At 64.9% G+C, this 45,325-nt stretch carries 40 protein-coding genes and 6 pseudogenes; 17 read left to right on the top strand and 29 right to left on the bottom strand.

Features of this window, described 5'->3' with window-relative positions; genetic code table 11:
• The first annotated feature begins 89 nt into the window (after nucleotides 1-89).
• A pseudogene (locus ACO2RV_RS22550) lies at nucleotides 90-702 on the top strand (IS66 family transposase).
• A gap of 228 nt (nucleotides 703-930) precedes the next feature.
• Here the strand turns inward: ACO2RV_RS22550 and ACO2RV_RS22545 are convergent.
• The 3 genes and pseudogenes from ACO2RV_RS22545 to ACO2RV_RS22535 all read right to left on the bottom strand — a co-directional run.
• Nucleotides 931-1,236: pseudogene (locus ACO2RV_RS22545) on the bottom strand (transposase); the annotation flags it as partial.
• A gap of 9 nt (nucleotides 1,237-1,245) precedes the next feature.
• Nucleotides 1,246-1,829, bottom strand: a pseudogene (locus ACO2RV_RS22540) (efflux RND transporter permease subunit); the annotation flags it as partial.
• Complete coding sequence (locus ACO2RV_RS22535) at nucleotides 1,793-2,197, bottom strand: MFS transporter (protein WP_423296482.1); 405 nt, start codon at nucleotides 2,195-2,197, stop codon at nucleotides 1,793-1,795. The gene ACO2RV_RS22535 and the pseudogene ACO2RV_RS22540, both read right to left, overlap by 37 nt.
• 219 nt (nucleotides 2,198-2,416) lie before the next feature.
• Here ACO2RV_RS22535 and ACO2RV_RS22530 point away from each other — a divergent pair, with 219 nt between their 5' ends.
• The 4 genes from ACO2RV_RS22530 to ACO2RV_RS22515 are packed head-to-tail and all read left to right on the top strand — an operon-like array spanning nucleotide 2,417 to nucleotide 6,011.
• On the top strand, nucleotides 2,417-2,878 hold the full coding sequence (locus ACO2RV_RS22530; protein ID WP_423296478.1) for a MarR family winged helix-turn-helix transcriptional regulator: 462 nt from the start codon (nucleotides 2,417-2,419) through the stop codon (nucleotides 2,876-2,878).
• The gene (locus ACO2RV_RS22525; RefSeq protein WP_423296477.1) at nucleotides 2,875-4,938 is read left to right on the top strand and encodes an FUSC family protein; all 2,064 of its coding nucleotides are present in this window, start codon (nucleotides 2,875-2,877) and stop codon (nucleotides 4,936-4,938) included. Before ACO2RV_RS22530 ends, ACO2RV_RS22525 begins: the two co-directional genes overlap by 4 nt.
• A gap of 3 nt (nucleotides 4,939-4,941) precedes the next feature.
• Entirely contained in the window at nucleotides 4,942-5,151 is a 210-nt protein-coding gene (locus ACO2RV_RS22520; protein ID WP_423296476.1) for a DUF1656 domain-containing protein, read from the top strand.
• Nucleotides 5,148-6,011 (top strand): efflux RND transporter periplasmic adaptor subunit, encoded by an 864-nt coding sequence (locus ACO2RV_RS22515; RefSeq protein WP_423296475.1) that lies wholly within the window; start codon nucleotides 5,148-5,150, stop codon nucleotides 6,009-6,011. The genes ACO2RV_RS22520 and ACO2RV_RS22515 overlap by 4 nt, the downstream gene beginning before the upstream one ends.
• Nucleotides 6,012-6,227: 216 nt before the next feature.
• Here the strand turns inward: ACO2RV_RS22515 and ACO2RV_RS22510 are convergent, their stop codons facing one another.
• The 13 genes from ACO2RV_RS22510 to ACO2RV_RS22450 all read right to left on the bottom strand — a co-directional run bounded on the left by ACO2RV_RS22510 (nucleotide 6,228) and on the right by ACO2RV_RS22450 (nucleotide 21,982).
• Nucleotides 6,228-7,355, bottom strand: coding sequence for a zinc-dependent alcohol dehydrogenase family protein (locus ACO2RV_RS22510; protein ID WP_423296474.1), 1,128 nt, complete (start codon nucleotides 7,353-7,355; stop codon nucleotides 6,228-6,230).
• Between the two features lie 12 nt (nucleotides 7,356-7,367).
• Entirely contained in the window at nucleotides 7,368-8,822 is a 1,455-nt protein-coding gene (locus tag ACO2RV_RS22505; protein WP_423296481.1) for an NAD-dependent succinate-semialdehyde dehydrogenase, read from the bottom strand.
• Between the two features lie 120 nt (nucleotides 8,823-8,942).
• Nucleotides 8,943-10,880, bottom strand: a complete 1,938-nt coding sequence (locus tag ACO2RV_RS22500) for a sodium:solute symporter family transporter (protein ID WP_423296473.1) — start codon at nucleotides 10,878-10,880, stop codon at nucleotides 8,943-8,945.
• Nucleotides 10,877-11,305 carry a hypothetical protein gene (locus ACO2RV_RS22495; protein WP_423296472.1) on the bottom strand — a complete coding sequence of 143 codons (429 nt, stop codon included), beginning with the start codon at nucleotides 11,303-11,305 and terminating at the stop codon, nucleotides 10,877-10,879. The genes ACO2RV_RS22500 and ACO2RV_RS22495 overlap by 4 nt, the downstream gene beginning before the upstream one ends.
• 98 nt (nucleotides 11,306-11,403) lie before the next feature.
• A complete protein-coding gene (locus ACO2RV_RS22490) occupies nucleotides 11,404-13,071 on the bottom strand; it encodes a flotillin family protein (RefSeq protein ID WP_423296471.1) in 1,668 nt (555 codons plus the stop codon).
• Nucleotides 13,072-13,128: 57 nt separating this feature from the next.
• Nucleotides 13,129-13,830, bottom strand: a complete 702-nt coding sequence (locus ACO2RV_RS22485; RefSeq protein WP_423296470.1) for a bacteriorhodopsin — start codon at nucleotides 13,828-13,830, stop codon at nucleotides 13,129-13,131.
• Between the two features lie 42 nt (nucleotides 13,831-13,872).
• A complete protein-coding gene (locus tag ACO2RV_RS22480) occupies nucleotides 13,873-15,219 on the bottom strand; it encodes an ABC transporter permease (protein WP_423296469.1) in 1,347 nt (448 codons plus the stop codon).
• Nucleotides 15,216-16,655, bottom strand: a complete 1,440-nt coding sequence (locus tag ACO2RV_RS22475) for an ABC transporter permease (RefSeq protein ID WP_423296468.1) — start codon at nucleotides 16,653-16,655, stop codon at nucleotides 15,216-15,218. The genes ACO2RV_RS22480 and ACO2RV_RS22475 overlap by 4 nt, the downstream gene beginning before the upstream one ends.
• The gene (locus ACO2RV_RS22470; RefSeq protein ID WP_423296467.1) at nucleotides 16,652-18,409 is read right to left on the bottom strand and encodes a sugar ABC transporter ATP-binding protein; all 1,758 of its coding nucleotides are present in this window, start codon (nucleotides 18,407-18,409) and stop codon (nucleotides 16,652-16,654) included. Before ACO2RV_RS22470 ends, ACO2RV_RS22475 begins: the two co-directional genes overlap by 4 nt.
• Nucleotides 18,410-18,494: 85 nt before the next feature.
• Nucleotides 18,495-19,664: an ABC transporter substrate-binding protein gene (locus ACO2RV_RS22465; RefSeq protein ID WP_423296466.1), complete on the bottom strand. Its 1,170-nt coding sequence runs from the start codon at nucleotides 19,662-19,664 to the stop codon at nucleotides 18,495-18,497.
• Between the two features lie 50 nt (nucleotides 19,665-19,714).
• Nucleotides 19,715-20,485 carry an AttM family quorum-quenching N-acyl homoserine lactonase gene (gene attM, locus ACO2RV_RS22460; RefSeq protein WP_423296480.1) on the bottom strand — a complete coding sequence of 257 codons (771 nt, stop codon included), beginning with the start codon at nucleotides 20,483-20,485 and terminating at the stop codon, nucleotides 19,715-19,717.
• 204 nt (nucleotides 20,486-20,689) lie between these two features.
• Nucleotides 20,690-21,538 (bottom strand): alpha/beta fold hydrolase, encoded by an 849-nt coding sequence (locus ACO2RV_RS22455; protein WP_423296465.1) that lies wholly within the window; start codon nucleotides 21,536-21,538, stop codon nucleotides 20,690-20,692.
• Between the two features lie 54 nt (nucleotides 21,539-21,592).
• A complete protein-coding gene (locus ACO2RV_RS22450) occupies nucleotides 21,593-21,982 on the bottom strand; it encodes a hypothetical protein (RefSeq protein WP_423296464.1) in 390 nt (129 codons plus the stop codon).
• A 161-nt stretch (nucleotides 21,983-22,143) separates the two neighbouring features.
• Here ACO2RV_RS22450 and ACO2RV_RS22445 point away from each other — a divergent pair, with 161 nt between their 5' ends.
• Together ACO2RV_RS22445 and ACO2RV_RS22440 are read left to right on the top strand one after the other, a co-directional pair.
• Nucleotides 22,144-22,965 carry an IclR family transcriptional regulator gene (locus ACO2RV_RS22445; RefSeq protein WP_423296463.1) on the top strand — a complete coding sequence of 274 codons (822 nt, stop codon included), beginning with the start codon at nucleotides 22,144-22,146 and terminating at the stop codon, nucleotides 22,963-22,965.
• 36 nt (nucleotides 22,966-23,001) lie between these two features.
• Nucleotides 23,002-23,196: pseudogene (locus ACO2RV_RS22440) on the top strand (IS21 family transposase); the annotation flags it as partial.
• A 476-nt stretch (nucleotides 23,197-23,672) separates the two neighbouring features.
• Here ACO2RV_RS22440 and ACO2RV_RS22435 read toward each other — a convergent pair.
• The 13 genes and pseudogenes from ACO2RV_RS22435 to ACO2RV_RS22375 all read right to left on the bottom strand — a co-directional run.
• A pseudogene (locus tag ACO2RV_RS22435) lies at nucleotides 23,673-24,206 on the bottom strand (tyrosine-type recombinase/integrase); the annotation flags it as partial.
• A 253-nt stretch (nucleotides 24,207-24,459) separates the two neighbouring features.
• Nucleotides 24,460-25,398, bottom strand: a complete 939-nt coding sequence (locus ACO2RV_RS22430) for a LysR substrate-binding domain-containing protein (protein ID WP_423296462.1) — start codon at nucleotides 25,396-25,398, stop codon at nucleotides 24,460-24,462.
• A gap of 94 nt (nucleotides 25,399-25,492) precedes the next feature.
• Entirely contained in the window at nucleotides 25,493-26,437 is a 945-nt protein-coding gene (locus ACO2RV_RS22425) for an electron transfer flavoprotein subunit alpha/FixB family protein (protein WP_423296461.1), read from the bottom strand.
• A gap of 2 nt (nucleotides 26,438-26,439) precedes the next feature.
• The gene (locus tag ACO2RV_RS22420; protein WP_423296460.1) at nucleotides 26,440-27,189 is read right to left on the bottom strand and encodes an electron transfer flavoprotein subunit beta/FixA family protein; all 750 of its coding nucleotides are present in this window, start codon (nucleotides 27,187-27,189) and stop codon (nucleotides 26,440-26,442) included.
• Nucleotides 27,190-27,258: 69 nt separating this feature from the next.
• On the bottom strand, nucleotides 27,259-28,068 hold the full coding sequence (locus ACO2RV_RS22415; RefSeq protein ID WP_423296459.1) for an HpcH/HpaI aldolase/citrate lyase family protein: 810 nt from the start codon (nucleotides 28,066-28,068) through the stop codon (nucleotides 27,259-27,261).
• Nucleotides 28,065-28,931 carry an FAS1-like dehydratase domain-containing protein gene (locus ACO2RV_RS22410; RefSeq protein WP_423296458.1) on the bottom strand — a complete coding sequence of 289 codons (867 nt, stop codon included), beginning with the start codon at nucleotides 28,929-28,931 and terminating at the stop codon, nucleotides 28,065-28,067. The genes ACO2RV_RS22415 and ACO2RV_RS22410 overlap by 4 nt, the downstream gene beginning before the upstream one ends.
• Nucleotides 28,931-30,079 (bottom strand): CaiB/BaiF CoA transferase family protein, encoded by a 1,149-nt coding sequence (locus ACO2RV_RS22405; RefSeq protein ID WP_423296457.1) that lies wholly within the window; start codon nucleotides 30,077-30,079, stop codon nucleotides 28,931-28,933. Before ACO2RV_RS22405 ends, ACO2RV_RS22410 begins: the two co-directional genes overlap by 1 nt.
• On the bottom strand, nucleotides 30,079-31,242 hold the full coding sequence (locus ACO2RV_RS22400) for an acyl-CoA dehydrogenase family protein (protein WP_423296456.1): 1,164 nt from the start codon (nucleotides 31,240-31,242) through the stop codon (nucleotides 30,079-30,081). The genes ACO2RV_RS22405 and ACO2RV_RS22400 overlap by 1 nt, the downstream gene beginning before the upstream one ends.
• Before the next feature lie 364 nt (nucleotides 31,243-31,606).
• Nucleotides 31,607-32,524, bottom strand: a complete 918-nt coding sequence (locus ACO2RV_RS22395; protein WP_423296479.1) for an SDR family NAD(P)-dependent oxidoreductase — start codon at nucleotides 32,522-32,524, stop codon at nucleotides 31,607-31,609.
• Nucleotides 32,525-32,566: 42 nt separating this feature from the next.
• Nucleotides 32,567-33,328: an enoyl-CoA hydratase/isomerase family protein gene (locus tag ACO2RV_RS22390; RefSeq protein ID WP_423296455.1), complete on the bottom strand. Its 762-nt coding sequence runs from the start codon at nucleotides 33,326-33,328 to the stop codon at nucleotides 32,567-32,569.
• Complete coding sequence (locus ACO2RV_RS22385) at nucleotides 33,325-34,200, bottom strand: MaoC/PaaZ C-terminal domain-containing protein (RefSeq protein ID WP_423296454.1); 876 nt, start codon at nucleotides 34,198-34,200, stop codon at nucleotides 33,325-33,327. Before ACO2RV_RS22385 ends, ACO2RV_RS22390 begins: the two co-directional genes overlap by 4 nt.
• A 36-nt stretch (nucleotides 34,201-34,236) precedes the next feature.
• Complete coding sequence (locus ACO2RV_RS22380; RefSeq protein WP_423296453.1) at nucleotides 34,237-35,388, bottom strand: thiolase; 1,152 nt, start codon at nucleotides 35,386-35,388, stop codon at nucleotides 34,237-34,239.
• Nucleotide 35,389: 1 nt separating this feature from the next.
• On the bottom strand, nucleotides 35,390-35,686 hold the full coding sequence (locus tag ACO2RV_RS22375; protein ID WP_423296452.1) for a Zn-ribbon domain-containing OB-fold protein: 297 nt from the start codon (nucleotides 35,684-35,686) through the stop codon (nucleotides 35,390-35,392).
• Between the two features lie 444 nt (nucleotides 35,687-36,130).
• On the opposite strand from ACO2RV_RS22375, the gene ACO2RV_RS22370 reads away from it, so the two are divergent.
• From ACO2RV_RS22370 to ACO2RV_RS22325, 10 genes and pseudogenes are all read left to right on the top strand, one after another.
• The gene (locus ACO2RV_RS22370) at nucleotides 36,131-36,910 is read left to right on the top strand and encodes an IclR family transcriptional regulator (RefSeq protein ID WP_423296451.1); all 780 of its coding nucleotides are present in this window, start codon (nucleotides 36,131-36,133) and stop codon (nucleotides 36,908-36,910) included.
• A gap of 106 nt (nucleotides 36,911-37,016) precedes the next feature.
• Nucleotides 37,017-38,015 carry an NAD(P)H-dependent flavin oxidoreductase gene (locus ACO2RV_RS22365; protein ID WP_423296450.1) on the top strand — a complete coding sequence of 333 codons (999 nt, stop codon included), beginning with the start codon at nucleotides 37,017-37,019 and terminating at the stop codon, nucleotides 38,013-38,015.
• Between the two features lie 296 nt (nucleotides 38,016-38,311).
• Complete coding sequence (locus tag ACO2RV_RS22360; RefSeq protein WP_423296449.1) at nucleotides 38,312-39,373, top strand: ABC transporter substrate-binding protein; 1,062 nt, start codon at nucleotides 38,312-38,314, stop codon at nucleotides 39,371-39,373.
• Between the two features lie 4 nt (nucleotides 39,374-39,377).
• A complete protein-coding gene (locus ACO2RV_RS22355) occupies nucleotides 39,378-40,247 on the top strand; it encodes a branched-chain amino acid ABC transporter permease (RefSeq protein ID WP_423296448.1) in 870 nt (289 codons plus the stop codon).
• Nucleotides 40,248-40,256: 9 nt separating this feature from the next.
• Nucleotides 40,257-41,123 carry a branched-chain amino acid ABC transporter permease gene (locus tag ACO2RV_RS22350; RefSeq protein WP_423296447.1) on the top strand — a complete coding sequence of 289 codons (867 nt, stop codon included), beginning with the start codon at nucleotides 40,257-40,259 and terminating at the stop codon, nucleotides 41,121-41,123.
• An 11-nt stretch (nucleotides 41,124-41,134) separates the two neighbouring features.
• Entirely contained in the window at nucleotides 41,135-41,896 is a 762-nt protein-coding gene (locus ACO2RV_RS22345; protein WP_423296446.1) for an ABC transporter ATP-binding protein, read from the top strand.
• A gap of 56 nt (nucleotides 41,897-41,952) precedes the next feature.
• Nucleotides 41,953-42,609: an ABC transporter ATP-binding protein gene (locus ACO2RV_RS22340; protein ID WP_423296445.1), complete on the top strand. Its 657-nt coding sequence runs from the start codon at nucleotides 41,953-41,955 to the stop codon at nucleotides 42,607-42,609.
• Nucleotides 42,609-44,210, top strand: coding sequence for an AMP-binding protein (locus ACO2RV_RS22335; protein WP_423296444.1), 1,602 nt, complete (start codon nucleotides 42,609-42,611; stop codon nucleotides 44,208-44,210). The genes ACO2RV_RS22340 and ACO2RV_RS22335 overlap by 1 nt, the downstream gene beginning before the upstream one ends.
• 8 nt (nucleotides 44,211-44,218) lie before the next feature.
• Entirely contained in the window at nucleotides 44,219-44,671 is a 453-nt protein-coding gene (locus tag ACO2RV_RS22330; RefSeq protein WP_423296443.1) for a MaoC/PaaZ C-terminal domain-containing protein, read from the top strand.
• Between the two features lie 92 nt (nucleotides 44,672-44,763).
• A pseudogene (locus ACO2RV_RS22325) lies at nucleotides 44,764-44,863 on the top strand (IS5/IS1182 family transposase); the annotation flags it as partial.
• Between the last annotated feature and the right edge of the window lie 462 nt (nucleotides 44,864-45,325).

The following is a 45,325-nucleotide window of genomic DNA, read 5'->3' as shown; positions in this document are numbered from 1 at the left end:
TCATCATGTCGGTGGTCATCGGTGGATCTTTCGGTCTGGAGTTGGGGTTCGCAACCCAGACCCTAACCGAACATCCCCGGTGACCACCTCTGCCTCGACCTACACCACGTCCGGGGACACGATCCGAGCAGGCGATCCGTCATCTTCAGGGCTTCGTTGGCACGCTGCAGGTCGATGGCTACGCAGGTTACAAGGTCCTGGCCGAGCGTAACGCGGTCAGCCTGGCGTTCTGCTGGAGCCACGTCCGGCGCAAGTTCTACGAGCTGGCCCAGACCGGCCCCGCGCCGATCGCCAGTGAAGCCCTGCTGCGCATCGCCGACCTCTATCGCGTCGAGGCTGATATCCGTGGCCGTACCCCCGGAGCGCCGGGACGCACGGCAGGAAAAGAGCAAGCCGATCATCGACGCCCTCGAGCCGTGGTTACAGCAAAAGCTCGCTTTGATCAGCCAGAAGACCAAGCTCGCCGAGGCGATCCGCTACGCGCTCTCGAGCTGGGCGGGGCTTGGCCTCTTCCTCGACGACGGGCGCATCGAGCTCGACAACAACATCGTCGAGCGATCCATCCGCCCTCTGGCACTGACGCGGAAGAATGCCCTGTTCGCCGGCTCCGATGGCGGTGCCGAACACTGGGCCGTCATCGCCTCGCTCGTCGAGACCTGCATGTGTGGATGGCCTCCGCGGTGCAAGGCATTTCTGAGCTAATTGCGCGAGTGTTCGGCGACATGCATGTGTCCGGCCTACGTAAGGCGGCACAGCCGGCCGCCGGCCCAGATGAGATCCGCGGATCGGGTCCATAACAAACTGACGCGCTCGAAGCGCCTACAGGTCTCCTGGGTGTCCCGATCTCGTCTATCAACCTCGCGTCATCTTCCCATTCAGCGCCGTTGCACCACGATCGCCAGGTCCCGGCTTGGTTCTGGCGGCCGATCTCTATGCCATTCGATATGTCTCCTGCCGTGTCATGATCGCCCAAATGATCCGCGCCGTCTTGTTGGCCAGAGCCACCGCAGCGAGCTTAATCGGCTTCCTCGCGATGATCTTGCCCAACCAGCTTTCCGCGAAGCCCTCCTTGCTGCGCGACCATCGGATCGTAGCCATGGCACCGATCACGAGCAGTCGCCGTATAGTTCGATCGCCCATCTTGGTAATCCGACCGAGCCGCTCCTTACCGCCACTCGAGTTTTGCCGAGGAACCAGGCCAAGCCAGGCCGCGAAGTCGCGTCCGGATTTGAAGCCGGCAATGTCTGGTACGCCGGCAAGCACTGCGGACGCAAAGGCCGATAGTGGTACCATGTCACCGTGGACATTGCGGACGTTGAGGCGCAGCAGGTCGGCCGCCTGCATGCGCTGGCCCGCCTCCGCCTGAACGCTCACGCGCTGCATGCGTCCGACATTGGGAAGTCGTTCACGTAGGAAGAGCCGAGATTGGCAGAGATGGTGGCGTTGATATCGGCGAAGGTGACGCCGAACGTGTTCGCCTTCTCCTGGTCGATGATGAGAATGACCTGCGCCGCGTCGGCCAGGCCCTCGACGCAAAGGCCGGCAAGGATCGGACTTTGCGCGGCCGCATCGAGCAGTTGTGTGCGAGCGTCAGCCAAAGCCTCCTGTCTGAGGCCGCCGCGATCCTGCAGGCGGAAGGTGAAGCCGCTCGAATTGCCGAGACCCTGGATCGGCGGCGGCGACAGCGCGAAGGTCTGGGCATCCTTTATCTGGGCCATCTTGGCCATCTTGGCATTGATGCGTGCCGAGATGGCATCCGCGGAATCCTCGGGGCCACGCTCGCTCCAGTCCTTCAGCGTGATGAAGGTGAGCGCGGCATTTTCTCTGCTTGACAACCTCCAGGGTGACCATGAGGTTCATCAGCGCCAGCCGCCGCGCCGCCTTGGCCGGCAGGGAGGTGTCGCACGATCGCGCGGCCGAGCACCAGTCCGGCGCAGCCGCCGAGGGCCTGAAGCAGCCGGGCGGCGACCAGCGCATGGGCGTCGGGCGCGAAGGCGCAGCCGATACTGGCCGCCGTGTAGAGCAGCAGGCCGCAGATCAGGATGGGACGGCGCCCGAAACGGTCCGACAGTGGGCCGTAGACCAGTTGCCCGGCGGCGAGGCCGAGGATGTAGAAGCTCACCGTGGACTGCATCGAGGCGAAGCTGGCATCGAGTTCCAGCGCCGCGCGCGGCAGGGCCGGCACGAAGATGTGCATGGCCAGCGTGCCGCTGAAGGTGAACAGCGCCAGCAGCCAGAGCGGCGGCACACGCAGCGCGCCCGACCCGCCCAGGAGGTCGGAGCCGCTTCCCGCCAGCGGGCCGGGCAGACGTATCGTCATCGCAGGATCATTCGTTCGTGGCGGCGGCGGGCATGCCGCCGAGAGGGATCATGATTATCATTGCTACATAATAATTAGCATGATATCAATTTCGTTATGAACGATATCGACACGCTACGGCGTTCCCTCACTGCACAGCTTCTGCAGGCGGGCCGACAATGGCGGCGCATCGCCGAGAAGGAGCTGGAGAATCTGAGCATCTCGGAAGCCTGCGCGGCGCCGCTGCTGTGGACCGGGCGGCTCGGCGGCGGCGTGCGCCAGGTCACGCTGGCGGCTTATGTCGGGATCGAAGGCCCCTCGCTGGTGCGCCTGCTGGACCAGCTCGCCGCCTCCGACCTCATCGTCCGCAAGGACGATCCCACCGACCGACGCGCCAAGACCATCTGGCTGACGGATGAGGGCGAGCGGCTGAGTGCGCGGATAGAGGAGCTGCTGTCGGAACTGCGCGGGCAGGTCCTCGCCGATGTCGACAAGTCCGACCTCGACGCGACACTGCGCGTGTTCAAGGCGTTCGACGAGGCATCCGCCCGCGCCGCCACCGAGGAGCTGGCGACGTGAACATGCCCTCGTGGCGGGACTGGCTGTTTTCCGCCAAAGCCCTCCTCGCTTCAATGCTGGCGCTCTATATCGCGCTGGCCTTCGATCTGCCGCGCCCCTACTGGGCGATGGCGGCGGTCTATGTCGTCGCCAACCCGCTGGCGGGCGCCACCAGCTCGAAGGGCCTCTACCGCGCCCTCGGCACGCTGCTCGGTGCCGGCGCGGCGGTGTTCTTCGTGCCGATCTTCGTCAACGCGCCGGAACTGCTCAGCCTCGTCGTCGCGCTGTGGACCGGCTGCCTGCTCTACATCTCGATGCTCGACCGCACGCCGCGCAGCTACGTCTTCATGCTCGCCGGCTACAGCCTGCCGCTGATAGCGCTGCCGGAGGTCGGCACCCCCGAGGCGATCTTCGACGTCGCCCTGGCCCGCAGCGAGGAGATCATCATCGGCATCACCTGCGCCAGCGTCGTCGGCGCGGTGGTGTTTCCGACCAGCGTTGGCACGGCGCTCTCCACTCGCATATCGGCGTGGCTCGACGATGCCGCGGGCTGGGCCGGGGAAATCCTGCGCGGCGAGGGCGCGCTACCGGCAACGCCGCTGCGCCGGCAGAAGCTCGCGGCCGACATCGCCGGGCTCGACCTCGTCATCAGCCAGCTCTCCTACGATGCCGCGACGCGCGACGTGACCCGCCATGCGCGCGAGCTGCGCGGACGGCTGCTCATGCTGCTGCCGCTGCTTTCCTCGCTCGCCGACCGCCTGCACGCGCTGAAGGACGAGAAGGACGTCCTGCCGCCGGACCTTGCGGCGCTGCTCGCCCGCGTGGCCGATTGGCTGAGGCAGGGGCGCGGCGGCGAACCGGAGCGGGCCGAGACGCTGGTCGGCGACATCGTCGCACTGCGCCCGCCCGAGCCCGTCGACTGGCAGGAGCTCATTCTCGCCAGCGCCCTGGACCGGCTGCAGGAGATCGTCGATCTGTGGAGCGACTGCCTGACGCTGAAGGACGACATCGAGCGCGGCCGGCATGCCGGCGCCTGGCGCCCGCGCTTCCGACACCGCCGTGTGGTCGCCCCGGCACGCCACTACGACTACGGCCTGCTGCTCTTCTCGGCGGGATCCTGCGTGCTGGCCACGCTCATCGCCTGCGCCTTCTGGATCGCCAGCGGCTGGGCGAACGGGGCCAGCGCGGTGATGATGACGGCCGTCGCCTGCTCCTTCTTCGCCGCGATGGACCGGCCGGCGCCCTTCATCCGCATGATGACCTTCTGGTCCGCGGTCAGCCTCGTCGTCTCGGGCGTCTACCTGTTCGGCATCCTGCCGCATGTGCACGAATTCGAGATGTTGGTGTTGGTGTTCGCGCCGCCCTTCCTCCTGCTCGGTATCCTCATCCCGCGCCCGCAGTTCAACATGCTGGCCATGCTGCTGGCGGTGAACACCGCGTCCTTCGTCGCCCTGCAGAACCGCTACGGCGTCGATTTCGCCCTCTTCGTCAACGAAGGTTTGGCGGCGGTGAGCGGTCTCGGCTTCGCCCTCGTGTGGACGCTGGTCACGCGGCCTTTCGGCGCCGAGCTGGCAGCGCGCCGCCTGGTCTGGGCGGGATGGGCCGACCTCGCCGAGACCGCCGCGGGCGCGCGCCGGCAGGATCAGGAGCGTCTCGCCGGCCGTATGCTGGACCGGCTCGGCCAGCTCGTGCCGCGCCTTGCGGCTATCGAGGACCGGGAGCTCGCCAAGGTGGACGGCTTCGCCGAGGTGCGCGTCGGCTTCAACATCCTCGAATTGCAGAAGGTGCGGCGACGGCTCGATCCGGCCTGCCGCGCCTCGGTCGAGGCGGTGCTTGCCGGCGTGGTGGAACTCTATCGCCAGCGGGTGGCGCGGCGCGGCCTCACGGAGCCGTCTGCCGGCCTGTGCGCGGCGCTCGATGAAGCGTTGCACCGCTCGGCCGAGCAGACGGGTGCCTATGGCCGCCATGCCGTCGACGCCCTTGTCGGGCTGCGCCGGGTGTTCTTCCCCGGCACGCCGGGCCCGGCCGGCGGCTTTGCGCCCCGCGAGCACAGCCGGCCGATCCTCATGGCGGCGGAGTAGCCGATGCCCGGCGAGATCGATCTCTATGGCGTCTACGTGCCGAACCTCCTCGTGCTTGCGCTGGCGACGCTGCTCGTCAGCCTCGTCGTGCGGCGCGCGCTCGCTTGGTTCGGCGTCTATGGCTTCGTCTGGCATCGCGGGCTGTTCGACGTCGCTCTCTATGTCGTTCTGCTGCAGAGCATGTCCCTGCTGTCCCGATGGTGGCTGTCATGACCTTCTCCCTGCGCGGCGCGATCCGCGTCGGCCTCACGCTTGTCGTCCTTCTCGCAGCCGTCGGTGCCGCGCGCGAGCTCTGGGCGCATTACATGGACGAGCCCTGGACGCGCGACGCGAAGGTGCGCGCCGATATCGTCGGCGTGGCGCCGGATGTCTCGGGCTTCGTCAGCGAGGTGCTGGTCCGTGACAACCAGGCGGTGAAGCAGGGCGACGTGCTCTTCCGCATCGACCGCGCCCGCTTCGCCATCGCGCTGGAGCAGGCCGAAGCCGCCATCGAGGGCCGCAAGGCGACGCTCGAACAGGCACGGCGCGACCGCGAGCGCTATGAGCAGCTCAAGGACGTGGTCTCGCAGCAGAAGACCGAGCAGATGCGGATGCAGGAGACCGAGGCCGCGGCCGCCTATCGGCAGGCGCTGGCGGACCGCGACCTCGCCAGACTCAATCTGGAACGGTCGGAGGTGAAGGCTTCCGTCAACGGCACCATCACCAATCTGAGCCTGCGGCCGGGCGACTATGTCACCGCCGGCACGCCCGAGGTGGCGCTTGTCGACACCGACTCACTGCGGATCGAGGGCTATTTCGAGGAGACCAAGCTCGCGCGGATCCGCGTCGGTGCGTCCGTCACCATCCGGCTGATGGGCCAGCCGGCGGCGCTGGATGGGCATGTGGAGAGCATCGCCGCCGGTATCGAGGACCGTGAGCGCACCGTCGGCAATGGGCTTCTCGCCAACATCAACCCCACCTTCAACTGGGTCCGCCTCGCGCAGCGCGTGCCGGTCCGCATCGCCCTCGACCACGTGCCGGACGGAATCGCGCTCGTCGCGGGGCTCACGGCCACGGTGTCGATCAAAGACTGACAGGTGGGCTGAAGCTGCTCTTGAAGTGGCGCCTTCTTGAGAATCCCCGGAAAAACCTCAGCGACAAACACGCCGCCGATGATGAGCGGAGCAAGCGACCTGGCCAAAAGGAGAACCTAGATGCCGTAATGGGCCGGCGTCTCGCCATCGACTAAGTCCGGACCCGGCAGCCGTCCGGACGTAGGCTCAGGCGCCGAGCAGCAGACGCGGGCAGCCTCAATCGAACACGATTACCTGCCGGATGGCCGTGCCCTCTGCGAGGCGCTCGAAGCCCTCATTGATCTCCTCGAGTTTCAGTCGATGGGTCATCAGCTTCTCGATGGGCAGCCGACCATCCATCATCATCGCGGCAAAACGCGGAATATCGCGGATGGGCACACAGGAGCCGACATACGAGCCCTTGAGCGTCTGCTCGCCCACGGTCAGCGACACCGCCGGAATCTTCAGTTCTGCTGCCGGATTGGGAAGCCCCGCGGTGACAGTCGTGCCGCCGCGCCGCGTGATGTCATAGGCGAATTTGAGCGCCGGCACCGCGCCAGCAAATTCGGCCGCGAGATCGACACCACCGGCGGTGATCTCCTTCACCCTTGCAATGGCGCCTTCCTCAGATGGGTCGACCGCATGGGTCGCACCAAGCTCAAGCGCGGCCTTGCGCTTCTCAGCCGATAGGTCCGCGGCGATGATCTTGTTCGCGCCTCCGGCGACCGCGCCAAGCAGGGCCGCCAGGCCGACACCGCCAAGCCCGACGATCGCACAGCTCTGGCCCGCCTTGAGTTCGCCAGAATTGAGAACAGCGCCGACCCCGGTGAGGACCGCGCAGCCCAGCAGCGCGGCTTTGTCCAACGGTATGGACTTGTCGATCTTCACGCAGGAGTTCTCGGACACCACGGCACGGGTGGAGAAGGCGGAGACGCCGAGATGGTGGTTGATCGTCACGCCCTCGCAGGTGATGTGCTTGGACCCACCCAGCAGGGCTCCCTTGCCCGCAGCGACCGCCCCCGGCTCGCACAGGGCCGGGCGGCCGCTGGCGCAGGGGACGCAATGGCCGCAGGACGGCACGAAGACCATGACCACATGGTCGCCGGGCGCAAAGCGCGTCACGCCCGGCCCAACGCTCTCGACGACACCCGATGCCTCGTGGCCAAGCGCGACCGGCATGTCGCGCGGCCGATCGCCGTTGATGACAGACAGGTCCGAATGGCAGAGCCCCGCAGCCGCCATCTTGACTACGAGTTCGCCGAAACCGGGTTGCGACAGTTCGGCTTCGATGATCTCGAGCGGACGCGTGGTGCCGTAGGGACGTTCTGCGCCCATCTTGCGCAGGAGCGCAATCTTCGTTTTCATGGCTGCTCTCTATCACTCTATGTTCAGGCAGAGATATTTGATTTCCAGATACTCATCAATGCCGTAGCGCGAGCCCTCGCGCCCAAGCCCGGACGACTTGACGCCGCCGAAGGGCGCCTCTGCCGTCGAGATCAGTCCTGTGTTGACGCCGATCATCCCGGATTCGATCGCCTCCGCGACACGGAAGACCCGGGACAGATCGCGACTGTAGAAATAGGCGGCGAGACCGAATTCCGTCGAATTGGCGACATCGATCACCTCCGCCTCCGTTCGGAAGGAGACGACCGGCGCCACGGGCCCGAATGTTTCTTCCTCGAGAATCCGCATGCCGGGCCGCACGCCGGACAGAACAGTCGGCTCGAAGAAGGTTCCGCCAAGATCGGAGCGCCGGCCTCCCACCTCGACCTTCGCCCCCTTCGCCAGCGCATCGGCGAGATGTGCCTCAACCTTCGCGAGCGCCTCCGCGTCGATCAACGGTCCGATCGAAGTATCCGCCGCCGTGCCCGGGCCGATGCGCAGAGCGCTTGAAGCCTTGGCCAGTTTTTCCGTGAAGGCCTCCGCAATGCTCTCCTGGACATAGAACCGGTTGGCGCAGACGCAGGTCTGGCCCGAGTTGCGGTACTTGGCGATGAGCGCCCCCTCGACGGCCTTGTCCAGATCCGCGTCTTCGAAGACGATGAAGGGCGCATTGCCACCCAGTTCCAGCGACAGCTTCTTGATGTCATGCGCGCACTGACGCATCAGGATGCGGCCGACTTCGGTGGAGCCGGTGAAGGTGATCTTGCGAACCTTCGGGTTTGTGCAGAGCTCCAGCCCCATACCAGGCGCATCACATCCAGGGACGATGCTGAGCAAGCCCTTGGGAATGCCCGCCCGCTCGCCAAGCACCGCCATTGCCAAGGCGGAGAGCGGCGTCTTCTCGGCGGGACGGCACACGAAGGCACAGCCGGCGGCCAGCGCCGGGCCGACCTTGCGGGCGATCATTGCATTGGGGAAATTCCAGGGCGTAATCGCGCCGACCACGCCGATCGGCTGCTTGAGGACAATGATGCGCTTGTCGCGCTGATGGCCCGGAATGACATCGCCATAGACGCGGCGAGCCTCCTCCGCAAACCACTGGATGAAGCTCGCACCATAGGCAATCTCGCCGCGGGCCTCTGCGAGGGGCTTGCCCATCTCGGCCGTGAGGATGCGTGCGAGATCCTCCCGGTTAGCCATCATCAGCGCCTGCCATTCAAGCAGGATCGCGCATCGCTCCTTCGCAGAATAGGACGCCCAGCGCCTCTGCGCCTCGAAGGCCGCGTCGATCGCGGCACGTACGTCGTCCCGCGTCAGATCGGCGACATCGGCAATGCGGTGCCCCGTCGCAGGGTCGATCACCGGATATCGGTTGGACGACCCGCGCCATTCGCCGGCCACGAAGCCATCGGTCGCCAGAAGCGTCTTGTCCGAAAGTTCAAGCACGATATGTCCTCCTAATGACACAAAGCCGCCTTGGCGTCGGTTTCGCCTCCCATAGATCCGCGTGGGGCGGACGATGGGCGGTCGTGAGTGCGTTCCAGCCCCTCGTCATCAACCTAGCTGCCCTCAGCGGCCGAACGAGAAGGCCATGAACGCGACAAGGCCAAATATGACGGCCGCGGCGATCGTCAGCCGTTGCCGCCTCTGCATTTCCAGGATGCGCACGTCCCGCCGGGCGAGCGGTCGGGCGCGATAGGGCTCGACCGTGACCACGGCGCTCATTGCCAGGCCGATCTTGTAGGACAGGAACCAAACCAACCCGAGGCCGAGAGCCCAGAGCATCACCATCCAAGCCCAGAGCGAAGGCATGCCGAGCAGAAACGCGTCGGCGGCGGCCGGCGCGCCAAAGGCGACGTTTCCGAACAGCAGACCCGGGCCCGCGGCCAGAAAGAACCACGCGAGAACCGCTGCCCAGGCGCTGGCGCTGAGGCCTGAGTTCTGTGTCGTCCTACCCGTCGCGGCGAGGACGCGCCGCGCATCGGCCCGCTCCTCGCCGACCGGCCAGCGCTGCGTAGCAGCCGAGACGAGGAGCGCGGCGGCCAGATTGGCCGCAAGGCCCCAGACGGCGGAGTTGAGCGTCCAGGGCCAGCGTCCCCAAGGTAGTTCGAGACCTAGGAAGCTGAGCACGGCATAGCCTAGCGGTTCCGTGAGCAGAACCGCGGCGAAGCCGGCGCCCACGCCGACGACAGCACCTTCGCGGGTGAGCCGGCCGATCCACGCGATTCCGACCAACGGTACGAGCAGTTGCACGGCGAGCGGCAGGGCGACGCCGCCGAGCGCGGAGAGGGCGACAGGCGCCAGGACCTGCAGCAGAAGCGAAAGCAGAGCGAGCAGGCCGGCGACGATGCGCGTGAAGCCAACCGTCTGCGAGCGCGTAAGAGTGCTATGAAGCAGCGGCTTGTAGAGATGACGCACGAGGTTCTCGGCGGCAACGAGCAGGCCGAGACCGGCCAAAAGCTGCACCCCGGCAATGATCGCGACCAGCAACCATCCCGCGAACCAGGGGGAGGATGAGGCCAGCGCCTCGAGGATCGCGATGATGGACAGCGACGGTGTGACGAGCCCGCTCGCTCCGATGATGGCGACTCCGATAGCGACAAGGCTTCCGAACACCCCGGCTGTCACCCAGGTCTGGCCCGCCGCGAGCCCGGCCGGGCTGCGCGTTGACATGACGACCTTGAGGGCGAGTGGGTTGGCTCCGAGCCCCATCAGCGCGACGAATAGGCCGAAACTGGCCATGGCCGTGGGCACGGCGCCTGCGTCTCCGCGTCCCAGTCCGGCCGTAAAGCGGATGACACCGGCGACAAGGAATCTGGATGAGTCGGCCGGATCGGCTGCGAGCGCCTTCAGCGCTCCGTTGAGCCCGCCGAATCCGTCGAATGTGATCAAGACAATGCCGGCAAAGACAGCCGTACCGAATCCAAGGAGAACGGTCTGGATCGCCCCGATCGAACCTATCGCGCGAAGGCCGCCGATCGCCACATAGGCGAAGAGCAGCACGGTGAGGAACGCCTCCGAGACCGGCGCCGAGACGGCACCGTCGGTAAGTGTCGAGAGGAGCTGGCCGACGGCACGCAACTGCAACCCGGCGAAGCCAACCGCCATCAGCGTCGCCACCGCCGTGCTCGCCAACGCCAGGAAATCGCTTCGATAGTAGCGGCGCAGGAGTTCGGCATCGGAGGAAAGGCCCAGTCGCCGCGCCACGAGCCATATCCGCTTGAACAGCACGACACCCGGCAAAGCGACGGCGATGCCGCCGACAAGCAGGCTCGCCAGAGAGAAGCCGCCGCGGGCGATCTCCTGCGTGCCTGCCAGCAGGAACCACCCCGACATGCCGAGGCCGGCCAGCAGCAGGGCCGACATCCATGGCGGGAGGTCATGCCCAGCGGAGAAATAGCGCGCGTCATTCCCGTTCTCGAGAAAGGCGAGGCGCGCGAAATACAGACATGCCGCCGCATAGGCGAGTATGGGAAGCGGAAGCCAGATCGACACGTCGGCACTCATCTTCCGTTCCCACCATTGCCGGATGGCGCCGGGTGGTGAAACCGCGAGAACGCGCCCCGCATGCCGTAGCGGGTCGACAGATAGACCAGGAAGCCCATGGCCAGTGTGAAGAAGGCAGCGAGGCCCGAGAGATAGTCCGTGGGCGAAAGCTCGCCGCCCACCCATGCGGTAACGAACAGCGCCGCGAACAGGCCGAATCCTCCTATCCCCAGCGCAGTCTCGGCCCGGCTGAAGCCCCGGCCAAACACGGCGTTGACGACGATATGAGCGATGAAGGCGGCGCAAATGCCACCGATGCCAAGCAGCGCTATGGGCAGGGAGTCGCGTACGAAGCCTTCGACAAGGCCTCCCGCGCCAAGAAATCCCGGCCCGGTCCAGATGCAGAACATAAGGACGGTGCGTTCCGCGCTTGCACGTGTCGACATGTCGCTTTCTCCGAGTGTCATTCGCGCCTGCGGCTCCTTGGCCGGCCGGTTCTTGTCGGATCCGGCCGGCTCGGAATGCGGCTGCGATCTGGAGTCGATCACTTACCGCCGCTGGACTTCGGCGGGTTCGGCTTGTCCGACGCGCTTGCGGGATCGGTGTAGACGATCTTGGAAAGGTCCTGCAGCGTTTGGGTACGATGCAGGCTCTCTCCCGTCAGGCCTATCTCGCCGAGAAGCTGGTCGACGAAGGGGGCCTGCGAGCGATAGCGCAGCGCGGAGGTCACGACCTGCTCGGCAAGGTTGCCGTCGCGCGGCGTGTCGTTGCCGCCTCCCCCGCCGCCATCCGCGCTCGAGAAGCCAGGAAGCCCCTCGACATGAAGGATCTTGATGCCCTCGATCTTCTCCATCGGCTTGACGCTCTCGCGGATGATGGCCGGCAGATTCTCGACGAGGCGCTGATGAAGGGCGCTGCGGCGGCTGGCGTCGGAACGCAGGTTCTCCGCCGCATTGAGCTTCTCCTTGCCCTCCGCCTCGACACGAAGCCTCTCCTCGAGCGCTGCCACGGCGATCCGGTCGGCATCCGCCTTGTCCGTTGCCGCAGCCTTTTCGGCCGCCGCGAGAATGCGCAGACGTGCCGCCTCTGCCTCCGCCATCCGTTCCGCTTCGATCAACTCGATCGTCTTCTGGCGATTGGCGATCTCGGTATCGCGCAGTGTCTGCACGCGCTCGGAGGCTTGGACCATGGTCGCGCGAGCCTCTTCGGCTGCCGCCTGCGCCTCGGATCTCTCTTTCGACTTCAGCGAGATCGCGATCTCGCTTCCTTGCTCCTCGATCTGAAGAGACTGCCGACGCTGGATCTCGAGCCGCTCGATCTCCTTCTCGATCTCGATGCGGGTGCGTTCGACGCTCTCACGCTCCTTGAGCTTGATCTCGTCGGTCTCGCGCTCACGGGCCGCATTGGTTGAAGCGATCTCCGACTTGCGCTGTGCGCGCTCCACGGCAACCTCGGCCTCGTGGGCCATCTTGGCGTATTCAGTGTCGCGCGTGATCTCGAGCGCCCGCTTTTCGGCTTCGAGATTCTTGGTGCGCATCGCGATCATCGTGTCCTTCTCGATGTCGTTGCGCTTCTTCTTGCGCGACTCGATCTGCTCGGTGAGGCGCGTCAGGCCTTCCGCGTCGAACGTGTTCGAGGGATCGAAGAGCTGGATATCGGTCTGGTCGAGTGACGTCAGCGATACGGATTCGAGCTCGAGGCCGTCGACGGTGAGCGACTCCGCCACCTCCTTCTTGACCTCGCGGACGAAATCCTGCCGGTTCTCGTGGATCTGTTCCAGCGTCATCTTGGCAGCCGCGCCACCCATGGCGTCGACGAAGCGACCTTGGATCAGGTCCTTGAGCTGGTCGGCCTTCATGGTGCGGTTGCCGAGGGATCGTGCGGCGGTCGCGACCGCCTCGATCGTCGGGGCGACTCGGACATAGAACTCGACGGTCAGCTCGACACGCATACGGTCCTTCGTGATGAAGGATTTCTCGCGGGCTCGCGTTACTTCCAGACGCAGCGTGTTCATGTTGACTTCGGTGAAGTCATGCAGGATCGGCAGCACTAGGGCGCCACCACCCATCACAACCTTCTCGCCGCCGAAGCCGGTCCGAACGAAGGAGATGTCCTTCGTCGAGCGCCGGTAGAGCCAATGCAGGAGATAGGCACATATGGCGATGACAATTGCGGCAAGGATGATGACCGCGATGATATCTGCACCCTTCATCACTCTTCCCCCATTTCCTGGATATCGATACCGGACCTCGGCTGCGTGTTGTTCATGCTAGGCATTCTTTCCGTCCGCTCCCGATAGGATGGCGGTCGCGAGCAGCGCGGCGCCGAAGATCGCGATGTTGAGGAGATCGGCGACGTTGTAGGCGATGCTCAGTGCGCCATCGTCCTGGTAGCCGCCGAAGGATGTGATGAAGTTGCCGAGCGGGTAGATCGCCCAGCCCACTGTGACGATCAGGCGAAGCCAGAAATAGCCGCGCCGCAGGAGCTCGTCCGTGGACAGCCGCACTGCCTCGTCCATCCGGCCGAAATACAATTCGCCGAGGATGTAGAGCCAGAAGACGAGGCCAATCAGGAAGGCCAGCGTCGCATGCATGTAACCGGCCTCACCCAGATAACGCGCGAAGACCATGAGCACGCTGACGATGACCAGCCGCCAGAACAGTCCGACCGACTGCTGTCCTGCGCGCCCGGCGAGGAACCAAAGAGCCAGGACCAGCAGCGGCAGTGAGATGATCCAGCCGGCATAGTGATAGAGCACCGGGATCTTCCCGGACGCAGCGAGGGCAAGGCGCCCCTCGAAGCTGGCCGCTGCCGCCGCGAGCAACGCAAGCGCGCACAACGTCACCGGGATGCGCAAGCTCTTGTCGACCCAGGTCGAGCCGAGTAGCAGCAGCACCGCCGCGACCGCAAGACCAAGGAAGTTCGAGAGATAGCTTGCTGCCGCCAGATCGCCCGTCTCGAAGACCGTCATTTCAATTCTCTCCCGGAAAGACAGCGCACTGCGGTCACCTCGTCAGATTTGCGTACGGATGTGGGGGGAACGCGCATAGAGGGCGACCATGGGCAGGATCAGGATGCCGAAGATGAACTGCTGCCACTCGAAGGCGAAGCCGATGCCGACGAGGAAGGACGACAGCACCTGCAGAACGAGCACTCCGATGACCGTGAAGCCGTATCCGCCCTGCCCGCCGAGCAGCGATGTGCCGCCGACGACGACCGCCGCAAGCGTCAGAAAGAGGTACTGGTCGCCCACGCCGATGAACCCGCCGCCACTCCATCCAAGCAGCAGGCTGCCCGTGAGCGCGGCGAAGAAGCCGGACACCGCATAGCTCAGTGTCCAGTAGTGAAGCTCCGAGATCATCACCCTGCTGGCCGAGGTCCGGTTGACGCCGAGTGCATAGAGGTGCCGGCCATAGAGCGTCGTCCGCATGCCGACGATCATGATCACCGCGATCAGCGCCCAGATGGCGATCACCGGCGGCAATGGCAGACCGAAGGTCGTGCCGCTCATCGAGGACAGGTTTGACAGCCAGTCCGGCACGGTGCCGAAGACATTGCCACCATAGGCCGAGCCGATGGAGGTGAGGATCTGGACACCACCAGAGATGGCAAAACCCGTCCCAAGCGTGACGATCAGCGCCTGGCCCTGCAGGCGATAGGAGAGCAGGCCGTTGATCAGGCCGAGAAGAACGCCGATCACCAGCACCAGCACCAGTGCCAGCCAGGGCGGAACGCCGAGCCCGATGATGTAGAGCAGGCCGACATTCGCCGCGCCGATGATGAAGGGGATCGAAAGATCGAGGCCGCCGAGCAGCGCCACCAGCGTCTGGCCTACCGATGCGATGCCGAGGAAGGAGGCAAAGAGCAGCATCGACTTGATATTGTCGGCCGATGAGAAGCCCTCGATATTCATCGAGCCGACCGAGAACAGTCCGCTCAAGACCATGATGCCGATGAAGGCTGAGCGATTACGTTCGAAATTGCGCCCGAGCGTGCGGGTAATGACGAGAATGCCGAGAAGGATCAGCAGCGAGACGACGTTCCAGACATTGAAGAAGCCGGGAATCGTCGCCGAGAGGATCGCGAAGGCAGCCAGGATGAGTGCAAGAGCGGTGATGGCCGGGCGGAATTGCCGCCAAACCCTGGCAGCCTGCCCAGGCTCCGCCTCGGCCGCCGCCACGAACTGGCCGAGGACGAACATCCAGGTCCAGAAGAACAGCGCGCCGATCGCGATTGCCGACAGGATGATGAAGGGAACCTGCAATGCCTGCAGGAACCCGTAGACGGTCCCAATCGCCACCAGCAGCAGCGCGATCGCGAGCCCTATGATCTTGGTGGGAAGGGAAAGTGCTGCGCTCACCGGCTACCCTCCTGTCCCGACGGGGCGGCGGGCGCTTGTGTCGTGCCGGTCGGACGGCTCAGCCCATAGGCAGAGAGAACGACCAGCGCCGCCACGACGAGCACCACGGCTGGGGCGAGACGCCGGCGGGCGGCGGCCATGAAGGCGATGCGCAGGACAAATGCCAGCACCGCGAGCAGGATCGCCCCCAGAACATATGGGGTCGCTTCCTGCGCGAGGGCGGCCTCTTCCGGGCTTGCCACCGCAACTTCGAGCGGCACGACGTAGAGTGCCTGCGGCGCGATCGGCTGAAGCGGACCGGGCGGCAGCGCGCTGACGACAGCATCGGACGTGGCGGCGCGCGACGGCGCGACGTTATAGGTCGCATGCAGGACAATACCGAGCGAAACGACACCGAGGACAACGAAGTAGAGCAACGGAGAGAAATTGCGAACGTGCCGCTGGATGAAGGGAATGGCCAGCGTCAGCAGCAGCGACACGACGAGGATCGTGCCATAGGCGAGATTGGTGACGAAGCTCTGGACAGCGCCGAAATTGAAGGTCGAGAGCACATAGGTAATGAGATAGAGATTGACGGCTCCCAGGAAGGAGCCGAACGCGCTGGCTCGGCCGCCGCCGAGCGAGGCGCCGCCGAGCACGAGCGCCGTGACGGCTATCAGCGTGTAGGTGGTGCCCTGCGAGGGATCGCCCGAAGAGATCAGCGCCGTAAAGCAGATCGCCGCTAGCCCGGCAAAGCAGCCAGAGATCAGATGCGCCCCGATCCGCACCGCTGTGATCGGCACGCCACTAGTATAGGCGGCACGCTCGTCCGAACCCATCAGGCGCAGGTGATTGTAGAATGAGGTACGCGCGAAGAGCAGCCAGCCGGCGGTCGCCGCCAAGAGAATGGCGAGGACGGGCGAGAAGATGCTGGTACCCAGGCCCCAGGACGACATCCATTGCGGCGCGACGCCACCAGGCCTCGGCAGGATCACCAGATTCATGCCCGTGAGCGCGAGATAGCCCGAGAGCGAGACGATGATCGGCTGGACGCGCACATAGATGACGATCAATGCGAACAGGAGCTGGTACAGCGCGCCCGCTGCGAGCGCATAGGCGAAGACGGCAATCGGATTTTCGATGACGCCGCTGTTGTTGAGCTGGATCAGCGTGACGTTGATGAAGCCGATCAGCGGCCCCACCGACAGATCGACCGTGCCACGGCCGGCAATGACGACAGCCATGAGAGCGTAGGTCGCCAAGACCAGCGGGGTCGCCACGATCACCGCGCTGCCGATGCCCGTGCTCGAAATCAGGCCAGGGGAACGCAGGACCGCAATTGAAAGAAGGGCGAAGAAGAGGCTGATCGGCATCAGCAGGAAGGGGTTGGACCGCCCGCCCTGTGCGGGTGCCGCCATTTCCTTCGCCGCGATGGCGCCATTGCTTGCGAGACTCATGGCGCCCTCCGTTCCGTCCGCCCACCGACGGCATCGAACTCGATGACTCGGATCGGTCGCCGCGTCGGCTTCGCAGACGCCTCGGGTAGAGCACGATCGAACGTTCGCGACGGTTCGACCCTATGTGTCGCGGCAGCGGGTCGCGGCGGTTGCGCTACAGCATCGCGTCCCGGCACCAGGCCATACATGGCCGAGGCGAGGCCCGAGCCATCGGTCTGGCCGAACATCGCCTCCAGTACGATCCGGCCCTCCAGCGCGCGGCCGTCGAAGGCATCGAAGGGCGCCCCGTCACGGAAGACGATGACGCGGGTGCAGAAGCCGAGGAATTCCTCGATCTCCGAGGAGAGGTAGATGACCGAGCGGCCATCGCTGGCGAAGGCGCGCAGATGCCTGTAGAGCTCGCTCTTGGCGCCGACATCGATGCCACGGGCGGGATCGTTCAGCACGATCACATCCGGGCGCATGGCGAAACCACGGCCGATCAGAACCTTCTGCTGATTGCCGCCGGAAAGCGAGGTAATGCGGTCCTCGCGGGCACCGAACTTGATGAGCAGGTTCTCCGCCTCGCGCTTGAAGATCGCGCCGAGGGCTGGGAAGTCGATGATGCCGAGGACGCCCGCACGCCGCTTCTCGCGATAGAGCGGCATGACCATGTTTTCGAAGATCGAGAGCGAGGCGAAGATGCCCTCGCGCTTGCGGTCGCCCGACACATAGGCGATCCGGTTAGCGACGGCGTCGGCGAGCGAGCGGACGGCGTGGACAGAGCCGGCAGGGTTGCAGGCTTCCACTTGTCCGGTCGGTGCGGGCGCTACCCCGGCCAGCGCCCGCACGAACGCATCCTGCCCCTGTCCGTCGAGGCCGGCGATGCCGACGATCTCGCCACGACGAAGCGAGAAGTCAAAGCTGCGGCCGGCGTTGTCGAGACGAAGATCTCGAGCCCGCAGCGCCAGCGCGCCATCACGCGGCATTGGAGGCTCGTGGCTGCGGATCTCCTCCTCGTCTTCCCCAGTCATGAGACGCAGGAGGTTCTTTTCCGTTATCTCCTGCTTTTCGAGGACGCCGACGTCGCGCCCGTCTCGCAGGACCGTCGCGCGGTCGGAGATTCGAATGAGCTCGGCGATGCGGTGCGTGACGATGAGAACTGTGACGCCGCTGTCGCGCAGTGCGCGCATCTTAGCGAACAGGCGTTCCGTGCTGTCGAAATCGAGTGCGGCGGAGCTTTCGTCGAGGATCAGGACCTTCGGATTGCTGACGAGGGCGCGGCCAATCACGACCCACTGCTTGAGGCCCAGCGGCAGCGTTCCCAGCAATGCATAGGGATCGACCGGCTCGCCGGCCAACTCCTGCATCAGTTCCGCGGCGCGGCGAACCTTCTGCTCCTGCGAGAGATTTCGCGCGAAGAGCGGATCATTCCCCATGAAGAGATTGTCGACGACGGAGCTCTCGTCGGCGACGAGAACTTCCTGATAGACGGTCGATATACCGATCGCCCGGCTCTCGGCCGGCGTTGATGGTGCCTCGCCGAGTACCGACACGGAGCCGCTGTCGATGGGCAGGATGCCTGAGACGATCTTGGCGAGCGTGCTCTTGCCGCAGCCGTTTCCACCGACCACGGCATGGATCTCGCCAGCGCATGCGGTGAAATTGACACCGTCGAGCGCACGGGTCGGCCCGAAGTACTTCTTCACATTCCGCACAATGATCGTGTCGCGACCATGGGCGGTGTGAGGTTCTTCCTTGGGTTCGGTCGACATGGGTTGCGTCTGGTCTCGTGCGGCCCGGGAGGGGTCGCCGCCCGCGAGGGGCGGCGACATGGCGCTCAATCCACGCGTACTTGGATCAGGGCTTGTAGGCGGTCGGGTCTGCCGGCCGCACGAAGAACTGGTCGAGATATTCCTTGGAACCCCACCTGTCCTTGCCGACGTTGAACCAGTTCTGGGCGTTCTCGTCACAATTCTCCGGCAGGAGCTTCACAACGTCTTCATGCGTGATGACAACCGGATCGACCAGGATGGACTGGACCTTCGGGCCCTGCCCTTCGAGCGTGCGCATCATGATGTCCCAGATCAGCCCCACATCGTCGGCCGGCGGCCAGGTCTGAACGGCGGCGGAGATGAGCTTCGGATTCTTGCGCCAAGTGCACAACGCGCCGAGTTCGCCGCCCACGGTGACCTTCACGTCCTTGCGGCCGGACTGCTTCAGGGCGCGCAGCACGCCCATTTCCGCCGCCGACTGCACGACGATGCCATCCAGCTTGCCGGGATGGGTCGCGAGCCATTTCTGGACCTCGCCCTGCGCGACCTGATCGGTCCACATGCCGGCGACCGAACCGACGATCTTGATGTCCGGCGCCGTGGCGAGGCCGGCGAGAACGCCACGGTTCTGGCTTTCCGAACCGGAGGTTCCCGGAATGCCCTCGACCACCAGCACATTACCCTTGCCGCCGAGATCTTCCGCCATACGCTTGCCGATCTCGAAGCCGGCAACCTGATAGTTGACCGACGAGTTGATGGCGGTCGGCGCGGTCAGGTAGCCGGTCATCGAGAAGACCGGAATGCCCTTGTCATGAGCGTACTGGACGGACTGGTTGAGCGCCGTCGGGTTAGAGCAGCACACGAAGATGGCGTCGACGCCCTGATCGACGAGCTGGCGGATCTGCTGGATCTGCGTTGAATCGTTAAGGTTCGACTGGGTGATGACGACGTCGCTGATCAGCCCGAGGCTCTTCCACTTCGGAATGATGTCCTTCTGCAGACCGTCCATGGCGTTGGCACGCCAGGTGTTGCCGGCATAGGAGGATGCATAGCCGATCTTCCACGGCGGCGGATTCTTCGCCTTGAAGTCGCGCAGCGGGCTCGGCCCGACCGGCTGGGACGGGTCGAGCATGTCCTTGTTGTAAAGACGCGCAGCGACGTCGGGGTTGATCTCATCCACGCCTGCGGCAAACGCCGAACCGGCACAGGCCGCCAGGATCGCGCCGGTCAGCGCGAAGATGCTCAATCTACGCATAGTCCTCCTCCTTGGGTTCGGGATCGACGTCTTCGCGTCGATCCTCTTTGTCAGTCGTAGAAATCGTAGGGGGCTTTCAGGAAAGTCGGCCAGGTATCGGGGTCGTGACCGGTCACCACCATCGCGTGAGTATCGTCGGCGATCCTGCGCAGCTTGGTTACGGATTCCGCCGCTTGGATCGACGACACCACCAGACCCGGCAGGGCCTTCTCATTCCAGTGATCGAGCGTATAGGCCGCGTCGATCGTGAGGAGCACCGGTCCCGTATTGGGCAGCGTCACCAGGAACGACTGGTGGCCGACCGAGTGGCCCGGCGTATAGATCATCCGCACCGTGCCATCGCCGAACAGATCGAAATTGTCCGTATATTCGCCGCCGAGGAACTTCCAGTTCAGGCCCGGGCGATCAAAATCGGCGCGGATATAAGCTCCCGCCGCGAACCAGTGCGGATTGAAAGCGTATTCGTACTCGTTCCGTTGCACGAAATACTGTGCACGCGGAAAATGCCCGAGCGCGCCGGTATGGTCGAGATGCAGATGGGACTGAAGCACATAGCGCACGGACTGGGGATCGACGCCGACGCGCTTCAACTGGTCGACGCAGTTCTCCGAAACATCCATTACGGGGTCATAGGCATCGACCACAGCGCCCCAATGACCACGCTTGTCGATCGCCACCTCGACGGCATTTCCACCGTCGATCACGACATTGCCGAGTGGATGCTTGATGAGAAACCAGGGCACCGGAATCTCGAACGGACCTTCACCCTGGTTCATCTTGATGTATTTGAGCCTGGTGCGCAGCGTTCCTGTCTGGAACATGTGCAGCTCGATGCCCGAGCTCGCGCCGGAGCGCCGGGAACTCTCCGTCGGCTTGCGTTCGAGATTGCGGCGCGGCGCCAAGGCGCTACCCGGCGAAGATGAGATACTGGTCGCATCGACCTCGACACGACGGCCCTTGTCATCGAACTCGATGATCTTCATCGCGCAGTCCCTGCTTTCGCAATCATAGATCCGACCATTGCCTCAGTTGCGCTCCGCGATGATCCGGAGCGCCTCCTTCAGATAGACGGAGAACAGCGGGTAGTTCTCCGACATGGGGAAATGCCCGATGTCCTCCATTTCGATATAGACGCCGCCGGGAATCTGCCGTGCCGTCGCCTCGGTGGCCTCGGGTGGGGTCAGGTAGTCATAGGTGCCGGTCATCATCACGACCGGGCACCGCCGCGCATCGATCTCGCCGAGGCGGCCGCGCAAGTCATGATCGACCGAATAGAAGAAGAGATCGCCTTTGAAGGCCTCGGCGCCCTGAGTGTAGTAGTGCCAGGTGAGCCAACGATCCATTTCCGGGCTTTGCGGCGCCATCAGATCCCAGACGCCGCTCGCGCAGACCTGCGCGGCATTGGCATGGGGATGCCGCCACCAGTCGAGATAAAAGCCCGGCGCATGTTCGGCCGCTTCGACGGGAATGACACCGCGGAAGCGGTTGGGATGATGCAGCGCAAGCTGCAGCGCGACATTGCCGCCGAACGACGACCCCATGAAAATCGGACGATCAATCTCCAGGGCATCGCAGAACGCGATGATGAAGTTCATGTAGTGTTCGGCCGTAAGCCTGTACTCGTCCTTCCACCACTCTTTGTTCAACGGAGGGTCGGACTTTCCGTGGCGTGCGAGATCATAGGCGATCACGTCATAGTTCGCGGTGATCTCCGGATCCTCCAGAAGACCGCGCCATTGATGATTGTGGCAACCGGCAGTGTGCTGGCAAACCAAGGGCGTGCCGCTGCCGTTCCGAAGATAGAAGACCTTGTATTCCAAGCTGTCGACATCGATCGTCACATAGCGTCCGATGACGGGGGAATGCTTGGCCATGCCTGACTCCATATAGTGAGGGCACTGGATCGTCGGCGACAGGCTGCCCGGATCTCAGACCGGGGCGCCGACCTTGCGGAGCAGTTCGAACTGGACCGTGAAATTGCGCAGGTTCTGCATGAGGACGAGGATGTTGCCCTCGATCTTCAAATCGCGCCGGAAACTTGCCGCCCAGATGCCGTGATACATCGGACCCGGCACGGGCCTTGCGAACTCGCGCCACGTCTGCGGGCTCGCCCGCAGGGCGAAGTCATAGGCATCCATGGGCTCCGGATCGATATTGATCCGATAGACCCTGCCATCATGCATCTCGACGATGACCTTCGCCGATCCCATGTCGAGCAGATAGCTGCAGGTGAAATAGCGCGCCATCGCCCCGATCGTCGGATCACGATCCGATGCGTCGGCGAAATGCTGCGCCCACTCCCTAACGCCTAAGGCCATGGCTATTCCCTCCCGACAACAAGGAGGATTTAGCCGTTCCGCATACGCGAAATCATCCACCCTGTCGTCCGTCGTTCAATATGCTGAACGTTATCTTGTTGGTGAAACAGTAGTCACCAGGTTATATGCTGTCAATGGAAAGCGAGGGGCAGGAATGAATGATGTCGGAAAATGAACCGCAGGAGGCTGAAGCGCGCGCCAAGCTCGTCCCAGCGCTGGAGCGCGGCGTGAGAATCCTCGATACCGTGGCGCGTGCGCGGGGCTATCTGAGCCTCTCCGATCTGGCGCGCGAATTGGACATCGCGAAGAGCAGCGCTCACACGCTTTGCAACACGCTCGTCAAGTTGGGGCTGCTTATCAAGCGTCCCGACCAGACCTTCCTTCTCGGACCGCATGTCATGCGGTGGTCAAATGCTTTCCAGCAACAGTCCGATCTCGCTACCGAGTTTGCCGCGCTGTGGGATAGGGAGACCCAGTTGCCAGGCGCGACGATCACGCTGACCGTCCTTGAGGGGAACGAGGTCATCTATATCGCGGCGCGCAATTCGGACCTCAGCCACCCCCTGTTCGAGTTCCGCGCCGGCATGCGGCTTCCGGCGGCATTCACGGCGACTGGCAAGGCCTTCTTGAGCGGGATGAGCGATTTCGAGGTCCGGCGACTCTATCCGGACGGCCTGCCGGAACCCCGCACGCCGAGCAGCGTCAGGACTGTTGAGGATCTGTTGCAGGAACTTCAGGAAATCCGCGAGCGGGGGTATTCCTGCGACGATCAGCAGGTGGCCGAGGGCCTAGTCTGCTTCGGTGCGCCGGTCCTCGACTCGCGCAACCGCACCATGGCCGGCGTTGCCGTCAGCCTGCTCGCCGAATGGCTTACCCCTGAGCAGCAGGAGAACGTGATCGCCGAGGTGAAACGGATCGCGCAACAATTGTCACAGCGCATGGGAGCCGAGATCGAGCAGGTGGCAGGACCTGATCGCACGTAGGATCGACGCGAACGTCGATGCCGCACTCCAGCTTGCGAGGGTCCCCGCTGCTTCGGGCGCGACCAGACGATCTATGATCCCTGGCACTATGTTCCTGTCCTGGCGAGGAAGCCCGGCGCCATGCGTAACGGGGCTCCGTTCAAGGACTGGATCCTGCCGACCGGCTTGGAGCGCGTGCGACGCAAGCTTGGCTCCGCGCCCGATGGCGGGCGTCAGATGGTCGATATCCTCTGCGGCAATTCCTGGTGCGCGGATTGAAGAAGGTCCGGGCCGTCGCCTTGTGGCACGCCCTGGCCCCCAACCTGCGCATCGCCATGGGACTGCTGGTGCCGGTCGACGTCACCGCCTGAACAGGAGGCCGCCACTCCGCCCTCACCCGCCCGCCGCCCCCGGCGGTGGACACCGCCTTCTCCAGCATGCGGGAGAGGGACCATAGGTCCAGGGGCCAAGCCCCTGGCCGGGGTGCAGGGGCGTAAACGCCCCTGCATTCATTCACACGCTCTCAGTTCAGCTCCGAGGGCTGCGCGAGCGGCTCGCCCCATTCGCTGAACTGCCGGAGGCGCCGCTGAGGGGCGTCGCCTGCGCACCACATTGAACCAGCGTCAGCGCGACGTGAAGTTGCGCCAGGACCAGGCCGAACAAGCGGGCGCGGACGACCGGGTGGACCTCGGCCTGTGCCGCCTGCTGGCTCGAGGTCCGCAAGATCCGAGCAACTGCGGCGACAGCATGACCGTGCGATCCTTGGCGCCCTTGCCGTGGCGGACCTGGACCACCATCCGGTCGCTGTCGATATCCGCCACCTTGAGGCTCATCGCTTCCGGGGGGCGCAACCCCGCGGCATAGGCGGTGGCCAGTGCAGTGCGCGCCTTCAACGATGGTACTACTTCCAGAAAGTGCACCAGCTCGTCGGCGCTCAGGATCGCCGGCAACTTGCGCGGCGTGCGCGCATAGACGATGAGCTCCGGGATCTCCGCCCGGTCCAGCGTCACACCGTAGAAGAAACGCAACGCACAGACCGTCTGGTTCAGCGCCGGCCAGGAAATGCCCTGCGATACCAGATAAACCTGGAACGCACGGACGTCCTCCTGCCCCAGTCGATCCGGCGACCGGCCGAAATAACGGCTGAACTTCGCCACCGCATGCAGATAGGATAGTTGCGTAGCGGGCGACAGGTTGCGCAAGCTCATGTCGTCGATCATGCGACGGCGCAGCGGGCTTACCGCTGCCGTGGCTTCAGCCATGGGATGGTCTCCTGGTCAGGGGTTGGTCTCAGCAACCAAACCTTCCCATCAGGAGGCCATTCCAGCCAATGCACACGCCAATCCCGCGCCAGCGGGTTCGTTCAATCCCAAAAATGCTCCCGCTACCAAAAATCTGCCAAAGTAGTGCTAGTTGAGGCGACCGCCTGCCGGCCATCGAGCGGCCGGAAGCGACATGCGACGTGCTGCGCGAACGGATCGTAGCATAGCTCACACCACGAGCACGCCGGCCGATTCATAGATCGAGGTCGTTCATCAGTTCGCCCATCCACACGCCCCGTCGCACCAGATCCGCCGCAATCTCGATGACCGTGTTTCCGACGAAGCGCGCCGCGGGACTGGCCTGCCGGTCGACCGGATAGGCGAGCACCAGCTTGCGCGCTGGAGCGGGGTCGACCAGCGGCGCGACGCTCAGCACGCCCACCTCCACAAGATGATGGATCGGCGCGAGCGGCAGCATTGTCGGGCCGAAACCGTTGCGGACGAGATCGATCATCGCGCCGAAGGAGTCCGCCTCGACGCTTGCGCGCAGTTCCACGCCGGCCTGCCTCGCGCAATCCTCCATGATGGCGCGCAGGCCATGCCGCGGGCTGGGCATCACCAGTTCCTGCTCCGCGAGCCGCGAAAACGGCACCGGCGTCGCGAGACTTAAGCGGTCGTCCGCGGAGCCGACGACCAGCAGGCTCTCCATCATGATCGGCACGACGCGCAGGGATTTAAGCGGCTTGGGATCGTAGGACACGGCGAGGTCGAGTTCGCCGCGCTGCAGCCAATCCAGCAGATGTCCGCTGAAGGCCGAGGAGAAACGCACCTCGAGTGCGGGATGCGTCTGCTTGATCTTCCGCAGCAGCGGCACGGTGATGATCTCAGCCACGGTCGGCGTCGTGCCGACCGTCACCTTGCCGCGATAGGACGATCCGGCATGGGTCGGAACGCGTCGTATCGCTTCCATCTCGGCCATGATCCGGACGGCGTGGTCTAGCACGTCCTGACCAGCCTGCGTGATGACCATACCGCGCCCGTGTCGCTCGAACAGATCGACGCCGAGTTCCTTTTCCATCAGCCGGATCTGCCGGCTGAGCGCGGGTTGAGCGATGCTGAGCCTGTCCGCCGCCTTGCTCAGGCTGCCAAGCTCGGCGACGTGGATGAGCGTCTTCAGTTGGGAAATGTCCATGCACCCACTCCGCCTCTGCAACGGGCAGGTATAGCTTCTTGCGCTGCCATGCCAAACGTAGATGCCGCCGCGCTTGGCCCGCTATCGCCTCTCCTCAGCCTTTTGCCTTAGCAATTTCGGCAGTGAGTTCGGGGACGATGGTGAAAAGATCGCCGACGAGGCCGAAATCGGCGACCTGGAAGATCGGGGCCTCGTCGTCCTTGTTGATGGCGACGATGACCTTGGAATCCTTCATGCCGGCGAGGTGCTGGATGGCGCCCGATATGCCGACCGCGACATAGAGATCGGGGGCAACCACCTTGCCGGTCTGGCCGACCTGCCAGTCGTTCGGCGCGTAGCCGGCGTCGACCGCCGCGCGGGAGGCCCCCACAGCGGCGCCCAAGGCGTCGGCCAGCGGCTCGATCACGGCGTGGAAGTTCTCCGCCGAGCCGAGCGCCCGGCCGCCCGAGACGATGAGACGGGCGCTGGCCAGCTCCGGCCGGTCGCTCTGCGCGATCTCCTGAGCCACGAACCGCGACAAAGCGGGATCGCCCGCCGCCTCGATCGTGCGGATCGGGGCGGAGCCGCCTTCACCGGTCGCGGCGAAGGAGGCGGTGCGCACGGTGATGACCTTCTTCGGCTCAATCGAGCGCACGGTCTGGATGGCGTTGCCGGCATAGATCGGCCGCTCGAAGCTGTCGGGCACCAGCACCTTGACGATGTCGGAGACCTGCATCACGTCGAGCAGCGCCGCCACGCGGGGCAGCACGTTCTTGCCGACCGCCGTGGAGGGCGCGAGGATCGCGTCATAGTCGGCGGCGAGCGCCACGATCAGCGCCGCCAGCGGCTCGGCGAGGCGGTGGGCGTAGAGCGGGGAATCCGCCAGCAGCACCTGCGCAACGCCCTCCAGCTTCGCCGCGGCCTCGGCGGCGGGGCGGGCATTGCCGCCGGCCACCAGCACATGCACCGGGGCGCCCAGCGCCAGGGCGGCGGTCAGCGCGCGGGCGGTGACCGGGTTGAGGTGAGCATCGTCATGCTCGGCAAGCAGCAAGGTCGCCATCTTCAGAGCACTCCCGCCTGTTTGAGGTTGGCGACCAGCTCGGCGGCCGAGGCCACCTTGATGCCGGCCGTGCGGCCGGTCGGCTCGCTGGTCGAGAGAACCGTGAGCCGCGGGGTGACGTCGACGCCGAGATCGGCGGGCGAGACTTCAGTGATCGGCTTCTTCTTGGCCTTCATGATATTGGGCAGGCTGGCATAGCGCGGCTCGTTAAGCCGCAGATCGGTGGTGATGATCGCCGGCAAATTGAGGCTCACGGTCTGCAGGCCGCCGTCGATCTCGCGGGTGACGTCAACCGTGCCTTCGGTGGGCGACACCCTGGAGGCGAAGGTGCCCTGCGGCCAGCCGAGCAGCGCTGCCAGCATCTGGCCGGTCTGGTTGCAATCGTCGTCGATCGCCTGCTTGCCGAGGATGACGAGGCCCGGACCCTCCTGCTCGACCAGCTTCTTCAGCAGCTTGGCCACCGCCAGCGGCTCCACCCCGGCTTCGTCTGTCTTCACCCAGATGCCGCGGTCGGCGCCCATGGCAAGCGCGGTGCGGATGGTCTCGTCGGTCTTGGCCGGGCCGACCGAGACCGCGATGACCTCGGTGGCCTTGCCGGCTTCCCGGAGCCGCAGCGCCTCCTCGACGGCGATCTCGTCGAACGGGTTCATCGACATCTTCACATTGGCCAGCTCGACGCCCGAGCCGTCCGCCTTGACGCGGATCTTGACGTTGTAGTCGACCACCCGCTTAACGGGCACCAGGATCTTCATGATGGTCCTTCCTTACGGAACGGGATGCCGGCGCCGATCAGAACCACGGCAGGCTTCCCGGACGACGATCTAATTGGTGGCAATGTCCCGGCTGCGCGCCAGGATCGAGCGGGCGCGGATACGCACCGGCTCGTCGACCATGGCGCCATCGACCGCGGCGGCACCGTCGCCGCTTTCCAGAACCTTCCGCGCCCAGGCGATCTCCGCGGCATCGGGCAGGAAACCGGCGCGGATCGCCTCGATCTGGCGCGGATGGATGGCGAGCTTGCCGCCGAAGCCGAGCTCGCGCGCGTAGCGGGCATCGTCGGCCGCGACCGCCGGGTCGTCGACCACCGTGGTGACACCGTCGAGCGGAGGAACGAGCCCGGCCAGCCGGGATGCCAGCACGATCTCGTGGCGCGCGCACAGCAGCGCCTGCCTGGTATGCGCGCTGCCGAGGTCGGCGCAGAAATCGATGGAGCCGAACGCCACCCGGCCAACCGCCGGCACGGCGGCGATGGCACGGGCATTGGCGAGGCCGAGAGCGCTTTCGATGAAGGCGACCAACCGCTTGCCGGGACCGAGCCGGTCGCTGATGGCCATGAGCGCCGCCGGATTTTCCGCCTTCGGCACCATGATGCCCGCGAAGGGCATGCGCGCCACGGCGGCTAGATCGTCCGCGTGCCACGGCGTTCCGGGGGCGTTGATGCGCACGAATACCGGCCGATCGGTGAAGTCCGCCCGCAGCGCGGCCCGTGCGGCCTCCTTCGCGGTCGCCGCCACGGCGTCCTCGAGATCGAGGATCACCGCGTCCGCGCCCGAGGCCGCCGCCTTCTCAAAACGCTCGGGCCGGTTGGCCGGCGCGAACAGTGGAGCGATAACGTCGCGTTCGTCGCTCATGACCAGCGCGCCTCTGCGCTCATGCCGGGCGGGCCGCCGGCGCGGGCCGTCCAGAGCTTTACCGCGCCCTCGCTCACATCCGCGTTGAGAAAGAACGGCTCGGTATCGAACAGCGGCGACTGTCCGCGAAAGGTGAACCGCGCGGGCGCCGCCCCCTTGAGCTCGGAGGCGAGATTGTACAGAAGCGTCGCCTGCAGCGGCCCGTGCACCACGAGACCGGGATACCCCTCGACCTGCGTCACATAGGGCTGATCGTAATGGATACGATGGCTGTTGAAGGTGAGCGCCGAATAGCGGAACAACTGCGGCGGCGAGGGCTCGACCCGGTAGCGATGGGCGCCCTCCGGCGCTGCCGCGGGAGGCTTGGGGGGCGGTGCGTCCGGGGGCGATGGCGCATCGAGATCGCGATACACGATGTCCTGTATCTCGCTGATCACCCCGCGACCAGCAACGTCGATCTCGTGCGTCACGGTGACGAAGCACAGCACGCCGCTGCGGCCTTCCTTCACCACGACGTCGGCGATGCGCGAGCGACGGCGGATGGTGTCGCCAATGGCGAGTTCGCCGTGAAAGGTGAGGACCCCGCCCGCCCACATGCGGCGCGGCAGCGGCACGGGCGGCAGAAAGCCGCCGCGCCGGGGATGGCCGTCCTCGCCGAGCGAGGCGGTCGTTGCGGCCGGTTGAGCGAGGCACCAGTGCAGCAGGCGCGGCGCCGGCGTGCCGATGGCGAGATCGCCCTCCGGCAGGTCGAGCGTCGCCCGGAACTTGCGCACGAGATCCGCGCTCACGAGATCGGTCGCGACGTCCTCGCGCCCGATCCAACTGCGCAGATGCTCGACATCCAGCGAGACGACAGCGCCCATCACCTCGCCTCCCTTTGCCAGCGGCGGCCCCCGGCCGGCAGGGCGTCGTGTTCGCCGAGGGCAGGCACCAGGCCATACCAGCGCGGCGTGCCATCGACAATCGGCGCGGGCGCGGGGAAGGCGACCGGACCCGCCGGCGTGTCGACGGTGATGCGCCGCAGATGCGGGTGTTGCGACAGCGACGCCATGTCGTTGACCGAGGCGAACGCGACATCGGCGCGGGTCAGCGCCTCGACCGACTCGCTCGCGTTGCGATCGGCGAAGGCCGCGGCGACGAGGGCGTCGGTCTCCGGCCGGTTGGCGACGCGGGCCACATTGGTGGCAAAGCGCGGATCCCGGGCAAAGGCGGGGTCGCCCAGGAACTCGGCGCTGAACTTCGCCCATTCCCGGTCGCTCTGGATGGAGATGAGGATCTCCTTGTCATCCTTGGTGAGGAACACGCCGTAGGGGGCGATGGAGGGATGGGCGAGGCCGAGCCGCCGGGGCGGCTTGCCGCCCTCCTGATGCAGCAGCGGCACGGTGAGCCAGTCGGCCATCACGTCGAACATGGAGATGCGGATGTCCGCTCCCTCGCCGGTGATGCCGCGGCCGATGAGCGCCTCCAGTACCGCCGCATGGGCGGTGGCACCGGTGGCGATATCGACGATGGAGATGCCGACCCGCGCCGGCGCCTCCGGTCCGCCGGTGATCGAGGACAGGCCGGATTCCGCCTGAATCAGCATGTCATAGGCTTTGCGCTCGGCGAGCGGGCCCTCATCGCCATAGCCGCTGATCGAGCAGACGATGAGGCGCGGATGGCTGAGGCGCAGCGTGGCCGGGCCGAAGCCGAGCCGGTCCAGAGCCCCTGGTTTCAGGTTCTGCACCAGCACGTCGGCCTTGACGAGAAGGTCGCGCAACGCCTGCTTGCCCTCCGGCAGCGAGAGGTCGACGACAAAGGACTGCTTGCCGCGGTTGAGCCATACGAAATAGCTCGACTGACCCTTGGCCACATCGTCGTAGCCGCGCGCAAAATCGCCCTCGGGACGCTCGATCTTGATGACGCGGGCGCCTGCGTCGGCAAGGCGCGAGGTGCAGAACGGCGCCGCGACGGCCTGCTCGATCGCGATGACGGTGAGGCCTTCGAGGGGGAGGCGAGCTTTGGCGGCCATCAGAACGACCTCGGCAAGCCGAGCACATGCTCAGCAACATAGGACAGGATGAGGTTGGTCGAGATCGGCGCCACCTGGTAGAGTCGGGTCTCGCGGAACTTGCGCTCGACGTCGTATTCGCAGGCAAAGCCGAAGCCGCCGTGGAACTGGATGCAGGCATTCGCCGCTTCCCACGAGGCCTTGGCGGCGAGGTATTTCGCCATGTTCGCCTGGGTGCCGCAGGGCTGGTGCGCATCGTAGAGCCGGCAGGCCTCGAAGCGCATCAGATTGGCCGCCTCCACCTCGATGAAGGTCTCGGCTATCGGAAACTGCACGCCCTGGTTCTGGCCGATGGGCCGGCCGAACACCACGCGCTCCTTGGCGTACTGCGTCACCTTGTCGATGAACCAGTAGCCATCGCCGATGCATTCGGCGGCAATCAGCGTGCGTTCGGCATTGAGGCCGGTGAGGATGTACTTGAAGCCCTGGCCTTCCTCGCCGATCAGGTTCTCGGCGGGAATTTCGAGATTGTCGAAGAACAGCTCATTGGTCTCGTGATTGACCATATTCAGGATGGGCTGCACCGTCATCCCGTTCTTCATCGCGTCCTTGATGTCGACGATGAAGATGGAGAGGCCTTCGGATTTTTTCTTCACCTCGTCGAGCGGGGTGGTGCGCGCCAGCAGGATCATCAGGTCGGAGTGCTGGACACGCGAGATCCAGACCTTCTGGCCGTTGATGACGTAGCGGTCGCCCTTCTTAACTGCCGTGGTCTTGATCTTGGTGGTGTCGGTGCCGGTGGTCGGCTCGGTGACGCCCATGGATTGCAGGCGCAGCTCGCCGGCGGCGATCTTCGGCAGGTATTTCTGGCGCTGCTCCTCGGAGCCGTGCCGCACCAGCGTGTTCATGTTGTACATCTGGCCGTGGCAGGCGCCCGAATTGCCGCCCGCCCGGTTGATCTCTTCCATGATCACCGAGGCCTCGGTGAGGCCGAGCCCGGAGCCGCCATATTTCTCGGGGATCAGCGCGGCCATCCAGCCGGCTTTAGTGAGCGCATCGACGAACTCTTCCGGATAGCCGCGCGCCTCATCGATCTTGCGATGATACGCGGCCGGAAAATCCGCGCACAGCGCGCGGACGGCCTCGCGGATGTCCTCGTACAGGCCGCTACCTATGGTCTGCATGATGGCTTCCTCACCCTCTCATCTTTTCTCTGCCACCCGAACCTTGCGGGCGACCGGTTTCCTCACCGGATCACGAAGGAATCGTGAATGCCTCGGCGAAGTTGACGTCGACGACGTTTCAAGCGGACGCGTTCCCCGTCCACCTCTTACTCAAGTTCCGGGGGACGGGTCGGCCTCTCTGATAGGGCGTTCACGGCGATACAACAATTATTTGTTTTATCAACGAGATATGCCAGAATTATATAGCTCGGTCAGCTTGCGTTGGAGCAGGCTGCCGCCGGCGCGCGGGTTCGCCATCCTCGGCCCGCGCCGCCGTTGGGCATCGTCCGGCACCGTTGGCGCCGGACGTGCGTCTCCATTGCGGTCAGACCGGGTCCCACGCGAAGACGTCGCCCGAACGATGCATCGGCGCGAAGCTGGAGCGCATGGCGGGCAAGGCGTGGGCGGCGATGCTTTCGGGTGTCCAGCCCTCGGCGGCGTGGACGCTCCGGATCGGCCGCATCTGGTTGAACAGGAACAGCTCGTTGAGGCGGGCGGCGAAGACCTGCCCGGTCACTTCGGCCGCCGCAGCAGAGGCCAGGAAGACAACGAGCGGCGCATTGGTCTCCGGCGTCATGCGCTTCATCCGCGCGACGCGCGCCTGCTCCTCGGGCGTGGTGGAGGGGATGGAGCTCGTCATGCGGCTCCAGGCGAAGGGAGCGACGCAGTTCGAGCGGACGCCGAAGCGGGCCATGTCGAGCGCGATCGACTTGGCCAGGCCGACCACGCCGAGCTTGGCCGCCGAGTAGTTCGCCTGACCGAAATTGCCGATGAGGCCCGAGGTGCTGGTCATGTGCACGAAGGCGCCCCCGCCCTGGGCGCGGAATGGTTCGGCCGCCGCACGGCTCATGTAGAAGCTGCCATTGAGGTGAACGTTGATCACGGCTTCCCAATCGGCCGGATCCATCTTGTGAAAGATCACGTCCCGCAGGATGCCGGCATTGTTCACGACCGCGTCGATGCGGCCGAAATGATCAAGCGCCATCTCGACGGTGCGTCGGGCGGCATGCCACTCGGAGACGCTTTCCGTGCTGATGATGGCCTCTCCGCCCACCGCTTCGATCATGGCCTTGGTCTCCTCGGCCATCGCCGAGGAGCGCTCGCCGGTGCCGCTAAGCGAAACGCCGATATCGTTGATGACGACCTTCGCGCCGGCCCGTGCGAACTCGATCGCGATCGCGCGGCCAATGCCGCCCCCGGCGCCGGTCACCACGGCCACCTTGTCTTTCAGTCCCAGTTCCACCGTCATTGTCGTCTCTTTCCTGAAGCCGCGCGGTCTACCACATCAAGCGCCGCGAAAAACGGGCTTTCTCTTCTCGAAGAATGCCGCCCGGCCTTCCTCAGCATCGGCGCTGAAAAGAAGGATCGGCTGCATCTGGCGCTCGAATTCCAGAGCCCGGTCCACTTCTGCCGCAAGGAAATCCTTGACGAAGGCGCGCGGCAAAGGTGCCTCGGCCGCCGCTACGCGGGCGATGGCGCTGGCCCGTTCGAGCGCCTCGCGCTCCTCCGTCAGCTCGTCGACCAATCCGAGACGATGTCCCTCTTCGGCATCGATGGTCATGGAATTGAGGAAGATGCGTCGCGACGGCGCCACGCCGATGCGGGCGGGCAGGGTGGCCATCAGGCCCATATCGGGGATCAGGCCGATCTTGCCGAAGCTGGAGACGAAGCGGGCCCGTCGCGAGGCGACGACCACTTCGCAGGCTGCCGCCAGAGCGAAGCCGCCGCCGGCGGCCCAGCCTTCCACGGCCGCGACCAGCGGCTTGGGAAAGCGGACCATGCGCCCGATCAGATCCTTCATCACCGCGAAACGGTCGCGGGCCTCGATGGGGCTGCCGAGCGTATTCTGTTCGCGGATGTCGCCGCCCGCCGAAAAATGGCCGCCGGCTCCCGTCAGCACCACCGCCCGCACGGCCGGGTCGCTCTCGGCTTGCGACAGCATGGCCGCGAGACGGCGGCGGGATTCGTGTCCGACAGGGTTGCGTCGCGCCGGCTCGTCGAGGGTCAGAACCAGAAGGCCGTCGCTAAGGGATTTCGAGATCGTCATGACGCGTTTCCCGATGACGTGCTGCCGGGTGCGATCCGCGCCAGCCCGTTGCCGATCGCCACGACATCGCGCTCGACGACACGGACGCGGAACGAGCCGTCCGGCCAGATCTCGGTGCGCAATGTCTCGCCCGGTGTCACGGTGGCCGTGAAGCGGGCGTCGATTCCCTCCAGCCGGGACGGATCGCCCTCGCACAGGCTCGTCACGAGCGCATGCGCGGCGACGCCGAGGCTGCACAGACCGTGCAGTATCGGGCGTTCGAATCCGGCTGCGGCGGCGATGTCGGGGTCGAAATGCAGCGGGTTATTGTCCCCGTTCCAGCGATACCAGAGCGCCTGCTCGGGCCGGATGCTGGTGTCGCGCGTCGCTGCCGGAGGCGTTTCCGGCACGGCGTGGGCCGGCTTGACCGGGCCGGAAGGTCCGCCGAGCCCACCGTCGCCGCGCAGGAAAATGGTCGCACGGGTGGTGGCGTACAGCGTTCCGGTTTCGGCGTCGCGCAGTTGCTTCTCGCTGTAGAGAAGCGCGCCGCGCCCCGGTCCCTTGTCGACGAGGCCGGTGACGCGGGTCTTGCCGATCACCGTACCCTCGGCGGGAAGCGGCGCGTGCAGGGTGATGCCCTGCTCCCCGTGCACCAGTCGCATCGCATCCACGCCGGTATCGGGATTGGCCAGCCAGAAGCCTGGATGGCCGAGGACCAGCGGCAGGGTAGGAAACGGCACCAGCGGCAGGGCGCCGACGAAGCGCAGATCGGTGCGATCCATCGGGTTCTGACCGATGCCGATCGAGAGCGCGTAGAACGCACAGTCGCGCGCGACGTAGCTCTGACGAACCTCGGGAATGTCGTAGGCCATCAGCCTGTCGTGATCGATCATGCTAGGGCTCCTGTCGTCCACCGCACCGCGCGCCGCTCACACCGTCGCCGCCGATCCGAGGAAGGCCGTGACCTGGCTCGACAGAGTGCCGCCATTGCCGTGGAGGAGGGCAATATCGGCGCGCGTGAGCTGCCGCTCGCCGGCCTCGCCGCGGATCTGCGCGACGCCTTCGGCGATGAGGAACATGCCGTACATGCCGGGATGCACGCAGGAGAGACCGCCGCCATTGGTGTTGACGGCGAGTTCTCCGCCCGGTGCGATGCGTCCGTCCTGGACGAAGCGCCCCCCTTCACCCTTGGGGCAGAACCCCAGATCCTCGAGGAACAGGATCGTGTTGATGGTGAAGGCGTCGTAGACCATTGCGACATCGACGTCGGCATGGGTGAGGCCGGCCATCGCGAAAGCCCGCGGGCCGCTGTCGCTTGCCGCGGTCATGGTCAGATCGGGCATGGCCTGGATCGACCGATGCCAGTTGGCCCCTGCTGCGCCGAGGAAATAGACCGGGGGTTTGGGGAAATCCCGTGCCCGGTCCGCCCGCACCAGGATGCAGGCGGCCGCGCCATCCGTCACCAGGCAGCAGTCGCCGGACGTCAGCGGATCGCTGACCATGCGCTTGGCGAGCACCTCCTCGCGCGTCAGCGGCCCGCGTGCGAAGGCCTGCGGATTGAGGTTGGCCCACTGCCGGGCCGCGACAGCGACGTCCGCGAGCATCTCGCGGGTCGTGCCGAACTGATGCATGTGGCGGCTGGTCGCGAGCGCATAGGCGGTGATCGGGTGGCGCGGCTCATAGGGCGTCTCGTGCCATTGCGGCTCGGACATCGAGACGAGGCGACCGCCCGCCGTGCGCTGGTTCGAGCCGTAGCAGATCAGCGCCACGTCGCACAGGCCGGCCTCCAGAGCCAGCGACGCCTGCAGCAGATGCAACTCGAAGCTTGAGCCGCCGACATTGGTGCTGTCGAAATATTTCGGCTTGAGGCCGAGATATTCCGTGACGCTCATGGATGGGAAAGCGTGGCTGCTGGTGGCGGCGAACACCGCGTCAATATCGGACAGTGCCATTCCGGCGTCGTCCAGAGCGGCACGGACCGAGAGGCCGAGAAGTTCGATCGCGGAGAAGCCGGGGGCCTCGCCGACGCCGGCGGTGCCCATGCCGACGATCGCCGTGTTGCCACGAATGGGATGGGTCACGTCACAGCTCCTCCGGCTCGAACACTACGCGCGGCGTCTCGCCGGCTTCGATGCGCGCCCTGACCCGCGCGCCGATCGGCAGGGTCTCGACGCCAATCACCGTCGACATCATGCGCGGCCCCTCGTCGAGATCGACAAGGGCCACGTTGTAGGATCCCTCGCGTCGGCGGTTGACCGTGATCGCGTAGATGGTGCCGCCGCCGGAGGCCTCCACCCATTCGAGATCGGTCTCGCCGGACGGCGACATCACCTTCGGATAGAAGACATACTCTCCCGTCCGCCGGGCACGCTGGATCATCAGGCGCCCTTCCCGAAGGTATCGTTCGTAAATGACCTGCGGGCCCGCAGCCGCAGCCGTCGATGTCTCGTCCATCGCGTTTCCTCCCAAGGTGGAGGGCGCCTCCTGCACGACGGCCAATCCCGACCGTTCGCAGCGCCGACCGGTTTCGGCCGGCACTGGAACGCAGGAGATTGTGATCGTTCCAGGCGGCCTGTGAGGGCCGACGACAGGCATGCCCGCGCACCTTCCGCCTTCGAAAGAGCGTGAGGCGTCCTGACCATCTCAGCCTCCCTCGCAGACCGAAGGATTCGCCCCCGAATTTTTTCGCATAAAGAATTGTTTTCGTCCAAGAGAAAAAGTGGCAGATTTATAAAAAGCTCGTTCCTGGTCTATCCATGGGGCATCGCCAGAGCGCAGGGAAATGTTGGAATGAGCGACGATCTGGAAACGGCTTCCGACAAGGTGGCGGAGAACGTGGTGCGCGGCGGTTCCAAATATGTCGGTGCGGTGGAGAACGCCGTCTCCATCCTGCGGTTCCTGACGCACACGCACGCTCCTGCCGGCGTTGCCCGCATTGCGCGCGAAACCGACATCAACGTGTCGACGACGTTCAACATCCTGCGGACCTTGGTCAAGGAAGGCCTGATCTCGTTCAACCCGACGACCAAGGATTACAGCCCGGGGGTCGGCATGCTGGAATTTGCCGTCCCTTTGCTCGGCACCAATCAGATCGACCTTCTGCGTCCGAACCTGCAAGATCTGTCGCTGCGCCACCGCGTGCTGATCGGGCTCTGGAAGATCACCCCGAACGACCGGATCGTGCTCGTGGACCGGGTTATCGAGGGGAACATCGTGCGCGTCGACATGGCGCTGGGCTCGCGTCTTCCCGCCTTTGTCGGCGGGGTAGGGCGCTCCATCGCCTCGACGCGCAAGCTCTCGCGCTCCGAGCTCAAGCGACGGTTCGATTCGCTCCGCTGGCAGAATCCACCCAGCTTCGAATCCTATGCCGAGGACGTGGCGAGGGCCCGCGAGACCGGTTACGCCTTCGATCGCGGCAACCTCTTCCAGGGCCTCGATATCGCCTCCGCGGTCATCGTCGACTACGAGGGGAACGCCCGGTTCGGCATAAGCGGCGTCTCCATCATCGGGCAGATGGATGAAAAGGCCCTGCTCGCGCTCGCCGAGGACCTACGCGACACCGCCGCGCGGATTTCCAGCGCTCTTTACGGCCGCTGCGCGTGAGTGATGCGCCGGCGGTTTCCGTCAACTTCGCGTGGCCATTGGCATCAGCCAGAGACCTCCCCCTGTCGCCATGTGCCGAACGGGGAGGCGATACAGGAAAAACCGCATGTGGAACGTCGACAAGCTCAAGGAAAACCTCGTGGCTCCGGTCATCGGCTCGCCGATGTTCATTGCCTGCGGCATCGATCTGGTGGTCGCGCAATGCTGTGCCGGCATCATCGGCACGTTTCCCGCGCTGAACGCCCGTCAACCCGGTGAACTCGATCTCTGGCTCACCGAAATCGCACGCCGGATCGCCGAGTTCGAGGCGCGAACCGGACGCAGGGCGGCGCCCTTCGGCGTCAATCTCATCGTTCACGATTCGAACAAGAGACAGGACGAGGATCTGGAGACGATCGCGCGCCACCGGGTGCCGCTGGTCATCACGTCGCTTTCCGCGCCGGGCAAGGTCGCCGACCGGGTCCATGCCTATGGCGGGCTGGTGTTCCACGATGTGATCGCGGCGCGGCATGCCCGCAAGGCGGCCGGCGAGGGCGCCGATGGGCTTATCCTCGTCGCGGCCGGCGCGGGCGGCCACAGCGGCCGCCTCAGCCCGTTCGCCTTGGTCGACGAGGTGCGGCAGTTCTTCGACGGCACGCTGATCCTGGCGGGTGCCATCACAAGCGGGCGGGCGATCGTCGCGGCCGAAGCGCTGGGATGCGACTTTGCCTATATCGGCACCCTGTTCCTTGCCTCCGAGGAGGCTCAGGTGGTCCAGCGCCACAAGGAACTCGTGGTGGAGAGCGCCGCCGCAAACATCATCTATTCGCCGATGTTCTCGGGAACCTACGGAAACTACCTCGAAGGAAGCATCATCGCCGCTGGCATCGATCCGCTTGAGGCGACGAGAGCCGAAGTAAGGCGCATGGACTTCGGCGACGGGCATCCCAAGGCCAAGGCCTGGCGCGACATCTACGGGGCCGGCCATGGCGTCGGCAACATCCACGCCATCGAACCCGCCGCCGACCAGATCGCCCGCCTGGCACGGGAGCGCAACGAGGCGCTCGCCCGCCTCGCATCGGCCAGCGTGCCCGTCCGCCCGTCCGCGATGGCGGCGGCCGGCTGATCGGTTCTGCGTCCCGGCCGACGGCAGATTGTTTCTGCATGAAGAAATCTTTTCTCTATTGATAAAGTCGGCCGGATGCACCAATCTACCGTCCTACGCGATCGGGACCTTGTGAAATCAAGGTTTGAAATCGGAGAAATGGCGCGAGAGGCCGGCGCGCCTTTCTCAAACACCTGCGAACGTTAGCCCAACAAAAAAAATAGCGACGCCAAAGAGCGTTGCGATCGGGAGGAAACATGCGACACTTCAAGCTTGCAGCATCCACGGCCGCCTTTGTCGCCTTCGCCATGCCGGCCATGGCCGACTACGCGGTAGGCGCGCTTTTTCCCTTGAGCGGCCCCAACGCCACCTATGGCGACATCTTCATGTCGGGCGCCAGTCTCGCCGCCGAGCACGTCAACGCTGACGGCCTCCTCAAGGAGAAGGTCGTCGTCCTCCTGGAGGACAGCCAGGCGATGCCGCAGCCGGCCGTGGTCGCCATGACCAAGCTGGTCAACGTCTCCAAGGTCCCTTACGTCCTGACGGCATTCACCGGCGTGTCGAAGGCCATTTCGACGCTCGCCGCCCGCAATCATGTCGTGGCGGTGAACGGTGGCGGTGTCGGGCCGGATCTGGCCGAGCTCGGCGAATACTTCTGGAACGTCATTCCGCTGGCCAATTACGAGGTCCGCGCGGCGGTGCCCTATCTGGTCGAGCAGGGCAAAAAGCGCTGGGCGCTGGTCTATGTCGATGATCCGCTCGGCGCAGCCGCGAAGGCGGAACTGGCGGAGCAGCTTCCCAAGGTTGGCGCCAAGCTCGTCGACAGCTTCGCCGTGCCGACCACCGCCCAGCAATTCGCCGGCATTGCCGCGAAGGTGCGCGCCGCCGACGTCGATGTGGTCTACATCGCCTCCTACGGTTCGCAGCAGGTGCAGATCGTCAAGCAGTTGCGCGAAAGCGGTGTCAACGCCCAGTTCATTTCCTATTCCGCGATGGGCACGCCGGACTCGATCGCGCTGCCGCAAGCGGAAGGCCTGCTTTTCACCAGCCAGGCGATTGATTTCGACTCGAAGGACCCTGTCACCAGTCGCTTCGTTGCCGACTTCAAGGCGAAGTTCAAGCGGGTGCCTTCGACCTATACGGTCAACTACTACAACGCCGTCCGTCTGTTCAGCCTGTTGGTCAAGCATCTTGAAGACAAGGGCCTGCCCGTGACCGGCGAAAACCTGCTCGCGGCTCGCACGGAGATTGGCAGCTTCGATCTCGTCGGCGGGAAGGTCAGCTTCCAGAAGAACGGTACGCTTCAGGCGCCCATCCAAGTCAATCAGATCAGTAACGGCGTGGTCAAGGTAGTGAAGACCTACGACCTGGGCGAGTGATGTCATGCTCTGGCTCCAACTTGCCCTTACGGGCCTTCAGGTAGGCGCGGTTTACGCGCTTACCGCCGTCGGCTTCTCGCTCATCTTCGGCTGCACCAGGATCTTTCACTTCGCCCATGGCGCGACCTGCGCGCTGGCAGCCTATGTGTTCTTCTGGCTCAACCTGCAGGGGCTGCCGGTAGTTGTCTCGGTCGCCGGCTCGGCGTGCGTGGCGGTGATCTTCGGCCTGTCCATGGACCGTTTCGTCTATGCGCCGATCCAGCGCGACAAGGGCTCGTTCTTCACCGTCTTCGTCGCGTCCTTCGGCGTCGCGATCGCGGTTCAAAACCTGATCGGCATGATCTTCGGACGCAGTTTCGTGACCATCGACACGCCGCTTTCGCAATCGGTCGAGATGGTGCCGGGACTGTATGTCTCGCCACTCGCCTGGATCGCCATCCTGGTGACGGCACTGTTCTATTTCGGCCTTCAATGGCTGCTGCACCACACGTCGATCGGCCTTGCGCTGCGCGGCCTTGCCGACAACCCGGAAAACATCCGGGTCTATGGCCTCGATCCGCGCCGCCTGTCGGCCTACGCCTTCGGGCTGGGGTCGCTGCTGGTGGTGCCGGCGGCCATTATCACCGGCGCCACGTCGGGGCTCAACCCGGCGATGGGGAACCACATCATGCTGATCTCGCTGGCGGCGACCATCGTCGGCGGCATCTCGTCGATCCGAGGCGCGTTGATCGCCGGGTTCATGCTGGGCATAGCGGAAAACCTCGCGCTGATCTGGGTCGACGCGCAATGGACCGAGGCCGTGACCTTCTCGATCCTGTTCCTCTTCATCCTGTTCCTGCCCTCCGGCCTGTTTGGCCGCGCCCAGGCGCACTGAGGCCCCGACATGGAAGCGTATCTGCTCAATCTGGGCGTGCTCATCGCGCTTTACGCCATTCTCGCCAGCACGCTGAACTTCATCATGGGCTATGCGGGCATCTTCTCGCTCGCCCATGCGATTTTCTTCGGCATCGGTGCCTATGTCGGCACCTGGCTGGCGATGAACGTTTCGGCATCGATTTTCGTGACCATCCCCGCGGGGATGGTGGCGGCGGCGCTGATCTCGCTGATGCTGGCGCTGCCGGCGCTGCGTGTGCGCGGCGAATACTTCGTCGCCGCCTCTCTCGGTCTCCAGGTCATCGGCGTGACCGTGTTCGCGGAATGGAAGTCCTTCACCGGCGGCGTCGGCGGCATTGTGGGTGTTCCGCCGATCCAGGTGTTCGGTGTCGACATTTATCAATCGGGCCAGTTTCTGGTCGTGACGCTGGTGTGTCTGGCCCTCGTGCTGTTCATCATCCACGCGCTCGTGCATTCGAGTTTCGGGCGCTCGCTGATGGCGATCCGCGACAGCGAATCCGCCGCGCTCGCCTTCGGCAAGAACATAGCTCTCATCAAGACCTACTCGGTGATGATCTCGGCCTCGCTCGCGGCCGTCACCGGCGTTCTGTATGCGAGCTATATGAGTTTCGTGAATGTCGAGAGCTTCACGCTCGACGTTTCCGTTCTGCTGATGGCCATGGTCATCATCGGCGGCACCGGCACGTTGCTCGGGCCGATCGTCGGTGCCGCCCTGCTTCTCATACTCCCCAACGCGCTCAGCTATCTGAGCTTCCTGCCGCAGACCGAGATCGGCTCGATCCAGCAGATCATCTACGGGCTCGGCATGACGGTGCTGATGATCTTCCGCCCCGGCGGACTGGTGAACCGTTCCTGAAGGGGCAGACGATGAGCAATCCGCGACTGAGCGGCGAGACGCTGCTCGAGATCCGCAATCTCTGCCTCTCCTTCGGAGGCCTTCGGGCAACCGACGACGTGAGTCTCGACCTGCGCGCAGGGATCGTGACCACGCTTGTCGGACCGAACGGGGCCGGCAAGACGACCCTCTTCAATCAGATTACCGGGCATCTCCAGCCCGACAGCGGAAGTATAAAATGGCTCGGCCAGGATATTCTCGGCCGCAAGCCCTATCACATCGCCCGGCAGGGCATCGCGCGCACCTTCCAGGATCTTCGGCTGTTCCAAGAAATGACAGTCGAGGAGAACGTGCTCACCGCCATGGAGCCCAACTCTCTGCCGTTCATCTTCGCCGGCCTTGGGCGGGCGGAGAAACGGGAGCGGGTGGATCGGGTGCTCGAGCGCGTCAACCTCAAGGACAAGCGCCGCGTTCTTGCGGCCGACCTCGCCTATGCCGAGCGCAAGTTTCTCTCGATGGCGCGCATCATGGCGACGCGGGCCCGGCTCTGGCTGCTGGACGAGCCGGCCTCGGGGCTCGATCCCAATTCCTATGAGCGCTTTCTCGCCATCCTGCGCGAGGAAGTCGCCGACGGCGTCACGGTCTGCATCATCGAGCACAACCTCGATATCGTCGTGCAGATCTCCGACCGCATCTCCTTTCTCGACCGAGGCAAGCTGCTCGCTGACGGCGATCCGCACACGGTCCTCAACGATCCCGCGCTCGCTGCCATATATTTCGGAGATCGGACATGAGTGGGAAAATTCTCCTGGAGGGGCGGGGCATCGCCGCCGGCTATGGCGGCCGTCCGGTGATCGCTGGAATCGACATCGCGCTCATGGAAAACGAGGTGCTTTGCCTCATCGGGCACAACGGCGCCGGCAAGTCGACCCTGCTCAAGACATTGTTCGGGCTATTGAAGCCCAGCGCCGGGAAAGTGCTGTTCGCGGGCGAGGACATGTCTGGCCTTCGCCCGCGCGAGTTCGCCGCTCGTGGTGTCGCCATGGTGCCGGAGGGCCGTGGGGTCTTCGCCAATCTGACGGTGGAGGAAATCTTCAAGCTCGGCATGTGGGCCGCCGACATCGCCAAGGCGGAGCGCGCCGAGCGTGTCGAATGGGTGCTCGAGATCCTGCCGGTCATCCGGGAATTCTGGACGCGCCGGGCGGGCACGCTCTCCGGCGGCCAGCAGCAGATGGTCTCGATCGGTCGCGCGCTCTTGAGCCGGCCGAGCATACTCATCCTTGACGAACCATCCATCGGGCTGGCCCCGAAGCTTTTTCAGGACATTCTTCGCCCGATTCCCGAACTCCGGCAGAAAACCGGCATGTCCATCCTGATCGTCGAACAGAATGTGCGTGAAGCGCTGAAGATTTCAGACCGTGTCGAAGTCATGAAATCCGGCGCCATGATCTGGAAAGGCCTGCCCGAAGACCTGTCGGATAACAAGTCGCTGATGGAGCTCTATTGATGGCCACTAGCAAATATCGCCTCGACGACCTGCTTGCCGCGCATCGTAGCATCGGGTCGCAGTCCGCCGTGTTCTGGCGAGAGAATGGTGAAGCGGTCTCGCTGGAACAATTCGAGGGACTAATCGGCGGAGCTGAAGACTGGCTGAAGGCCCAGGGGGTGGGTGTCGGCGACCGCGTTGCCGTGATGATGCTCAACCGCGTCGAATGGCTGGCGACCTTCTTTGCCGCGGCCCGGATCGGCGCGACGATCGTCGCGGTCAACACCCGCTACAAGACGAGCGAAGTCCATCACATCCTCAAGGCATCGGAAGCGCAGCTGATGCTGACGCAGAACGACGGCCAGAAGACCGACATGATGGGTGTCCTCGCCGGCCTTTCCGGTAAGGATTTGCCGGCACTGCAGAGGGTCGCGGTCCTTGGAACCTGTGACCGGCCGGAGCTGATCGGGCGGCCGGTCGTCGCCTTCTCGCTCGCGCCGCGCCCGATTGAACCGGATACCACGAGCGACCCGGATCGTCCGGTCATCTTCTTCACCACCTCCGGCACGACCAGCCTGCCCAAGCTTGTCATCCACAGCCAGAGCACGCTCGGCCTGCATGCCCATGCCGCATGCGAGACCGCACGCCTGCGATCGCAGGACGGCCATTCCTACATCGCGGCCCTGCCGTTCTGCGGTGTGTTCGGGCTGAATCCGACGCTGAGCGCCATCAGCGCGGCAGCGCCGGTGCAACTCCTCGCCATGTTCGACGCCAGCGCCGTCCGTCGGCTGATCGTCGAACGGGGGATCACTCACATGGTTGGCAGCGACGAGATGTATCGCCGCATCCTGGATGAGGATGGCGCCGTTCTGAGCCGGCTGAATTTCTGTGGCTACGGCATTTTCACCCCCGGCACGGCGGAGATCATCGAGGCGGGCGCGCGCAACGGCGCGCCGATCGCCGGTGTCTACGGCTCGAGCGAAGTGAATGCGATCTTCGTGATCCAGCCGCATGACCTGCCGCTCGATGAGCGGCTGAAGGGCGGGGGGCACGCCGCGTCGATAGCCAGCGCGCGGCTGAAGGTGGTCGATCCGGAGACCGGAGCGCCGTGCCGGGATGGCGAGGCGGGCCTGCTGAAAATCGCCGCCGCGACCAATTTCATCGGCTATTACGGCAATCCGGACGCCTATGCCAAGGCGGTGGACGCCGAAGGCTTCTTCAGCACGGGCGACCTTGCCTACATGCGCGACGACGGCAGCATCGTCTATGTCTCGCGGATCGGCGACACGCTGCGGCTTTCCGGTTTCCTCACCGATCCCGGGGAGATCGAGGCGGCGCTCAAGGAAGTCGGCAGGCTCAGGGAGGTGCAGGTCGTCGGCGTCGAGATCGACGGCCAGACCCGACCGGTCGCCTTCACCCGACGCGATCCCGAGGCCCCGCTGGACCGCGACGGCACCCTGGCGGCGCTGCGCCAGGCGCTCGCAGCCTACAAGGTGCCGGTACGGCTGTGGGAAATCGATGAATTCCCGACCGTTCCGAGCGCAAACGGCGTGAAAGTGCAGCGCACGACGCTGCGGCAGTGGGCGCTTGAGCGGCTGGCCTCGGAAAGCGCGGCAGCATGAGCGGAGGAATGCATTTCGAGGACTTCGAGGTCGGGCAGGTATTCAAGACGTCGGGTCGGACACTGACCGAGACCGACCTGCAGATGTTTTCGATGCTCACCGGCGACTGGAATCCCATCCATTCCGACGCCGAATTTGCTCGCGCGAGCCGCTTCGGCGAGAGGTTGCTGCATGGCACGTTGGGCGTCGCCCTGTGCATCGGCCTGCTGCATCCGCTCGGTATCTTCGACGGAACCGCGATTGCCATGCTCTCGATCGAGAAATGGCAGTTCCGGCGGCCGCTTCTCCTCAACACGACGGTTCATCTTGAACTTCAGATCGTTGAAAAAGAAGGCGGCCGTACCGGCAAATCCGGACGCATCGGCCGACTCTTTCTGCTGAAAGACCAGCACGGCGACGTGCTGCAGGAGGGCCGCGCCGACGTCCTGGTCATGACCCGTGCGGGCCAGGCTACCTCTTAGTGTCTGCCCCGGAATTCGGTTTCGAGAAAAAGTTGAGTGATATCAGCCTTCTGTGATTCAGTCGGTGTTGCGAGACAACGACGGAGCAGCAGATGTGGACCGATACCACCCGAGCGCAGCATGCGCCAAGATCTGCGCCTGCCAAGCGATTTGACGGACGCGGAATGGCTGGTTCTGGAACCGGTGATGCCTACTTGTTGATTTCCGCGAAGAAGTGATGGATTTCCACTGAGAATTGACTCTGACGCATATGTGCAACGGCCCGACAGGCAAGGTGTTTATGGAGGTCTGATCCATCCGGTACGGTGCGTTCATATGTCCGGCCTTTGGGTGCGATCATGCGACTGCTGGTCATGATGCATTCCGCAGCAGATCGGTCGCCTCATCACTTTCCCGCGCTTGATGCGCACTGAGTCAGACGGCGTATCCTCTACCGGGATCGTGTCCCCTACGGTTCATCACCCCTTTGCACCTGTGCGGCAGACCGGCGACTTACGCCGGAACTCTTGATCAGATTACGGCAGCCCTAACAGCGCGGTGACGAAGTAGCAGTTTGATCAAGCGTCCTCTGCCGGGGCCGCGATGGCGAGGAACGCCGGTGCGCCGTTGATTTCGGCGATGATGACGATGGCCAGCGCGACATCGGTCTGAATG

This window comes from Ancylobacter sp. VNQ12 (genome assembly GCF_049445835.1).
Taxonomy (GTDB): domain Bacteria; phylum Pseudomonadota; class Alphaproteobacteria; order Rhizobiales; family Xanthobacteraceae; genus Ancylobacter.
Note: the sequence above shows the minus strand (reverse complement) of the source record. Positions and strands in the feature narration are given on the sequence as shown.

What these genes read in the sequence shown, in the direction of transcription:
- ACO2RV_RS22535 (WP_423296482.1), bottom strand. Translation starts at nt 2,197, where the DNA reads ATGCACATCTTCGTGCCGGCCCTGCCGCGCGCGGCGCTGGAACTCGAT.
- ACO2RV_RS22530 (WP_423296478.1), top strand. Translation starts at nt 2,417, where the DNA reads ATGAACGATATCGACACGCTACGGCGTTCCCTCACTGCACAGCTTCTG.
- ACO2RV_RS22520 (WP_423296476.1), top strand. Translation starts at nt 4,942, where the DNA reads ATGCCCGGCGAGATCGATCTCTATGGCGTCTACGTGCCGAACCTCCTC.
- ACO2RV_RS22515 (WP_423296475.1), top strand. Translation starts at nt 5,148, where the DNA reads ATGACCTTCTCCCTGCGCGGCGCGATCCGCGTCGGCCTCACGCTTGTC.
- ACO2RV_RS22510 (WP_423296474.1), bottom strand. Translation starts at nt 7,355, where the DNA reads ATGAAAACGAAGATTGCGCTCCTGCGCAAGATGGGCGCAGAACGTCCC.
- ACO2RV_RS22500 (WP_423296473.1), bottom strand. Translation starts at nt 10,880, where the DNA reads ATGAGTGCCGACGTGTCGATCTGGCTTCCGCTTCCCATACTCGCCTAT.
- ACO2RV_RS22495 (WP_423296472.1), bottom strand. Translation starts at nt 11,305, where the DNA reads ATGTCGACACGTGCAAGCGCGGAACGCACCGTCCTTATGTTCTGCATC.
- ACO2RV_RS22490 (WP_423296471.1), bottom strand. Translation starts at nt 13,071, where the DNA reads ATGAAGGGTGCAGATATCATCGCGGTCATCATCCTTGCCGCAATTGTC.
- ACO2RV_RS22485 (WP_423296470.1), bottom strand. Translation starts at nt 13,830, where the DNA reads ATGACGGTCTTCGAGACGGGCGATCTGGCGGCAGCAAGCTATCTCTCG.
- ACO2RV_RS22475 (WP_423296468.1), bottom strand. Translation starts at nt 16,655, where the DNA reads ATGAGTCTCGCAAGCAATGGCGCCATCGCGGCGAAGGAAATGGCGGCA.
- ACO2RV_RS22470 (WP_423296467.1), bottom strand. Translation starts at nt 18,409, where the DNA reads ATGTCGACCGAACCCAAGGAAGAACCTCACACCGCCCATGGTCGCGAC.
- ACO2RV_RS22465 (WP_423296466.1), bottom strand. Translation starts at nt 19,664, where the DNA reads ATGCGTAGATTGAGCATCTTCGCGCTGACCGGCGCGATCCTGGCGGCC.
- attM (WP_423296480.1), bottom strand. Translation starts at nt 20,485, where the DNA reads ATGTTCCAGACAGGAACGCTGCGCACCAGGCTCAAATACATCAAGATG.
- ACO2RV_RS22455 (WP_423296465.1), bottom strand. Translation starts at nt 21,538, where the DNA reads ATGGCCAAGCATTCCCCCGTCATCGGACGCTATGTGACGATCGATGTC.
- ACO2RV_RS22450 (WP_423296464.1), bottom strand. Translation starts at nt 21,982, where the DNA reads ATGGCCTTAGGCGTTAGGGAGTGGGCGCAGCATTTCGCCGACGCATCG.
- ACO2RV_RS22445 (WP_423296463.1), top strand. Translation starts at nt 22,144, where the DNA reads ATGTCGGAAAATGAACCGCAGGAGGCTGAAGCGCGCGCCAAGCTCGTC.
- ACO2RV_RS22430 (WP_423296462.1), bottom strand. Translation starts at nt 25,398, where the DNA reads ATGGACATTTCCCAACTGAAGACGCTCATCCACGTCGCCGAGCTTGGC.
- ACO2RV_RS22425 (WP_423296461.1), bottom strand. Translation starts at nt 26,437, where the DNA reads ATGGCGACCTTGCTGCTTGCCGAGCATGACGATGCTCACCTCAACCCG.
- ACO2RV_RS22420 (WP_423296460.1), bottom strand. Translation starts at nt 27,189, where the DNA reads ATGAAGATCCTGGTGCCCGTTAAGCGGGTGGTCGACTACAACGTCAAG.
- ACO2RV_RS22415 (WP_423296459.1), bottom strand. Translation starts at nt 28,068, where the DNA reads ATGAGCGACGAACGCGACGTTATCGCTCCACTGTTCGCGCCGGCCAAC.
- ACO2RV_RS22410 (WP_423296458.1), bottom strand. Translation starts at nt 28,931, where the DNA reads ATGGGCGCTGTCGTCTCGCTGGATGTCGAGCATCTGCGCAGTTGGATC.
- ACO2RV_RS22405 (WP_423296457.1), bottom strand. Translation starts at nt 30,079, where the DNA reads ATGGCCGCCAAAGCTCGCCTCCCCCTCGAAGGCCTCACCGTCATCGCG.
- ACO2RV_RS22400 (WP_423296456.1), bottom strand. Translation starts at nt 31,242, where the DNA reads ATGCAGACCATAGGTAGCGGCCTGTACGAGGACATCCGCGAGGCCGTC.
- ACO2RV_RS22390 (WP_423296455.1), bottom strand. Translation starts at nt 33,328, where the DNA reads ATGACGATCTCGAAATCCCTTAGCGACGGCCTTCTGGTTCTGACCCTC.
- ACO2RV_RS22385 (WP_423296454.1), bottom strand. Translation starts at nt 34,200, where the DNA reads ATGATCGATCACGACAGGCTGATGGCCTACGACATTCCCGAGGTTCGT.
- ACO2RV_RS22375 (WP_423296452.1), bottom strand. Translation starts at nt 35,686, where the DNA reads ATGATCCAGCGTGCCCGGCGGACGGGAGAGTATGTCTTCTATCCGAAG.
- ACO2RV_RS22365 (WP_423296450.1), top strand. Translation starts at nt 37,017, where the DNA reads ATGTGGAACGTCGACAAGCTCAAGGAAAACCTCGTGGCTCCGGTCATC.
- ACO2RV_RS22360 (WP_423296449.1), top strand. Translation starts at nt 38,312, where the DNA reads ATGGCCGACTACGCGGTAGGCGCGCTTTTTCCCTTGAGCGGCCCCAAC.
- ACO2RV_RS22355 (WP_423296448.1), top strand. Translation starts at nt 39,378, where the DNA reads ATGCTCTGGCTCCAACTTGCCCTTACGGGCCTTCAGGTAGGCGCGGTT.
- ACO2RV_RS22350 (WP_423296447.1), top strand. Translation starts at nt 40,257, where the DNA reads ATGGAAGCGTATCTGCTCAATCTGGGCGTGCTCATCGCGCTTTACGCC.
- ACO2RV_RS22345 (WP_423296446.1), top strand. Translation starts at nt 41,135, where the DNA reads ATGAGCAATCCGCGACTGAGCGGCGAGACGCTGCTCGAGATCCGCAAT.
- ACO2RV_RS22335 (WP_423296444.1), top strand. Translation starts at nt 42,609, where the DNA reads ATGGCCACTAGCAAATATCGCCTCGACGACCTGCTTGCCGCGCATCGT.
- ACO2RV_RS22330 (WP_423296443.1), top strand. Translation starts at nt 44,219, where the DNA reads ATGCATTTCGAGGACTTCGAGGTCGGGCAGGTATTCAAGACGTCGGGT.